Source organism: Cohnella xylanilytica, from assembly GCF_014212175.1.
Classification (GTDB): domain Bacteria; phylum Bacillota; class Bacilli; order Paenibacillales; family Paenibacillaceae; genus Cohnella; species Cohnella xylanilytica.
Genome location: NZ_JACJVR010000080.1, coordinates 1 through 41,983, shown reverse-complemented (window position 1 = coordinate 41,983; position 41,983 = coordinate 1). Strand labels below are relative to the sequence as shown.

Annotated in this window: 29 protein-coding genes; 10 read left to right on the top strand and 19 right to left on the bottom strand. The window is 61.3% G+C overall.

All coding sequences use genetic code 11. From position 1 onward, the window contains the following. Positions 1–74: 74 nt before the first annotated feature. Both H7B90_RS21135 and H7B90_RS21130 read left to right on the top strand, forming a co-directional pair. Positions 75–1,514 carry an aminotransferase-like domain-containing protein gene (locus H7B90_RS21135; RefSeq protein WP_185137892.1) on the top strand — a complete coding sequence of 480 codons (1,440 nt, stop codon included), beginning with the start codon at positions 75–77 and terminating at the stop codon, positions 1,512–1,514. 159 nt (positions 1,515–1,673) lie between these two features. Next, a complete protein-coding gene (locus H7B90_RS21130) occupies positions 1,674–1,820 on the top strand; it encodes a hypothetical protein (protein WP_185137889.1) in 147 nt (48 codons plus the stop codon). A 50-nt stretch (positions 1,821–1,870) separates the two neighbouring features. On the opposite strand, the gene H7B90_RS21125 is transcribed toward H7B90_RS21130, so the two are convergent. Beyond that, positions 1,871–3,826 (bottom strand): dihydroorotate dehydrogenase, encoded by a 1,956-nt coding sequence (locus tag H7B90_RS21125; protein ID WP_185137888.1) that lies wholly within the window; start codon positions 3,824–3,826, stop codon positions 1,871–1,873. Between the two features lie 369 nt (positions 3,827–4,195). Here H7B90_RS21125 and H7B90_RS21120 point away from each other — a divergent pair, with 369 nt between their 5' ends. The 3 genes from H7B90_RS21120 to H7B90_RS21110 all read left to right on the top strand — a co-directional run bounded on the left by H7B90_RS21120 (position 4,196) and on the right by H7B90_RS21110 (position 7,569). Then, complete coding sequence (locus H7B90_RS21120) at positions 4,196–5,032, top strand: glucosaminidase domain-containing protein (RefSeq protein WP_185137887.1); 837 nt, start codon at positions 4,196–4,198, stop codon at positions 5,030–5,032. Between the two features lie 222 nt (positions 5,033–5,254). Next, positions 5,255–6,136, top strand: a complete 882-nt coding sequence (locus tag H7B90_RS21115; protein WP_185137886.1) for an AraC family transcriptional regulator — start codon at positions 5,255–5,257, stop codon at positions 6,134–6,136. A 143-nt stretch (positions 6,137–6,279) separates the two neighbouring features. After that, on the top strand, positions 6,280–7,569 hold the full coding sequence (locus H7B90_RS21110) for a glycoside hydrolase family 27 protein (protein WP_185137885.1): 1,290 nt from the start codon (positions 6,280–6,282) through the stop codon (positions 7,567–7,569). Between the two features lie 272 nt (positions 7,570–7,841). Here the strand turns inward: H7B90_RS21110 and H7B90_RS21105 are convergent, their stop codons facing one another. From H7B90_RS21105 to rnhA, 4 genes are all read right to left on the bottom strand, one after another. Continuing rightward, entirely contained in the window at positions 7,842–9,548 is a 1,707-nt protein-coding gene (locus H7B90_RS21105) for a response regulator transcription factor (RefSeq protein ID WP_185137884.1), read from the bottom strand. An 87-nt stretch (positions 9,549–9,635) separates the two neighbouring features. Next, positions 9,636–11,378 carry a histidine kinase gene (locus H7B90_RS21100; protein WP_185137883.1) on the bottom strand — a complete coding sequence of 581 codons (1,743 nt, stop codon included), beginning with the start codon at positions 11,376–11,378 and terminating at the stop codon, positions 9,636–9,638. Then, positions 11,375–12,973 (bottom strand): ABC transporter substrate-binding protein, encoded by a 1,599-nt coding sequence (locus H7B90_RS21095; RefSeq protein ID WP_185137882.1) that lies wholly within the window; start codon positions 12,971–12,973, stop codon positions 11,375–11,377. The genes H7B90_RS21100 and H7B90_RS21095 overlap by 4 nt, the downstream gene beginning before the upstream one ends. 225 nt (positions 12,974–13,198) lie before the next feature. Further along, positions 13,199–13,861, bottom strand: coding sequence for a ribonuclease H (gene rnhA, locus H7B90_RS21090; RefSeq protein WP_185137881.1), 663 nt, complete (start codon positions 13,859–13,861; stop codon positions 13,199–13,201). Positions 13,862–14,126: 265 nt separating this feature from the next. Between rnhA and H7B90_RS21085 the strand changes: the two genes are divergently transcribed. Next, complete coding sequence (locus H7B90_RS21085) at positions 14,127–15,815, top strand: methyl-accepting chemotaxis protein (RefSeq protein WP_185137880.1); 1,689 nt, start codon at positions 14,127–14,129, stop codon at positions 15,813–15,815. A 185-nt stretch (positions 15,816–16,000) separates the two neighbouring features. Here the strand turns inward: H7B90_RS21085 and H7B90_RS21080 are convergent, their stop codons facing one another. From H7B90_RS21080 to H7B90_RS21030, 11 genes are all read right to left on the bottom strand, one after another. Next, the gene (locus tag H7B90_RS21080) at positions 16,001–22,462 is read right to left on the bottom strand and encodes an RICIN domain-containing protein (protein WP_185137879.1); all 6,462 of its coding nucleotides are present in this window, start codon (positions 22,460–22,462) and stop codon (positions 16,001–16,003) included. A gap of 180 nt (positions 22,463–22,642) precedes the next feature. After that, positions 22,643–25,015, bottom strand: a complete 2,373-nt coding sequence (locus tag H7B90_RS21075; protein WP_311772784.1) for a glycoside hydrolase family 31 protein — start codon at positions 25,013–25,015, stop codon at positions 22,643–22,645. Positions 25,016–25,062: 47 nt separating this feature from the next. Further along, positions 25,063–25,905 (bottom strand): sugar ABC transporter permease, encoded by an 843-nt coding sequence (locus tag H7B90_RS21070; protein WP_185137878.1) that lies wholly within the window; start codon positions 25,903–25,905, stop codon positions 25,063–25,065. Between the two features lies 1 nt (position 25,906). Next, positions 25,907–27,253 (bottom strand): sugar ABC transporter permease, encoded by a 1,347-nt coding sequence (locus H7B90_RS21065; protein WP_185137877.1) that lies wholly within the window; start codon positions 27,251–27,253, stop codon positions 25,907–25,909. Positions 27,254–27,366: 113 nt separating this feature from the next. Further along, the gene (locus H7B90_RS21060; protein ID WP_185137876.1) at positions 27,367–28,734 is read right to left on the bottom strand and encodes an extracellular solute-binding protein; all 1,368 of its coding nucleotides are present in this window, start codon (positions 28,732–28,734) and stop codon (positions 27,367–27,369) included. Positions 28,735–28,920: 186 nt separating this feature from the next. Continuing rightward, entirely contained in the window at positions 28,921–29,280 is a 360-nt protein-coding gene (locus H7B90_RS21055) for a hypothetical protein (RefSeq protein WP_185137875.1), read from the bottom strand. 428 nt (positions 29,281–29,708) lie between these two features. Continuing rightward, positions 29,709–30,104: a hypothetical protein gene (locus H7B90_RS21050; protein ID WP_185137874.1), complete on the bottom strand. Its 396-nt coding sequence runs from the start codon at positions 30,102–30,104 to the stop codon at positions 29,709–29,711. 404 nt (positions 30,105–30,508) lie between these two features. Beyond that, positions 30,509–31,534 (bottom strand): DUF4303 domain-containing protein, encoded by a 1,026-nt coding sequence (locus tag H7B90_RS21045; RefSeq protein WP_185137873.1) that lies wholly within the window; start codon positions 31,532–31,534, stop codon positions 30,509–30,511. Between the two features lie 60 nt (positions 31,535–31,594). Beyond that, positions 31,595–32,539, bottom strand: a complete 945-nt coding sequence (locus tag H7B90_RS21040; RefSeq protein ID WP_260411144.1) for an alpha/beta hydrolase — start codon at positions 32,537–32,539, stop codon at positions 31,595–31,597. A gap of 43 nt (positions 32,540–32,582) precedes the next feature. Beyond that, positions 32,583–33,227, bottom strand: coding sequence for a hypothetical protein (locus tag H7B90_RS21035; RefSeq protein WP_185137872.1), 645 nt, complete (start codon positions 33,225–33,227; stop codon positions 32,583–32,585). Between the two features lie 445 nt (positions 33,228–33,672). Continuing rightward, complete coding sequence (locus H7B90_RS21030) at positions 33,673–34,575, bottom strand: DMT family transporter (protein WP_185137871.1); 903 nt, start codon at positions 34,573–34,575, stop codon at positions 33,673–33,675. Positions 34,576–34,673: 98 nt separating this feature from the next. Between H7B90_RS21030 and H7B90_RS21025 the strand changes: the two genes are divergently transcribed. Continuing rightward, positions 34,674–35,576 (top strand): LysR family transcriptional regulator, encoded by a 903-nt coding sequence (locus H7B90_RS21025; protein ID WP_185137870.1) that lies wholly within the window; start codon positions 34,674–34,676, stop codon positions 35,574–35,576. A gap of 252 nt (positions 35,577–35,828) precedes the next feature. Here H7B90_RS21025 and H7B90_RS21020 read toward each other — a convergent pair whose 3' ends face one another. After that, the gene (locus H7B90_RS21020; protein ID WP_185137869.1) at positions 35,829–36,743 is read right to left on the bottom strand and encodes a LysR family transcriptional regulator; all 915 of its coding nucleotides are present in this window, start codon (positions 36,741–36,743) and stop codon (positions 35,829–35,831) included. Positions 36,744–36,855: 112 nt separating this feature from the next. Between H7B90_RS21020 and H7B90_RS21015 the strand changes: the two genes are divergently transcribed. Both H7B90_RS21015 and H7B90_RS21010 read left to right on the top strand, forming a co-directional pair. Further along, positions 36,856–37,227 carry a CidA/LrgA family protein gene (locus H7B90_RS21015; protein WP_311772783.1) on the top strand — a complete coding sequence of 124 codons (372 nt, stop codon included), beginning with the start codon at positions 36,856–36,858 and terminating at the stop codon, positions 37,225–37,227. Then, positions 37,224–37,904 (top strand): LrgB family protein, encoded by a 681-nt coding sequence (locus H7B90_RS21010; protein WP_221482117.1) that lies wholly within the window; start codon positions 37,224–37,226, stop codon positions 37,902–37,904. Before H7B90_RS21015 ends, H7B90_RS21010 begins: the two co-directional genes overlap by 4 nt. Positions 37,905–37,910: 6 nt before the next feature. Here H7B90_RS21010 and H7B90_RS21005 read toward each other — a convergent pair whose 3' ends face one another. After that, positions 37,911–38,567 (bottom strand): pentapeptide repeat-containing protein, encoded by a 657-nt coding sequence (locus H7B90_RS21005; RefSeq protein ID WP_185137867.1) that lies wholly within the window; start codon positions 38,565–38,567, stop codon positions 37,911–37,913. Positions 38,568–38,595: 28 nt separating this feature from the next. After that, positions 38,596–39,381 (bottom strand): alpha/beta hydrolase, encoded by a 786-nt coding sequence (locus H7B90_RS21000; protein ID WP_185137866.1) that lies wholly within the window; start codon positions 39,379–39,381, stop codon positions 38,596–38,598. Positions 39,382–39,808: 427 nt separating this feature from the next. On the opposite strand from H7B90_RS21000, the gene H7B90_RS20995 reads away from it, so the two are divergent. Then, the gene (locus H7B90_RS20995; protein WP_246578847.1) at positions 39,809–41,803 is read left to right on the top strand and encodes a methyl-accepting chemotaxis protein; all 1,995 of its coding nucleotides are present in this window, start codon (positions 39,809–39,811) and stop codon (positions 41,801–41,803) included. The last annotated feature ends 180 nt before the right edge of the window (positions 41,804–41,983 follow it).

The window sequence follows — 41,983 nt, the reverse complement described above, 5'->3', positions numbered from 1 at the left end:
TGCGCTTTCGAAATTCAGGTTGAATTGTCCGGCCGTTATCCGGGATAATGGAGCTTGAGAAAGCGGTGAACAAAATGTGGCAACCCGACAGACGAGCCGACATTCCGATCTATCGGCAGATCGCCTCCCATATGGAAGGAAGAATCCGGGGCGGCGAATTTCCGCAAGGCAGCCTGCTCCCGTCGGAGAGGAAGCTCGCGGACATGCTTCGGGTGAACCGGACGACCGTCGTTCAGGCGTACGAGGAGCTCCGCTCGATGGGGCTCGTGGAGCGCGCCGTCGGCAGCGGGACGAAGGTCGTTCCCGCGGGGTCCGGAGGGGCGATCAGTCCGAATTGGCGAAAATATCTCGAAGCCGGCACGTTCCTGCCGAACGTGCCCGCCATGCGCCGAATCCGCTCGGAGCTGCGGACGGAAGGGGCGGTCATCGACTTCGCGAGCGGCGAGCTTCATCCGGAGCTGTTCCCGAACGAGACGATTCGGACTCTTCTTAAGGAGAAGACGTTCGACGGCCACCTCGGCTACGAAGATCCCCAAGGATTCGCTCCCCTAAGGGATTCCCTGTCCCGCTTCCTGCGCCGGTACTTGAACATCGAGGCGTCCGAATCCTCCCTGCTTCTGACGTCGGGCTCGCAGCAGTCGCTGTTCCTGATCACGCAATGCCTGCTCAGCCCGGGAGACGCCGTCGCCGTCGAGGTTCCGTCCTACGGCCGGTCGCTGTCGCTCTTCGAATCGGCCGGGCTGAAGGTCATTCCGCTTAGGGCGGACGACCAGGAAGGCGTCGATCCGGACGACGTCGCCGAGCTGCACCGGCGGCATCGGCTGAAGATGATTTTCACCAATCCGAACTTCCAGAATCCGACCGGCACCGTATTATCGGCCGAGCGCAAGCAGCGGCTTCTGGACATAGCCGCCGAGCGGGGCATCCCGATCGTCGAGGACGACCCGTTCAGCTTGACCGCATTCGACGGAACCGTCCCGCCTCCGCTCCGTTCGATGGACGCCGGCGGCCAAGTGCTCTATGTCGGTTCGCTGTCCAAGATCGCGGCATCCGGGCTTCGGATCGGCTGGCTCGCCGCCCCCCATTCGATCGTCTCGAAGCTGGCCGACGCCCGGCAGCAGATGGACTTCGGGCTGAGCGCCATTCCGCAGTGGGTGGCGGCGGAGCTGCTCGATTCCCCCGGCTTCGGGAGGCATCTGGCCGAGCTCCGGCGCAAGCTCGCGTTCAAGCTGGACAGCCTGAGAGCGGCGCTGGACTACCATCTGCCGGGCGAGGTCGGCTACCGCGTCCCCGAAGGCGGGCTGAATCTGTGGGCGAAGTGGAACGAGCGGCCGGCCAACGCCGATCGCTTGTTCGAGCAGGCGATCCGGGAGGGCGTCGTCTACGTGCCGGGAAGCGTCTACGGCTCCGGGCCGGACTTCTTCCGGCTCTGCTTCGCGAGGCCCGCGGACGATCGGATCGAGGAAGGCGTCGCCAAGCTGGCTGCCGCCTACCGGACAGCCTCGCGATTCTGACAATTCCGGAGGCGGCGAATATCCCGTCGTCCCGGCTGCAGCCGTTGACAGGCACCCGATGGCGACCTAGTATTAACAGATACCGAACGGTGTTCTAGGATTGGAGCATTGGAGAGGGCGGCATGGAGAACGAGCTTACCAAGGACATCTATTCTTGACGTGGCGGATCCGACGCGGCGCAGGGAGTCGCGCTATCGGCTGAACGCCGCTCCGCTCAAGGAGATCGAGGATGGGGCGTCGCATTACCGGAAGTACTGGACCGATCGATTCGCGCTGTTGAATCGGCTCGCAGAGGAAGAAATCTAACGATGAACCGAACGGAGGACGGCGAACGATCGCCGTCCTCTCGCGTTTTTTTATAGCGCCTGGCCGGCAGTCTCTCGGACGGCTGCCTCCCTGCCCATCAGATAGGGATATAGTAGGATAAGGCCGGCGACGTATAAGGCCAGAGCGAAATAAGCGGGCAGCAGATGCGCGAAGCTCGTATACCCGATCGCCCCGTGTACGCTGAGCGCGGCGACGAAGCCCGGCGTTCCCCCGAATAGGAACATCTTCCAGATCCAGCGTTCGCCCTCCCGGATTCCCCACAGCGAGGTCGCCAGCAGCGCGATGGCGTCGCAGAACAGGGCGCCGCCGAAGCCGGCCCGGTCGTGGGCGATGAGCGGGATAAGCCGCTCGTTGAAGCGTTCGATGGCTTCCGGGGCGATCCCCAGATAGCGAAGGTCTTCCTTCACGAACACGTCCGTCACCCCGACGAGCGAGATGACGGCCCCGCCGACGGCGAAGGCGGAGCCGAGCGCGACGAACATCAGCTGCCCCCATTGGGCGCGCTGCCAGACCCGGCCGTTCCGGAGATTGGGCGGGCGGATCAGCGCGCGGTGCCCCCTCCCTCGCATCGCGAGCACGAACATCGGCAACAGAATCGCCGCGGCCGCCCCATGCAGCGGATCGAAATACCCGTACCCTAAATAGAAGAAGAAGCTGGCGAAGCCGAAGAGACCGGACGTCAGAAGCGCGGTCTTCGCCCAATGCAGCTCGTGCCGAAGCCCGTGCTTGGCGAGCATAAAGTACAGAATGCCGATCGAGATCATCGTCCCCGCGAGCGTAATGCGGTCGTGGGACATGAAGTGCAGCAGATGCGGATGGAAGGCCGCGATGGCCTCCCGCTTAAGGCCGAGGAACTGTTCGTCGTACGGCAGCAGCACGGACGAGACGGCGATCAGCCACGCGATCAGTCCGCCGGCGATCATGCCGGCGCCGAGGCCGCACATCCAGCCCCACGAGCTCCAGAACGACGGAGCGGGCTCCGGCGGGAGCTCCTTCATTCTCTCGTAGAGAACCGCTTCGTTGATCCGCTTCGGGAGCCCGGGCCCCGAATAGACGAGGCCGGCGTGAAGCATGACGAGATCGGCCCCTTCCCGCATGACGTCCAAGGCGTCTTGAGGCTCGTGAATGCCGCCCTTGACGACGATCGTCCGCCTCTCCCCGATCTCGGCCGAACGAATCAGCCGAACCTTCTCCAGCGAAGCCTCTTTGTCCTCCGGCCCGAAGAGGAGCCCGCCGCCCTTCCGCCTTCCTTCTCCGACGACGACGCCCTCCCATCCGTCCAGCCCTCCCGCCTCGAGCAGAGCTTCGAGCTTCCCGGCCGGATAGTCGAGCGGAACATGGAGCAGAATCGGAAGCTTCTCCATCTCGCGGCGGAGGGCTACGATGGCTAAGCTTAGCCGTTCCGCGGCTTCCTCGGCCGTTCGGTCCGCGTCCAGCAGATCGACGGACAAGGCCGCCGCGAACCCGCCCAGCTTCGAGGCCATCGCGGCCACTTCCGCGGCCGCCTCTTCGCCGGACAAGCCGTCCCCCGCTCGCAGCCGGACCAGATAGGGAACGTTCTCGGCCAGCTTCCCGGACTTGAACCGGCCGGCGACGCCTTCGACGCCCTCGTTCGCCCAAGGATCCGGGCAGAAGAGGCTCTCCTCCCCTTCGATTCGTTCCGCGGGCCGCGGCGGCCCGGTTCCTTCCCTCGTCACCGGACCGACCTCGACGAACCCGAAGCCGATCTGCGCGAGCGCCCGATGCGCGCCGCCGCGCGGGTCCAGCTCGCCGGACAAGCCGACGGGCAGCTCGACCCGCGTGTCCCCGATCCGGCTCTCCAGCAGGGGCGACAGCTCCATATGACCGAACGTTCGGATGACGAAGGAGCCGAGCGGCAGGCGGCCCAGTCCTCCGAAGACGCCTAGCGTCAAGCTCCGGGCCCGCTCGGCGGGCATGCGGAACAACAGAGGACGGAATAGCGTGCGATAGGACCAATCCGGCATCGGGTTCTCCTCCCCGTTCCTTAACGCGTATTGATGCTCTATCGTACCCAATTCGACGCGTTCCCCCGTTTTCCTCCGTTCCATTCTTTCCCTTTTTGAATCATTCTCTGGTAAAAACGAACATCCGCCCCGACCTGTCCCATCCGGGGTCATAGAAGGGCCCGATTCGATCCGAATCGGTATCCGTTGGCCGAATCATTAGAATTTTCTTATTCGCCATCCCCCATCCCTCGACCGGAACGACGGTGGTTCCTTCGAATTGCGACAAATAAACTTCGGATACGCTCAGAGCCTTTGACATGCTTCTCGGCCGCTTCACCGTACAATCAGGGTAACCTGTCTCCACCATCACGCAAGAGGAGTGGTCAGATGCTAAGCAATCGTGTCCGCGCAGTCTTGTCTATGTGCTTCGGGTTCGCCCTCGTTATCGCGCTTGGCCTGTTCCTTGGAACGTCGAACGCCGACGCGGCCGCAGCCTCGTCCGGCTCGCAAGAGAAGGAGCTCGCCCCCGCCAAATACGAGACGACCGCCTATTATCTGAACGTCCGGGCGGACGCTTCCGCCAAATCCAAAATATTGAAGGTCGTCAAGAGAGGAACCATCCTGTCGGTCGTCGAGAAGCTCGAGAACGGTTGGTTGAAGCTGGAAGGCAAAGGGTACGTGCACGGAGGCTACGCCGAGCCGGTCGGCGAGCCCGCGGCGGCGAAGAAGACGGCCGCGGTCCGAACGGTCGCCGCGACGTCGATGACCGCGAAGTCCGAGCCGCATAAGCCGTTCGACAAGGTGCAATCGCCGTCCGGGCTGACGGCGGAGGCCATCGAAGCTCTGTTCAAAGGCACGGGGCTGGCGAACCAAGGGCTCGAGAAGGCCATCATGGAATTGGAAGACCAATACGGGATCAACGCGTATTTTACGATAGCGGTCATGAAGCTGGAGAGCGGCAACGGCACGAGCAAAGTCGCCAAAACCCGGAACAATCTGTTCGGCCTCAATTCCAACAACGGCACCGGTTACCTCCGCTTCAAGACGAAGGTGGACAGCGTCAAGAGGTTCGGGCAGCTAATCTCCAAAAATTACATAGGCAAGGGCTATACGACAATCGAGAAAATCGGCCGCAAATACTGCCCCGCCAACTCCAAATGGCCGGGTCTGGTCAAAAACGTTATCAACCGCGACTATAAACGGGTTCTCTCTTCACGGGAGTGATCGCTTCCCGATGGCCCCCCGTTAGGCGTTCGACGGTTTATTCGGCATCCCCCGCGAGCTCTTCGGACGGCCTCCCGGCCGTCTCTGCGGGGTCTCGCCCCGGGCATCCGGTCCCCGGCAACGGCCCCGCCCCATGACAACGAACCGATTCTTCCCTTACTATGGAGTTATGCCGCGGCCGCAACCGCCGCGGACATTCCATCGGCGAGGGAGGATTTCGTTATGTCTATCGGCCGAGACACGGGCACGTACGGCTTCCGGTTCGCGGAGCCCGCCGGGCTTCCCTTGTGCGGCTTGTTCGCCGTCGGCCGCGGGAGGGAGACGAGCGAAGCCTATCGCTGGGACGGGACGACCCGCGACGACGGTCCCCTGCTTCTGTTCCAATATACGCTGGAGGGAGAAGGCGTCGTCGAGATCGAAGACCGCGTCGTCGCGGTCGGTCCGGGGCGGGCGTTCCTCGTGGAGATTCCCGGGCGCCATCGCTATTACCTTCCTCCGGACAAGCCTCCCTGGGAGTTTTATTTCGTTCTGTTCCGGCCGAGCCTGTTGCTTCCCGCCTGGCGGCAGATCAAGGAGGCCGTCGGCGACGTCCCCTCCTTGCCAGCGGCGAGCGCCCCGATCCGCGCGCTGAAGAACCTGTTCGAGGAGGCTCGCGCGGGGAAGATCGCCGACCCGTTCGCCGCCTCCTCCCACGTCTATCGGTTCGTCATGGAGCTGTGCCGGTTCGCCGCTTCGCGGGGCCGGGAGCAGGACGATTGGCCGGAAGCGGTGCGGAGAGCCGTCGCATGGATCGACGCGCACTACGCGGACATGGTCGGCCAGGAGGAGCTCGCTCGGATGTCCGGGCTGTCCAAATACCATTTTCTAAGGACGTTCTCCCGCTTCGTCGGCATGACGCCGAACGATTACTGGAACCGGGTGAGGATCGAACGCGCCATCGAGCTGCTCGGACGCACGGATTGGAGCGTCGACCGGATCGCCGCCGAAGTGGGCTATTCGAGCGGGAGCTACTTCATCAAGGTGTTCCGGAAGCTGACGGGACAGACGCCGGGGAGCTTCCGCTCCGGACGCGAGCTGCCGTACAGCCGGCTGTTCTTCGATTAACCAACTGGAGTGGGTGTGGGCAGAAAGATAGAGCAGCAATTTTGTGCGATTTGTCGGAGGAAATTACGGTGGATATCGTCAGATCGTTCGCTTTATGATGGGGACATCGCCGCAATTCACTACGATACGAAGGAGTTGTCCTCATGAACCACCACGCCTACGCGCCCACGCCTCCGATGGGCTGGAACAGCTGGGATTGCTACGGGGCGGCCGTCACGGAGAAGGAAGTCCGGGCGAACGCCGAATACATGGCGAAGCATCTGAAGGATTACGGCTGGGAGTACGTCGTCGTCGACATTCAATGGTACGAGCCCGGAGCCGTATCCTCGCAGTACCGGCCGTTCGTCCCGCTGGAGATGGACGAGTTCTCGAGGCTGGATCCCGCCGCGAACCGCTTCCCCTCCGCCGCCGGCGGCCGGGGCTTCCGCCCGCTCGCCGATTACGTGCACGGCCTCGGGCTGAAGTTCGGCATCCATATCATGCGCGGCATTCCGCGCCAAGCGGCCCATGCGGCGACTCCGATCAAGGGCAGCTCCGCGACCGCGCGCGACATCGCCCACCCGAATTCGATCTGCCCGTGGAACACGGACATGTACGGCGTCGACGCCTCCAAGGAGGGAGCGCAGGCGTACTACGACTCGCTGTTCGAGCTGTACGCCGAGTGGGGCGTCGACTTCGTGAAGGTCGACGACATCGCCGCTTCCCGGCTGTACGACGCGCACCTGCCCGAGATCGAGCTGATCCGCAAGGCGATCGACCGCTGCGGCCGGCCGATGGCGTTAAGCTTGTCGCCGGGACCGGCTCCGGTGCCCTACGCGGACTTCCTCGAAGCCCATGCCAACATGTGGCGGATGACGGACGATTTCTGGGACAAGTGGGACCTCCTGCTGGACATGTTCGACCGGTGCGAGAAGTGGCAGGGGCGCTCCGGACCCGGCCATTGGCCCGACTGCGACATGCTTCCGCTCGGGCACATCGGAATCCGCTCCGTCGACGGGGGAGGCGCGGACCGCTGGACGCGGTTCACGAAGGACGAGCAGGTCACGCTGATGACGCTGTGGACGATCTTCCGGTCGCCGCTGTTCTTCGGCGGGGAGCTGAACGACAACGACGAATGGACGCTGTCGCTGCTGACGAACCGGGACGTGCTCGAGATGCACCGCCACGGCTCGGACGCGAGGCAGGCGTACCGCGAAGGCGACCGCGTCGTCTGGACGTCGCGCGGCCGCGGCGGCGAGATCTACGTCGCGCTGTTCAACACCGGCGAGACGGCGCTCGAGGTCGGCGTCGCGCTGGCGGACATCGGCTATGCCGGAAGCAGCGCCCGCGTCGTCGACCTCTGGTCGGGCGAAGCGCTGGCCGCCGCCGGCGACCGGCTCGCGGCGACCGTCGCTCCTCACGGCGCAAGGCTGCTGCGGCTTGCAGCGAATTAGTGATTTGAAGAGAGCGCGCAGGGCCCGCGCATGAAACGAGGGTTACGATGCAACTGCGAATTTGGCGGTTGAGGCGGCCGTTTGGCTCGGGGGACCGTCTGTAACCTCCATTTTGGACGTTACAGCAGCCAGTTGGCTCGAGGTGCAAGCTGTAACCTCCATTTTGGCGGTTACAGCGACCATTTGGCTCGAAGGGCCAGCTGTAACATCCATTTTGGCGGTTGCAGCGGCCAATTGGCCTGGAGAGCCTTCTGTAACCTCCATTTTGGACGTTACAGAGCCCCCTCTCTCCCATTCGTTCGGCGGAGCGACTTCCGGTAATCGTGCGGAGTCGCTCCGTACACTTTGCGGAACAGGCGCGCGAAGTACGAGAAGTTGCCGTAGCCGAGGCTGTCGGCGATCTCGCTGATGCTGCGGTCGGTTCCGGCCAGCAGGTCGGACGCTTTTCTCATTTTCTCCTGGAGGATGTAGTCGGTCAGCACCATGCCCGTCTCCTTGCGGAACAAGCGCGACAGGTAGGCGGGATTGAGGTAGACGGCGGCGGCCAGCTCCTCCCGCGTCAGCTCCTCGCCCAATCGCTCCGCGACGATCGCCTTCACCTTCTGCACGACCGGGCTGGCGGATCGGTGCGCGCGCAATAATGCATCGGCCGCGTCGATCGCTTGGCTCGCCCACTGGCGATAGCGGACGACCGACTTGGCGACCGTCCGGGCGTCCGGCCAATCCCGGCCTTCGTAGAGCCTCGCGGCCGGGAACCCTTTGCGGTGCAGCACGTAATAGATCGCCTGCAGCAGCCCGTGGTAGTAGCCGGTCAGCGTCTCGACCGACAACTCCGCGGCATCTCGCCCGGCCAGCCGCTCCTCGACCAAGGCAACCGCTCCGTCCTTGTCCCCGCTCTCGATCAGATCCGCCAGCTCCAGCATCGAATCGGACGCTGCCGGGGCAGGGGAGCCGGATGACGAATCCCCCGCAAACGCAAACGCCGCATCCATCCCGATGACCTCGTTCGTCCGGCCGACGTTCCGATACTCCAGGTTTAGCAAGCTCAAGTAGGAAGCCGCCGCGCCTTCGATCGGAACGGCGTCGCCGACGTAGCAGCTCAGCTTGCAATAAAAATACCGGTTGCACGCTTCTATATAGCGAGCGCATGCTTGCCGGATCTCTACTTCCTCCTCTTCCTTGGCCGCTCCCTCCCCCGTCGGATCGCCTACCTCCCCGTTCGCTCCATCCGCCTCGCCCCGGCCGCCGCCCAGCTCCAGAATAACCACCGTGTTGCCCCGCCGATCGCGGACGACCGTACCCGGTCGGGACTCGAGAAGAAGCTCTTCCGCCGCCTTGCGCAGCGCGAACTCCATCAGCTCCTCGTCCCTCTCGCTCAGCGGCTTCTCCCACTGCTCCAGGCTAACGAGCACGAGCCGGACCCGCTCCAGCCCGTGCGCCTGCAGCTCGCTGGCGGAGATCGCGGCGGAGATGGCGTCGCGGTTCGGCGCGATCTTCCGCTCCAGCACGTCTTCCCAGAACCGCTCGACGAGGAGCGGCTTCCGGCTGCGCCACAGCTCGGCGTATTTGCGGTACAGCTCCCCTTCCTCGGACAGCCTGCGCTTCTCCTCCACCTTGCGGATCGTCTTCCGCAGCACGTCCTCCAGATCGGAGTAGACGACCGGCTTAAGCAGATAGTCGCAGCCGCCGAGCTGAAGCGCCTTCTGCGCGTACTGGAACTCCGAATGGCAGGTGAGCACGACCGTCTCGATCGGAAGCCCCCTCTCGGCCACCCATTCCATCAGCTCGAGGCCGCTCGCCTCCGGCATCTCGATATCGCAGATCAGAATGTCGACCGGCTCGCGCGACAGAACGTCCTGCGCCATCGCCGCATGGTACGCCTCGAACACGGCGTCCACCCCGACCGCTTCCCAGCGAACGCCGGAGAGCAACCCTTTGACCGCATAGATCTCGTCATCCACGATCAGCACCCGTATCATCGATGTCCCCGCCTTTTGTCCTTTATCCTGTCGATTCGCTGTCGATTCGCCTCTAGCGGTTCCGCCTCGTCCTCAGCTCCCTAACGGTCACGACTTGCGAGGCAGATACAGCGTCACCTTCGCCCCCGCGGGCTCCGACGCCCCGAAGCTCATCTTGACGTTCTCCTTGTAATAAAGCCGGCACCGCCGAACGACGTTCCACAGCCCGACGTGCCCGTCGTCCGGCTCCGCCGCGTGCACCCTCTCGCGCAGCGCGTCGATCCGATCTTCCGCGAATCCCTTGCCGTTGTCCGCCACCTCGATGCAGACCGGAGCCCCCGCCTCCTCCGACTCCGAAAACACGCGAATGGCGATCCGGAATGCGGAATCGCCGCGATACGTGAACCCGTGCACCATCGCGTTCTCGACGAGCGGCTGCACCGTCAGCGGCGGCAGCTCGAACCCCTCGAGCGCCGGATCGACCTCGATGGCGAATTCCATCGCCTCGGGGAAGCGGTATTTCTGGATGGACAGGTAGTCGCGAATATGGTCCATCTCTTCCTTCATCGTCAGCGAGCCGACCTGCGTCCGGGTCGCATACCGGAAGTAGCGGACGAGATGAAGCGCGAGGCTCTGGATGATGTCGTAGCTGCGAATCTGCGCCAGATGGTAGACGATGTTGAGCGAATTCATGAAGAAGTGCGGATGAATCTGCGCCTGCAGATGCTTCAGCTCCGCCTTCTGCGTGCGGATCTGCTCCTCGTAAATATCGATTTTCAAATGTTCGATCTGGGTCGCCATGCCGTTAAACGTCTCGCTGATCGTGACGAATTCGACGAGCTTGCCGTCTTCGAGCCGCGCGCTCAGGTCGCCGGACCGAACCCTCCTCATCCCCCGGATGAGCCGATGAATGGGACGGACGATCGAACGCTGCAGGAAAATCAAATAAACGATCAGCAGAACGGCCGCCGCGCCGGGAACCCAGTAGGTGAGAATCCGGAAGTACGGCAGGCGCTCGAGCAGGCTCGACTCCGGCAGCAGGAGCAGCAGGCTCATGTCCGCCGCGCCGGATTGCCGGCCGACGAGCAAGTATCTCTGACCCAGCTTCACGATATTATAGGCGGCCGCGCCGGGGTCGTCCCGTTCCGCCTTCGGTTCCAGCTTCGCGAGCTTCTCCTTCAAGTCCCCGTCCGCGCCGGAGATCGGCCTCCCCTCCTTGTCCAGCAGCACCGCTTCTCCCTTCCCGTCCCGGGTGAGCAGATGAAGCGGCTGCATCAGCCGGTTCAGGTCGACCCACGCGCCGACCCTCGACCGATAGTTCGTGTCGACGACGCGGAGAAGGCCGTATTGACCGTCCAGCTCGACGACGTTCCACCGCGCGTAAAAAGGGCTCCCTTCCGGCTCCCCGCGAAAAAGCCCGGCGAGCTTGTCCTCGATGGCATGCTTGCGTTCGTAGGAGACGGACTGCTGCGGGGCGACGAACAGATCCCCGTAGGGCGCGCTGTAGGCGAACAGGACGTCCGCGGCCTCGTAATAGTTCGTGTTGAGGAACAGCCCGTTCACCGTCTGCGTCTTCGCCAGGTAATACTCCCAGCTGTCGCGCGGATACTGGCCGAGCGAGAGGACGGCCTGGTCTTGCTCGGCGGTTTTGTACAGGTAATTCTCGGTCTCCTTCAGCGCCTTGTCCATATCGTTCACGTACATCGTGAGCAGGTTCTGGTTCGATTGGGCGACCTGCGAATGGACGACCTTCGTGGCGTACAGGTTGTTCCACAGCACGAGGACGACGAGCGGAACGGTGACGAGGCAGAAGCCGAGAACGAGCCTGGAGCGGAGCGTCGCCTGCTTCATCGGCCGCCTCCCCGGGCCAGCCATTCATCGAGCTGGCGCTGCTTCTCTCGGATGATTTTGTCCGCTCCCGCGGCCTTCAGCTTCTCGACGTACTTCGGGATGATGAGCTCCGGGTCCATCGCCCCGGTGTTGATCGCCGGCGCGAACTCCTTCTCGACCAGGTTGCACGCCGCGATCTCGTTCTTCACCTTCGCCGGGTTGAACACGAAGCCGAGCGCCTTCGACTTGTCCGCCTTCTCGTTGAAGCTCCGATACTCCACCCACAGGTTCGGATCCTCGTTCGCCCACAGATAGGAGTTGAACTGGTTGCCGAACATCCACGGCTCGTTCAGGTTGTAGCCGACCGTGCGGGCGTCGACGCCGTCGGGGTAGGCGATCAGGTTGTCGGCCGTCTTCACGTAATGGATTCCTTCGATGCCCCAATCGAGGAGGTTGAGCAGATACGGGTCGGTATAGAGCAGGTCGAGCAGCCGCATCGCCTTCTCCGGATGCTTGGCGTTCTTCGTGATGCCGAACATCGCGCTCGTCGTATCCGCCGTCGTCGTGTACGGCCGGGTCAGCTCCACCATCGCCATCGGCATGCCGGTGTCCCGGGACGCCTGAATGTCGAAGCCGGGCTTGAGGGATTCGGCGTAGGAGAACGCTTGGCCCGCCTTGACCGCCTCGTACTCGCTGTCCTGCGTCGTCGTCGCGTCGGCGTTGAAGAAGCCCAGCCGGTTCCATTCGTACATCAGCTTCGCGTACTCCATGTAGACGGAGGTCTCCGCCATGTTGACGACCTTCGTGGAGTCGCCGGCCCTCTCCAGCACGCCCGGACCTTCCCCGAGCATGTCGAAGGAGCCGTTCTGCGTCATGAAAATAAACGGGCTGCGATCCGACTTCGCCTGCAGAGGCGCGATGCCGGGCTCGTTCCGCTTGATCGTGCGGTACGCTTCCGTCATGTCCGACAGCTTCTTGATTTTCGACAGGTCGATGCCGTATTTCTCCACGAGATCCTTGCGCATAACGAGCCCCTTGCTGGACGCGAACTCCTTGTTGGCGACGATCCCGTAGATGTGGTCGTTGATCTTGCCCGCTTCGACGATCGACGGGTTCAGCATGGAGCGGATGCCCGCGCCGTAACGTTCGAGCAGGTCGTCGAGCGGAATGAAGCGGCCCTTCGCCACCTCGTCTCCGTAGCGCATCCAGCCCGCCGTGAACATCAGGTCGATCTGTTCGTTCGAAGCGAACATGAGCCCCGTCTTGTCCCACCAGCCCCCGAGATCGATCGGCCTCAAGTCGACGACGGCGCCGATCTTCTTCTTCAGGTACTTGTTCATCACGTCTTCGACGAGCGGAAGATCCTTCGGCACGCTGCCCGCCGGGAAAACCATGACGATCCGGTCCAAGCCCGCGTCCTTCTCCGACTGGATCGAGGCTTCGCGGTTGTGTGGCTTGTCGACTGCGGATCGGTCCGCTGCTCCGAGCGCCCATCCGAGGCCCGCGACGATCAAGGCGCCCGCGACCGACGCCGTCCATGCAATCGCTTTCTTCTTGGTCCGTCCCATGCTGCCGCCGCTCCCCTTCTCCGTCAGGAAGTTCCGATTCTTCATCATAACCCGATCTCCGTCCGCCGGACTACCACTATCGTGACCTGGAAGGCAAATATCGTGACCTCGTTCTCGCAAAAGGATAGAAGAAAGGACGATCCTGCCGCGCTCTCGCGGTTCGGGATCGTCCTTATCGGGGCGGCGTTCGGCGGCGTTGCCGCTCGGTTCATTTCGGGAGTGCTTCGACTGTATATGGCCGAGAATGGTCGGAGCGCACGGAGGTCGAGGCCGCTACTTGCGGCCGTAGTCCGCCTTGATCTCGCCCCATTCCTCCGTCTCCCACTTCAGCACCTTGTTCGGATACGTGTTCGTCTTCAGCCAGTTCACGGCGCGGTCCACGAGGGCCCAGATCTCCTTCGTCTTCTCGCTTCGCTCGAGCGTGGTCGCGACCGTCTTCGTCTTCACCCACTTGAGCGCGGTCCGGGAATCGCTGTACACCGTCTTCGCGCTGCCCTTCTGCTTCAAGTAGGCGAGCGCGTGCACGATGGCCAGGAACTCGCCGAGGTTGTTCGTTCCGTTCGGGATCGGCCCCCGCTCGAAAAGCACCTCGCCTGTCCGGGTATCGACGCCCTTGTACTCGACCGGGCCCGGGTTGCCTCTCGTTCCGACGTCGACGGAGATGCTGTCGTAGTCGATCTCCTGCTTGGAGGCCGCGGACGAAGCCGTCTTCGCCGAAGCGGCCTTGAAGCCGGCCGAAGCGCCGGCGGCCGGCTTCTTGCCTTGGCCCCAGTGCTTTTTCCAGCCTTCCTTGTAGGCCTTCTCCGCTTCCTCGCGCGTCGGGAACGACTTGTACTTGGCGTCGACGATGCCGTTCACCTGCGCCTGACAGGCCGGCCAGCTGGCGTACACGCCGGGAGTCGCCCCGACCCAGACTACGTAATATTTGCTTGCCATCGTATCGGCGTTCTCCTTTTTGCTGCGTCTCTTTTATCTTTTTCCTATTTTAGCATAGCCGGCGGCCGAGCGCTTTCCCCTTCTCATTGCGGCATGTTATATGACATATAATTCGATTTTTATGCCTAAAAACTTATATTTGGAACGAAATCTCATTGAAATGTTCGCCTCCAATCCCTATAATGGTCCTAATTCCCAACGTTATGTTAGATATATTTACCTATTTCAAGTTTCTAAACAGAGATGATCACGGGGGAGAAAAACGATGAAGTGGAAGCTGTCGGGTAAAATGATCGGTTCGTTTTTGACGGTGTCGCTGCTCATGCTCGCTCTGGGGACTTATGCCGTCGTCTCCTTGAAGACCATGAACGATCATGTGAACTCCGTTATCGGCGAAGGGCTGAAGCCTACCGCGCAATTGGGGAAGATCGGTTCCTTGGCGGAGAACACCCGCGTGAACATGCTTACCGCGGTCAAAAACAAAGACCCGAAATTCGTCGACGCCGCGGAACGCAATCTGTCCGATATTCGGAAGATGATGGACGAATACGCGGCCATGAAGCCGGGGTCCGACGAGCGGCAGCTGTTCGAGAGCTTCCGTAAGAATTGGACCGACTTTACCGCCATCGTGAAGCGGAATATTCAGCTCGTCCGAAGCGGCCTCTACGATGAGGCAAGCGAGGGGCTCAACAAAGGCGGCGTTCCGTTCGGGAAGGCCTCGGAGAACATTCGCCAGCTTCTGGCCGCCAATGAGGAGAATATCAGCGTCATCGACGAGGACAGCGAGCGGCTGTATAGCCGTTCCCGATGGATTCTTATCGGCGTCGCCGCTCTCTTTACGCTGTTGGCGGCAAGCGTCGGATGGTTGTTGGGAAGATCCGTTGCGGCGCCGATTCGGAAGATCTCCGGCCAAGTGGGTCGAGTAGCCGCCGGAGACTTGACCGCCGAGCCTCTCCTCCTTCGAAGGCGGGACGAGCTCGGGGAGCTGGGAGCCGGAATCGATCGAATGAAGATCAGCTTGTCGACGCTCATCCGAAGCGTAGCGGAAGCTTCGACGACCGTCGCGGCCGCTTCGCAGCAGCTGTCCGCAAGCGCCGAGCAGAGCGGATCGGCGACCGACCAGATAGCCGCGGCGTCGCAGCAGCTCGCGGCCGGGGCCGAACGGCAAACCGTGCGGGTCAGCGCCGGCTCGGGCGCGATCCGAGAACTGGCGGACGACATACGGCGGATCGCTTCCCGGGCGGAACTCGTTTCGGCTACGGCCGCTTCCGCTTCGGATCGGGCCGAACAGGGGAACCGGACGATCCGCCTGGCGGCGAACCAAATGCAGGAGATTCATTCGTTCATGGAGCGGTTGACGCAGGCGATTCGAGGATTGAATGCGAGGTCGGACGAAGTGAATCGAATCTCGGACATCATCGCGGGCATCGCTTCCCAGACGAATCTGCTGGCGCTCAACGCCTCGATCGAAGCCGCGAGAGCCGGCGAACAAGGGGCGGGATTCGCCGTCGTCGCCGCCGAAGTGAGGAAGCTGGCGGAGCAGTCGGAGAGCTCGGCCAAGGACATCTCGCATGTGATCCGGTCCATTCAGGAGGAGACGGTTCATGCGGTGCGGACGATGGACGTCGCTTCCCGGGAGGTCGCCCAGGGGATCGAGATCGTGACGGAGGCGGGACGAACGTTTGCGGACATCCGGAGCATCGTCGTGGAGGCGTCTTCCCAGATCCGGGACGTGTCGGAGGAGGCCGGATACTTGGCGGAAGGAACCGGGCAGGCGGTCGATTCTATCGAGGAGATAGCCGCGATCGCCGAGTCGGCGGCCCAAGGCGTTCAATCGATGGCTTCCGCCACGGAAGAGCAGCTGGCTTCCATAGAGGAGATCGCCGCGTCCGCCGCCCATCTGTCCAAGATGGCCGAAGAGCTTCAGACGCTGATCGAGCGGTTCAAGGTTTAGGGTGAAAAAGAGAAGGGCCTAACGCTTATTTCATCTAAGATGGTTAAGAGTTTGCCTCTCTCTTATATGGTGGATGTGGGCACCCTCGTTCCTCTCTTTCGGCCGGCCCCCTTGGAATTTTTCGAAGGCGGCCATTGCAAAAAGAGAGAACCGTCCCATCCGGGGGTCGGTTCTCTCTTTGTTTGCTATTTATTCAGCAGCTCCATCGCCTGCAAAGTCCGTGCGATCAGCACGACCGCTTCGGCGCGGGTGGCGAAGCCTTGAGGCGCGAGCGAGCCGGACGAGCGTCCGGTAAGGACGCCGGAGGCGAGCAGCGTCTCCACCGCGTCGCGGGCCCAAGGCGCGACGCGGTCGGCATCCGCGAAGCCGGACAGCGGCCGGCTGGCGGACAAGGGGGTGGCGCCCGCGCCGGGAGCGCGCTCCGGCGCCAGCCGCAGGCTTCTCGCGAGCAGGACCGCCATCTGCTCGCGGGTGATGTCCGCGGACGGGCGGAAGCTGCCGTCCGCGTCGCCTTGGACGAGGCCGTGCCCGGCGGCCGCGTAGACGTCGGACGCGTACCAAGCCGCGTCCGGAACGTCGCCGAAGCGGGCGGGCGCGGCGCCGCCGCCGGCGAGGCCGAGCGCTCTCGCGAGCAGAGCCGCGAATTCGGCGCGGGTGACAAGGCTGTCCGGCGCGAAGCGGTCCGCCGTCAAGCCGTTCGCGATGCGCTTCGACGCGAGCAGCTCGATGTCCCGCCGAGCCCAATGGCCGGCGACGTCGGCAAAGGTCTTCGGCTCGGCATGCGCGAGCAGGAACGTTCCGGTCGTCAAGCTGCGGATCGCGACGACCGACCGGCCATCTCTCGGATCGATCAGAGCGGGCACGGGGCGGAAGACGCTTGTCGCTTCCTCGTACGCAAGAGCGACCGTCTCCCGCTCCTCCAACTCTCCATTTAGCGCCAACGTCAAGGATGGTTGGAAGCTCTCGAAATGGCTAATCTCTGTTGCCTTATCCCCATCGCTCAGAACGGCGCGAATTCGATAGACCGAACCTTCTGCTCCTTTCGCACCTTTCGAGCCTTTCGAGCCTTTCGAGTCTTCCGAGCTTACCAGACTTAAGCCTTCTCCAAGCCTTGAGGCTAACGGTTGCAGCTTGGCCCCCTCGACCGGCGAAATGGACAATCGCAGAACCGCGTTGGAGCCGGCTTCGCCCGCTCCCGTCAGCTTGAACATGTCCGCCGCCGCCGCCTTTAGCGGAAGCTCGAACGAAGCGTTCCGATATTCAACCGCGAGCATCGCTGTCGGCAGAGCCCGGGCGGCTTCCCGCAGCGCGCCAGCGGTGAAGGACGCGACGCCTTCGCCCGCATCTTCGTCCGCCTTGACGACGATGCGTTCGGCGCTTGCCGCGACGGCGTCCGCCAGAGCCTTATCGTTCTCCGCCACGAGATCGGTTGGCTTCTCCGCGGAACCCGAACCCGAGCCCGAATCCGGATTCGACCCAGAACCCGTTCCCGGACCCGATCCAGAGCCCGTTCCCGGACCCGGTCCTTGGCCGGGCTCTTCCCCTCCGCCGCCGCAATCTTGACAGCCCTCCACGACGTTAAACTTGAACGAGTCGCCCATCGTGCTGAACGACCGCCCGACCTTCGTATTCCGCACGAGCGCGTTGACCAGCTCGACCGAGCCGGCGACACCGTTCGCGACGTTGAGCCCCCAAGTGCCCGTTCCGTCGATCACGAGGTTGCGGATCGTCACCTTATGCTCGCCCGAAGCGTTGATCGGGTTCGGTCCGCTCACGTACAGCCCTTGGAACGTGCTGTCCAGCGCCTCGTTGTCGGCGATGACGATGTCCGCGTCGATCGGCTTGTCGCCCGTGAACAGCCAGATCGCGCCGAAGTCCTGGTTCCAGTTCGCCTCGCGTCCGCCCGTCCGAAGCAGCGTATTGCGCTCGACGCGGGTCGTGCCGGAGAACGGAACCGGGTTGAACCGGGTCGATACGGCGATGCCCGCCCCGAAGCCCATCGTGTCGGCCAGCACGTTGTCCGTCACCCGGTTGTCCTTCCCTCCGAAAACGGCGACGTTATCGGCCAGCCAAGGAAGCTGCACCGTATTGAAGCGGATCGCGTTGTTCTCCGTCCGCGCTTGCTCCGGAGTCGTCCCTTCCCGCGGATCCGACCACAGAGCGATCGAGTCGTCGCCCGAATTGCGGATCGTCGACTGCTCGACAAGCGAATTGCGCGTTCCCGTCGAGAGATGGATGCCGTCCGTATTCACGGCCAAGTCGCCGCTGAGCGTCGTCCAGATGCCCGCTTTGGCATGCTCGATCCAGACGTTCTGAATAGCGGAACCGGTCCCGAACGCCCCGTCAAAAGCGGATTCCGCCCGCTCGTCGTGCCGCCCCGTCGCGCCGATGTCGATCGCGAGGTCGTACGCGCGAACGCCGGAGCCGACACCCATGAAGCCTTCGCCGCGCAGCTTCGTGTACCACATGCCGGCCCCGCGTAGCGTCACTCCCCGAACTTCCAGCGGTCCGCCGCTCAGCTCGAACTCCCCTTCGGGAATCCACAGTCCGAAGCCTTCTGTCTCAGCAGCCGTGATGGCGGCGCGAAAAGCAGCCGAGTCGTCCTTGCCGTCATCCGGCGCGGCTCCGAATTCCACGACCGACTTGTAGCCGGCCGGCTTCGCGAACGCGCTCGGCGCCCGCTCGAGCTCGACGAGATCGAGCACGTAGTAGTCCGCCGCATCCCCCTCGTCCTTCTGCAGCCGCACCGTCGCTCCCGCCGGAATATCGCCGACGAACCGGTGCGCTTCGTCATAGAACCGACGGGCGTCTCCGTCCGCCGGGTTATTCGAGAACGGATATTTGCCGTACACCCAGCTGTGCTTGGAGCTGAGAACGAGGTCTCCCCGGTCCTCTCCGTTCAAGTAGACGCTGAGCGTCGCCTCCTGCCCCGTTCCGTCCTGACTGTCGGGGATGATGTACCGCAGATTGAGAAAATTAGCCGCTTCCGCCGCCCGAAACTCGACGTACTGACCCTTCTCGCCGAGCCAGACAGCCTCCCGGCCGGACGATTCGGCCGAGAACGTGCCGTACGCGCGGTCTTCGCCGATCCGGGTTCCGTTCGTCGCCGCGTGCTCCGCCTCGTACGTAACGTACGGGACGGTCGCTCCCCTCGCGTTCCCCCTGACCGAATCGGCCACGGTCAGCGCGCCGAGCTCGATGCCGCCGCTGTCGCCCTCATCGAAGCGAAGCGCCACCGTGTTCATTCCCGCGCGCAGAGCCAGATCCGTCCGAACGACGGAACCGGACGAACCCGCCGCCGCCGGGAACGACACGGTCCCCGTCTTCAGCCCGTTCACGTACAGGCTGAGCGTTTTCGCGCTCCCGCTCGCGTTGCGGTAAGCGATGGAGCCCTTCGCCGTCCGCTCCGTCGCAGCGTAGACGGACCATTGCAGCTGCGCCCCTTCGGCCGCGAATCCGGCCGCGCGAGCTCCCGCTCCCGCCGGCAGCGAGACGCCCCCGGTCGCGAACGCTTCCTCCGCGCCGTACCGGGCGTCGCCGGCGACCGGCGCGAACGTCCAGTGCGCCGCGGCGTCCTTGATCGTCGCGGCGGCCGACAGCTTCGGCGCCGTGCCGCCGGCCGTCTGGACGACGAGTCCGCCGGAAGCCGCGGCGTTCGCGAGCGTCTTGTAGCCCAACACGTCGTCCACCCTCCACTGCGCCGCCAGCTCCTTGCCCGAGGCGACCGCGACCAGCGAGTCGCCGCTTGCCGCGGCCGATACATAATGGCCCGTCGAGCGGTTTTTCAACCTTTTGCGACCGTTGTACGTCTCGACCCTCCATTGGGCCGCCCGATCGTTGGAACCCGCCTGTACGAAGGCGATGGCTCCATTCCGTTCCGCGAGCAGCTGTCCGGTCTTCGCGCTGACGATCCGCACGAAGTTCGGGTCGGCCAACGCCGGCGTCTCGCCGTTCAAGTCCCTGTCGTCCGCGGGAGGAACGACCGCCTCGTCCGGAGCCGCCTCCAGCTTCCACTGCGCGGCGCCGCTCTCGACCGAGCGCAAGCCGTATTGCGCGTAGCCGAGCCCGTCCGCGGCATGGACGTACTCGTCCTCATGCCCGTCGGCTGCGCTGCGGATCAGGATGTAGCCGGAGGCCGGCGCGCTCTCGACCGTCCATTCCGCCGCGCCGCCGCCCGCCTCCGCGGTCGCCGCCGACGTCTCGAGGTAGCTGCGCCCGTGCTCGATCGACAGGACGTTCCCGGTCGCCCGATTCGCGATATGCAGCTTGCCGTCCTCGGCTTCGGCGAAGCTCCAGTGCGAAGTCGCGTCCTTCGCGTCCGGCGTGCCGTACAGGACGACGTTCCGGCTATTTTCGTAAAGATACTGTCCGTTCTCCCGATTCTGAATCCGCACGAAGCCGTCAGGCAGCTCGGCCGGAAGCTTCGGCGCCGCTTCGAGCTCCCACTGCGCGCTGCCCCAGTCCGCCGGGATGCCGCTCGCTTGGGCGAAGCCCTTGTTGTCCTCGTCGTGAATGATAACGTCCGGCTTCCAGACGCTGCGGAACACCTTCTTCGGCGTTCCTTCGACGGACTCGACCGTCCATTGGACGCTTCCCCACGTCGGGTCGATCTCGAGGCTCTGGAGCGGATCCTCGTGCGAAGCGACGTGCTCGTTCGTGACGAGATGCCCGGTCGCCCGGTTCACGATGAGCGTTCCCTGCCCGCCCGGCTTCAGCAGCCAATGGGAAGCGGGATCGGCCGCGTCCGGCGCGCCGTCCTTCACGATGCCGTCCTGCTCGTACAGATACGTCCCTCGGTAGCCGTTTTTCAGTCGGACGTAGGAAGCCTCCTTCTCGTCCACTCGGATAAATTCCCACTTCGGGCTGCCCCAATCGCGGGGCACGACGCCGTATTGCAGCACCTTCAGCTTGTTCTCGACGTTCAGGTACGACGGGCCGGTCGGGTTCTCGCCCGCGTCTCCCGCCAGCCGAATGAGCTTGAAGCCCTGGTAGTCTTCGATGACCCAGTCGCCTCGGGTCGATCCTTCCGGCAGCTCCGTCGCTCGAACCGCGTCGCGAGAGCCGCTAACGCCTTCGAGGTTGAGGAAGTGGCCGGTCGCCCGGTTCTGGATGCGCTTGCCTCCTTCCGCATCGACGACGAGCCATTGCGAGCTCGCGTCTCCCGGTGCGGCGTTGCCGTATTTGACGATTCCGTCTTCCTCGTACAGATACAGCTGCAGCCAGTCGTTGCGGATTCGGATGTACGGGGACTGGGGTTCCTCGGGCCCTCCCGTCTCCGACGGATTCTCCAGCTTCCATTGAGCGCTGCCCCACGCCGGCTGCGCCCAATCGTTCGCGTGGGCGTTGCCGTCCTGCGCCTGCACGTTAAGCAGAGCGGAAGAATCGCCCCCCATCGCAAAAGTGTAATACCCGTCGACGGAGCCGCCGTTGCCGTCCTTGGCCGGGACTTGCGCCCAGATGGCTCCCGCCTCGCCGGGGGAATCGACCGTGGCGACCGGATCGGAGCCGCCCGCCGCGTAGCGGCCGGTGTCGACGTTGCGCAGCGTTACCCCGGCGCCGCGGTTCTCCACGAGCCACCAGGAGCTCTTGTCCGCGTTCGCCGGTTCGCCGTACTGCACGATCCCATCCTTCTCAAACAAATACTTGCCCTTCCATTGATCCTTCAGACGAACCGGAATCGCGTCGGATGCCGTCTCCAGCTTCCAGAGCGCGCTGCCCCAGCCGGGCTGCGCCCAGTTATTCGCGTGCGCGTAGCCGTCCTGCGACTGGACGTTGAGCAGCCGCGTCGGATCGTCTGCTCCCGCAATGCCGAAATAGCCGGGATGCTCGGCGGATTCGGACAGCACCCACTGCGCCGGAAGCAGGTCCTCCGCCGCTTCCGTGCTCTCCAGCGGATCGGTTACGCGATCGGAAGCGATTACATTTTGCGCGTTGAGGAAGTGACCGGTGGCCCGATTCTGCAAGCGAACGTGCCCGTTCGGCAGCTCTTGAACGTACCATTGCGAAGAGGCGTCGTTCATCGCCGGCTGGCCGTACTTCACTTTGCCGCCGTCCTCGTACAGGTAGTTGCCCTTCCACTGGTCGACGAGCCGCACGGGCGCGAGGTCGCTGGCCGGCTCAAGCTGCCAGAGCGCGCTGCCCCAGGAAGGCTGCGCCCAGTCGTTCGCGTGCGCGAAGCCGTCTTGGGTCTGCACGTTGAGCAGCCGAGTCGCGAACTCGGAGCTGACGACGTTCACGCAGCCGGGCTGACCCGCCGCCTCCCTCACTCGCCACAGCGCGCTTACGACGTCATTCGTCGCGGCCGTCGTCTCGAGCGGCGCGGTGATTTTGTCGGGCGGGATGACGCTCGCCATGTCGAGCGAACGGCCGGTCGCTCGGTTCTCGATGCGGGCGAGGCCGTCTCCCGCGTCGACGAGAAGCCATTGCGACGCCGGGTCGTTCGGCGCGGTGAAGCCGTAGCGGGCTTGCCCGTCCGCCTCGTACAGGTACGTTCCTTTCCATTGGTTTTTGATCCTCACGTAGGACGCGTCATCGGATGCAGCCGATCCGACGCTTCCCCCGTCCGCCTCTGCCGCGTAGACGCTTAGCGGAGTCAGCAGAAGACTAATGGTCAGGCAAACGACCAGAAGCTTTCTTATAGGACTCATGTGTATCCTCCTCATATTAATGAAGTGAAAGTCCGCCTATCAAACGAATCATTCTTCCGATCGCCATTGCCCCCAGGTTCCTTGGAACGATAACCCCATAATAGGTAGGAACCCGGGGACAAAAAGCGACCACTCCGTTTCTCCAGAATGATTTCGTTTCTTTGCTCTCTTTCACAAATACTAGAGTCGATAAGTCGCCGTTCCGCCCGTCCTGCTCTCTAACGTTAGCTCGGAGCCGTTCAGGAAGACTTGCAGGCCGGCCGGGGCGCGGTGGATGACAAGGGTGCGGCGCTGCCAGCCGGGAACGTAGCCGTCCCGGACGACGCGGATGTCGACATCGAGACGGTTCGGGGACGACGGAGTCGCGCGGATCCGCTCCTCGTAGACGCCGCCTTCGGCATAGGAGAAGGTCCGGCCGTCGTCCTCGTACAGCGCGTACTCGGACGGGAGGCCTGCGGTCGACGGGTACAGATGGAGCGCGAGCTCCTCAGCTTCCGTCTCCGTCGACATCCGCTCGGAGGCGAGCGGCACGATCGCGCCTTCGCGGACGAAGAGCGGCAGCTTGTCGAGCGGCGCATCGACGATGACGTGGCGGCCGCCTTCCAGCCGCTCGTCCGTCCAGTAATCGACCCAGGCGCCCGCGGGCAGGTAAACCATCCGCTTCGTCTGGCCCGGCCGGACGACCGGGGCGACGAGCACGTCCGTTCCAAGCAGGAACTGGTCGTTCACGGCGAGCGCATGATGGTCATCCGGGTACTCGAGCAGCAGAGGACGCATAATCGGCAGTCCCGTTCGGCTCGCTTCCTCGAACAGGCCGTACAGGTACGGCAGCCAGCGGTAGCGCAGCTTCACGTACCGGCGGACGATCTCCTCCGTCCCCGCGCCGAACGACCACGGCTCCTGCCGGATCGACTTCAGCTCGCTATGGTTGCGGAAGTACGGCATCAAAGCGCCGAGCTGCGTCCAGCGGGCGAGAAGCTCGCCGTTCGAATCGTGGGCGAAGCCGCCCACGTCCGCTCCGCACAGCGGCACGCCCGACAGCCCGAGGTTCAGGCACATCGGCACGCACAGCTCGAGATGCTCCCAGAAGCTGCGGTTGTCGCCCGTCCAGACGGCTGCGTGCCGCTGAATGCCGGCGTAGGCCGAACGCGTCAGCACGAACGGCCTCTTGCCGCCGAGCAGGCGCTTCAGCCCTTCGTAGGTGGCGCCGGACATAAGCGATCCGTACACGTTGTGCAGCTCCCGGTGAGTGGCCGGACGGCCGTCGTTTTGGTGCACGACGTCCAGATCCATCGTTTTCGACTCGTTGAAGACCGACGGTTCGTTCATATCGTTCCAGACGCCTTCGATGCCGAGCTCCGTGTAGAACGAATGCAGGTCGCCCCACCACTCCCGCACGGAAGCGTCCGTGAAGTCGGGGAACGCGCTCCGCTCGGGCCACACCTGCCCGTAGAAAAGCTGCCCGTCCAAATACCGGCAGAACCTCCCGTGGCGCACGCCTTCGCTGAACACCCGGTAGGCCGGATCGGCCTTGACGCCGGGATCGACGATCGGGACGACGCGGATGCCCTCCGCCCGAAGGTCCTCGATCAGCTTGCGCGGGTTCGGGAATCGGCCCTTGTCGAACGTGAACACGCGATAGCCGTCCATGTAATGAATGTCGAGGTAGACGACGTCGAGCGGAATGCCCTTCTCCTTGAACGTCGCGACGAGCTCCCGGACCTCCGCTTCCGTCTCGTAGCTGTACCGGGATTGGTGGTAGCCGAGCGCCCATCTCGGCGGCAGCGGCGCGCGCCCGGTGAGCGACGAATACTGGGCAATGACGTCCTTCGGCGTCGGACCGGCGAAGACGAAGTAATCGAGCTGTCCGCCTTCCGCCAGGAACGAATGCTCCGTCCCCCCGCGCAGGTCGAACGTCGTCCGGAACGTGTTGAAGAAGAAGAGGCCGGAAGCGCGGCCGTCGTCCCGGACCGTCAGGTAGAACGGAATCGACACGTAGAGCGGGTCGGTCTCCGGGTTGTGCGGCGCGTAGACGTCGGTGTTCCACATCGTCAGCTTCTCGCCGCGCTTGTTCAGGAAGCCCGCCTTTTCCCCGAAGCCGTAGAACCGGTCGGAGTCTCCCGTTCTTCTGATACAGGCGACTTCGCCTCTCGGTCCGCTCCCCATCCCCCGTTCGCCATCCGCGGCGAACTCTCGCCCCTCCGCGTCGTAGAACGAGATTCGGAGCGGCGACTTGCGAATCCGAACCGTCAGCCCGCCCGTCGCCAATTCGATCTCGTGCTCGCTCTCGGCGGCCTTGATCTGCACGTCTTCGGGCTCTAGCACGAGAACGTGCGGGTTCCACCCGAGCTCCGGCTCGCCCGCGGGGTTCATGACGACTCTCGCTATTTTCTCCGTATAGAACCGGATCGCGACCTCTCCGCCTGCGCAGCTCAGCCGGATAATCCGCCCCTCCCGGCGGTACGTCCGCACCTCCCCGATGTCCGTCCAATGTCCCCCCGTTCCGCCGCTTCCGGCGTATTGGTCAGGGTGAATCGCCAAGCTGTTGTCCACTTGCTCCTACTCCTTCCGGATGTCTCCCTGTCTATTGGTCTCTCTTCTTAGCCCTTCGTGCCGCCTTCCGCGAGGCCCGTGATGAGGTACCTCTGCAGGAACAGGAACACGATGGCGATCGGCAGCGCGATCAGAATCGTGCCCGCCGCGAAAATCGTGAAGTTATTGCCGAACTTGTCGTTGATGAAGCTGAACAGGCCGAGCGCGACCGTGAACTTCTCCGGCGACCGGAGGATGATGCGCGGCGTCAGGAAGTCCATAAACGGCGCCATGAATGTGAACAGGGCGACGACGGCGAGAATGGGACGGATGAGCGGGAACAGGATTTTCGTCAGAATCCTCAGGTGTCCCGCCCCGTCCATCTTCGCGGATTCGTCCAGGTCGCGCGGAATCGTGTCCATATAGCCCTTCACGAGGAAAACGTTCATCGGCAAGCCGCCCACGGCGTAGAAGATGATCAGCCCCGCGAACGTATCCAGCAGCCCGACCAGGTTGAGCAGCAGGTAGATGGCGACCATCCCCATGAGCACGGGAAAAATCTGCATCAGCATGACGGCATACAGCGACTTGTTGCGGCCGGCGAACTTATAGCGCGAGAAGGCGAACGCCGTCAGGCCGACGAGAAAAACGGAAGCCAGCGCGTTGAAAACGGCGACGATCAGCGTGTTTTTGTACCAAAGCACGTAATCGCTTCTCGGGTCGTTGAACAGCCACTTGTAGTGCTCCAGCGACCAATTGTCCGGAATGAGCTTGGCGCTGAACATGCTCGTGCCCGGGTTGAGCGAGATGCTGATCGCCCACAGCAGCGGGTACAGGATGACGCAGAACATGATCAATACGACGAGATAGATGCCCGACACCTCGAGCTTCGACTTGAGAGAACGCCGCATTCTAGTACATCTCCTCCTCTCGGAAAGAGCGCGTCCGCCGGAATTGATAGAAGGCGAAAAACGCGACGACGAGTCCCATGATGATCGAGATCGCCGCGGCCATCTTGTAGTTGTTCTGCTCGAACGTCAGGTTGTACACCCAAGAGATGAGGATGTCGGTCGTGCCCGAGCTCTGCCCCGGAACCGGCGGGCCGCCTTTGTTGAACAAATAAATGATGTTGAAGTTGTTGAAATTGTACGCATACTGCATGATAAGCAGCGGAGCCGTGGCGTAGAGCACGTGCGGCAGCGTGATGTAGCGGAATTTGCTCAGGCGCGTCCCTCCGTCGACGTCCGCCGCTTCGTACCAGTCCTTGGAGATGCTCTGCAGGACGCCGGTCACAAGGGTGAACACGTACGGGAAGCCGAGCCACACCTGGACGAAGATAATGGCGACGCGCGCCCAGAACGGGTCGGTCAGCCACGGGATCGAAGTGCCGAAGTGGGAGAAAATGTCGCGGTTAAACGCGCCGAACGTGTCGTTGAACATCGCCGCGAACACGAGCACGGTCATGAAGGACGGCACTGCCCACGGGAGGATGAAGATCGTCCGGATGAACCGCTTGAACTTAACCCGCGAATCGTTGACGATCATCGCGAGGAAGAAGGCCAGCGCGATCTGAAGCGAGGTGGCGAGCAGCGTCCAGACGACCGTCCACGCCATGACGGCGAGCAGGCTGCGCGTCCATACTTCCTCCGTGAACAGCGAGACGAAGTTGTCGAGGCCGACCCAGTCGAGCAGGTGGGCAGGCGGCGAGTTGTACAGGTTGTAGTTCGTGAACGCCAGGCACACCATGAAAAGCAGCGGGAACAGCACGATCATCGTCAGCAGAAGGAACGTCGGGACGACGATGAAGTACGGGAAGCCGTGCTCCCAGCTGTCGTGGAACGCCTTGCGGACCGAAGGGATCGCGAAGCCCTCCCGGCGTTTGGCGGCGTCGCGGCGGGCGTCCAGGATGTTCAGCACGTACGCGGCGGCGAGAAGGATCGTGACAATGGCGGACAGGATGCCCTGCACGAGCAGCGTGCGCGAGTCGTCCTGTTCGGGATTGTCCCCGAGCGTGACGAGGCCGTGGAGGCCGTTCGCGAGGGGAGCCGTCAGGGCGATGGCGAAGACGATCGCCAGCGCGAGGAAGATACTCCCTTTGATCCATCTGCGGTTGTATAACTGGCCGAGCCCCGGGATGACGGACAGCCAGGCGGCCGTGCTTGGCTGCGGGGTCGGGAGGGCGGCGGAGTTGGGGGCTGCCGGCGTCGGTGTTGGTGTCGGTGTCTGTGTCGGTGTCGATGTAGGATCGATGCGTTGCATGTCGGTCGGTTCACCTTCCTTGGAACGAGGAGAAGGGACTGCGAAGAGCCCCTTCCTCCCTGCGATTCGGTATTGGCTGTTAATTCGGATTCTTTAGCTGGTGACGGCTATCTTTATTTGGCGCCCGCCATCTTCATCTTGTCCTGGACTTGCTTCACGGCGTCGTCCAGGGAGGCTTGAACGTCGTTGCCTCCGGCGATGAACTTGAGCGCGTTCGCCATCGGATCCCATACGTGGTCGAGCTCCGGCACCGTCGGGAACGGGATACCGTATTGAATCTGCTGTGAGAAGCCGGACACGAGCGGGTCGTTCGTCAGCTCCGTGTTGTTCAGGACGCTCTTGACCGGCGGAACTTCCCCGGTTTGCTTGAAGTAGTCGAGCGCGCTCTCCTCGTTCGTCAGGAACGCCGCGAAGTCGGACGCCCATTCCGGGTTCTTCGAGAACTTCGAGAGCATCCAGCCCTTCACGCCGATGAACGACGTCGGATGGTTGCCGTTGTCGAGCGTCGGCAGGGGGGCGACCGCGACGTCCTCGCCGAGCTGCTTCTTGTAGTCCTGGATCGCCCACGGACCGTTGATGACCGCGCCGACTTGGCCCTGCGTGAACAAGCCGCCGACGATGTCGCCGTTGACGTCCTTCGGAATGTAGCCCTTCTGGATCCAGCTCTGGATCAGCTTGCCGCCGGTCACGGCGCCTTCCTTGTTCAGGCCGATGTCTTTCACGTCGAACTTGCCGTCGTCGGACGGCTTGAAGATGTAGCCGCCGTTGCCGCCCATAAGCGACCAGGCGTAGTAGAAGTTCGTCGCTTCGAACAGGAACCCGTACTTCTGTTTTTTGGCGTCGGTCTGCTCCTGCATGATCTTCTCGAGGTCGGCCATCGTGGCGGGAGCTTGGGGAACGAGCTTCTTATTGTAGAAAAGCGCGTACGTCTCCGTAACGAGAGGCAGGCCGTACAGCGTGCCGTCTTGGCTCAGCGCGTTCAGCGACTCGGGCGTGAACGTCTGGAGCACGTCTTCGTTCGTCTTGAGCGGCTGAACGAGTCCCTTCACCACCAGAGCGCCGATGCCCGGCTGGTAGAACAGGTCCGGGCCTTTGCCCGCCGGGCCGTCCAGCGACAGCACGTCCGGCTGGTCGTTCATGGCGACCGGCTTGATGTTGATCTTGATGCCGGTCTTGGCGGTGTACTTCTCGGCGATGCCCTTGATGACGTCGAGCTTGTCGGCGTTGTCGTCCGGCCAGATCGTCAGCTCGGCCGGCTTCTCCGGCATGCCGGACTCGGCGGACGGGCTGGCGCTTGCGCTCGAGCTCGCACTAGGGCTTGGGCTTGCAGTTGCGGATGCGCTGGGGGATTCGGATTGGGCGGACGGGGATGCCCCGCCGTTTTTCTCGTTGTCGCCTCCTCCTCCGCATGCGGTGAGCGCCAGCGAACCGGCCAGCACGACTCCGAGCGGAATGGCGACTTTCTTCATCGGGTTGGACATGGTAGAACTCCCTTCTCTTTGTGAACGATGAGATGCGTTTTTTGCTTGATCCCATCATAAGAAAAGCGAAGGGCCCGCCACTACCAATCTGGTGACCAGTAAGGCAAGGATTGTGACATTGGGGGAAGCTTGCGAGGGAAAAAGAAAACCACATGGAGTTTTTAGGCTCGCATGTGGCATTTGAAATTATAAACCATCAAATTGTTTTTGTTCCTCGTTATTAAAGAAACTCTTTTTAGAATTTTGTTTGACTTCATGTGTTTTAATATCCACGATCGTATATCCACTATCTCCTAGCAAATAAAGCTTCCCATTTTCCTCTTTGAATTTCGTTACATTTTTTTCAATAGATTTATCAACTTTGAGATCATATAACTCAATAAGTGTCTGTTTGACCCCATTTTTTATTAGAACATAATTTTCAAGTTGAAGTGAACCATCTCCAAATGATTTAACTGTATCTTTCCCCGAGCTATATTTGTCGCAACCTCCACCTATCAATATTATTACAATCGTTAAGAGGCCTAGAAGCTTTTTCCCTTCCACGCTTTCACTCCTTTTTTATGAATTCAAATGGCATATTAATATAAAACATGTACGGATTCTGAGCCTAATCCCTTAACTCACTCAGGATTGCTATCCAAATCGTAATCATCATTTTCAACGATTGCAATCTGCAATTCTCTTTGATTTATTGGTTCTAGCTTTCCAATGTATTTTTGTTATCATGTTCCCCAGTAAGAAAAGTGTTACTGCTAGGGCATTACTTGTTTTAATCAAACAACACACTTCTCATTGATAGAGCCGAGACAGCGTTGCTGCCTCGGCCCTTATACTCGTCTCACTCTCTTTCAAAAAATTAGACCTCTGAAAGGTTCAAATAATTAGTGCTCCACCCGAACGGTCACCGTAACGGTTGTCCGATTGCCGGCATGATCTGCCGCCTCGTACGTAATCGTATAGATTCGGCCATCTCATTGGCCGGATCTCTCGGCACGGAGTTGGAATTCGAAATCGGCCGTGCCGTATTCTGCTTCTTGAATGTCGCCTATCGTATTTCCGTCTCCGATTCCGTCGTCCGGCTCGCTGCTTACGATGGACACCAACTGAATCGATGCGACGCCGGTTCCTTCATCGGTTGCGTGAGGGGTGACCCGGATCGTCTCCATTCGGTGTCCGACCGGCTTGAGAATCGGCTTATCCACTTCAAGCCGCAAAGTCGGAGGCGTGTTGTCAGCCGCGTAGAATTCAACCGAATAGCTCCGAACACCGCCGTCTGTCGCCGTTACGCTTACCAAGGCTTTTCCGGGAATCGCGGTTGCCTGCTCGACTGACACCTGGGACGCGTCGGACAGAAGCTCTGCCGACACGACGGGGATCGATCTTGGATCCTGGACCTCGGCCTATATTCCGTCGTCGCCGGATCGAAATCCGGCAGCGGCGCGCCGTCTACGGCAATCGACGCGGGCTCGCGGTTACCGTCCGCAATCGGAACGGCGGCTGCCGGATTCCAGCCGTCGCTGCCGCCAAGCATCGCCTCCGGCGTAAGCAGCGCAGCTTCATCCGTCGTCAACTGCTTCGACCAGCCGTACCTCGCTTGCGGATTAGCCCCAGGTCCGTAGCTGGCGAATTGGCGGGGTTCCCCCAGTTATTCCAACCCGCCCCTTGAATGTGGTCCCCCAAATAGCTGTTCACGTAATTCGCGTCGATGCCGGAAGCGACAGTCGCATATGGGCCTTCCGGACTGGCGCTCTCGATTAGCCTGCGTTATGTATTACTTGTACTCTTCTATGTTCAGAAGATGAAGCCTCCCCTCATCGGTCGCCTCTTCCGGGAATCGGTTCGGATCTAACGCATGCAAAGTGCGGGCCGTATTAATCGCGCCTTGATGCCCCTCTTCGTACTGCCGGCTAAGGATTGCTCGCAGTCTCTTTATCTCATCCTCGTTTGCCTGCGCAATATCGATAAGGATGCTCTGGCACGTCCACACGTCCAACTTCCTTGTAACGCCGTCATAGAAGGGGCGATATCCGCAGAACATTTCAAGCATGGTCATGATGCTGCCCACAGCATGGCTGCCTAGCGCCGTTATTTGCTCGATGACATCGAATTCATTGCGATGCATGCTCTTCAGCTCAAGCACTTCTTTGCTGTCGTTATTCAACTTGAAATCAACCAGCGCTCGGCTCCAAAAGCCAACTTGTTCGGCAATCGGCAGACTGCGGATTCGTTGGATGAATTCTTCATACTGCTGGATATCGGGGAATGCTTTATAGAATTGCGTATCCGGAATCGTCCTTTTCATAAAAGCCATGTCGTCTTCATCGTGATCCGTCACATAAGCGATGAAGTCGTCCGTTCGATGCAGCTTCTCAAATTCGGGGGCCAACTCCTGAATCGCTTCAACAAGCATATCGATAAAAAAGGAACGATATCGCTCCCCTTCTTCATCGTCGGAGTCCCACATCTCATCCAACTCTTCTGCGAATTGATTGGAGAAACTCCACAATTCATCGTTATTATCATCTTCAAAATGGTAATCGCCGACGCTATACTTCAGACCATTGTAAGCATATATTCGATCGTGCGGATAATTCTGATAGCTCTTATGCGTTAAAGTCTGGGCGAGCCCCTCCAACGTATTCCATCGAATACCTATAGCGCCAATCGACGATTGAGCATCCAGAACAAAGGCATATACATCCCGGTTGTCGGGAGTTCTCGAGAAAGTCTCGATCGTATTCCGGCAATGCTGCAGCAATGTGCTTTTGAATGATGGAAAGTCTACTGTGAAACTCATTCGTCCCGCCTCCCCTTTATCTTCCAATGTATCATCCTCCGCTCATAAAATTCAAAGGGTTTAATGAAAGGCAGCGATTATAAAATCAATGATCCGGGTTCTCAGCTTGTCGCCGTTCTCTCCTCTTTTATACATATCCGTTCCGTGAAAGCCGCTTTCGTCAATAATCAGCTCCTTCCGGTCCGCTCCGGATGCTTCGTACAATTGGCGAACCTGCTTTTCAACCGCTCCCAGCATATCACCCGGAGATACAACGAACAGGGAAGGCGCTTTTATCTCCTTTACGCTTGGAATAGCATCCAGCCTGGGGCCGCATTGTGCAGGCGAAGAGAGAATCAGCAGCCCTTGTATGGGCAACGGTTGGCCGACGCCCGAGATGATGGCGGTCGTCCCTCCGCAGGAAGCGCCGGCCAGAAACACGCGCTCTGCGCCCTGGCGCTCAAGCTCCTTGAGCGCAGCTTCGGCGTCAAGCTCAATGGATTCCGTATCCTCGGACTGCTGCGAGGCTCCATGAGCCCGATATTCGGGAAGCACGACCAAATACCCTTGTTCAGCCAACTCCTGGCCAATATCAAGGAAGGAGCATATGCTGTACCCTTGCTCATGAGCGAGCAATACGCCATCGGAGCCGCTCCCCAGCACAAGCGCGGTCAGATACTTCCCGTCGCTCGTCTTCAGCGTCGAAGCATGCGTGCGCAGCTCTTCGGGAACACAGCTGTTCACCGGGTATCCCTGATCGGAGATAACGGTCTGCTCCGGCCAGGCGGATTCATATTGAACCGGAGGAAACGCCGGGGCCTTGGCCCCTTTCGCAGGAGGCGTCTCTTCCGCAAGCGCATCCGTGGGCTGAGCGCTGGATAACGGGGCTGTGGGCATTCCTTGCTGTGCCTGTTCGCTTCCGGAGGGGCTCGCACACCCAATCACGGAAGCAAGCGCGGCCGCAAGAACGGCAATCGCCAAAGCGCGCAACCGCAGCCAACGGCTGAGCGCTCTTATTCTTTTCATGACAACGACTCCTTTCCAGCCTTTTTAGTCGGATGCTAGGCTCTTAAAAGCCGAGAAGCTTAGATTTCTCCTTCTGAACCTTATCCGTGAAGGTTTTGAGCAAGCCGCCCTGTACTTCCTTCAATTGTTCGGACAACTTGCTGATCTCCGAATTGTCCTTTTTAGCCGCTTCGATTTTTTTCACGGCTTGATCGTAAGTGTCATTGACCGGAAGAACGCCCGCCTCAAGCGCCTCTCCGACAGGCTGCACCAGATAAGCTTCCATTTCTTCGTCGGTTAAAATGGCTTTGTATTCCTTCATTAATTCGGCCGTGATTTCAAGCTGTCGGCTCCGGGCATCAATGATTTTCTTTTTCTCTTCAGCCGTAAAATCCGTTCTCCGATTTACAAAATCAGTAAATGTATCCAACGAATCATTCATGGTCATGTAGTCATCGATCGTTAATGCCTTCTGGGAGTCAGCTGCCTTACTTCCTACGTCCTGTTCCTTATGTACATCCGACTCCGCCGCTTCGTTTGAACTGCCGGATCCCTCGTTTTCCAGCGGCAAATCGGTTTGACCTTCCGTCTGTTGAACAGGCTCAAGAGATGCGTTGGATGGGGAAAGCGTTCGATTCGCAGAGCACCCTCCCAGTATCGCTGTTACGACAATTCCGAGAATAACCGTGGTCAAAAACCTTTTTGTCATTATGTTCTCCTCCACATACCTACCGATTGTCGCTCCCAAGTTCACATACGCCGCCCTTTCATCCATCGAGCCGGTATAGGATCCTTGTTATCGACCTCTTCAATATAAAGGAGAGATATCTCCAAAGTTTGACCAAGATGTAAACAAATTGTCTCCAACCTTTCTCTGGTAGAGCCGCACGGCGTCTCCAGCAGCCAACTAGGGTCAATCTCCGTTTAAAAAAGAAAAGCGAAGGCATTTTCCGTATCGGAAATGTCCTTCGCTCTCTATCGAATGCCCCCGCTTCCCGCCTCTTCCCCTCGTTCCTCCGAACAAGCGAGAGAGCGCGAGGAGCAGCGTGCCGATGCCGACAAGCTGCAAGATGACGACCGCGATACTGTCGCTACCCAAGAGCAATTCCCCCTTCCGCTAGGGATTGTCCGATTCCCCAGCTTATTCGGGTTCCTCACGGATTAGAACTCTCGCGAAGCCGCCGCGGCCTCGCGTTGACGAGGAGGATGCTGGCGACGATAAGCGCCATGCCGGCGAGCAGGTTCAGCGTCAGCCTCTCGTTAAGGAACAGCACGCTGCAGACGATCGAGACGACCGGGATAAGGAACGTGTACGATCCGACCTTCGTCGCCTCGCCCGAGCCGATCAGCTTGAAGTAGACGAGCCAGCCGAGCGCGATGACGAAGACGGAGATGAACAGCGTGTCGTAGATGAACGCCCCGGTCCACCGCACCTCCGACCAGCTCTCGACGGACGAGCCGTACGCGGTCATGAGCACGCCGCCGATCGTGATCTGCATGGCGGTCATCCACAGCGAGTCGACCTTGGCCGCCGACCGCTTGATATAGACGGTTCCGAGCGCCCAACTGAGCGCGGAAGCGAGAGCGAGCAGGATGCCGATGAAGGAGATGCCGCCCTCCAACCCGCCGATGCTCATCGCGGCCACTCCGGCGAAGCCGAGCAGCAGGCCGATCATTTTCCGCGCGTACATCCGCTCCCCGAGCCACATCCACGCGAACAGGCCGAGCAGCACCGGCTGCAGGAACACGATGGCCGAGAACAGGCCTGCGGGCATGTATTGTAGGCCGACGGTCTGGAAGCCGTAGTAGAAAACGATGCTCAGAACGGCCGACAGCAAATAGTACGGCCAAGTCTCTCGAAGCCGCAGCTTCCTCCAGCGCGGCAGCGCGACGGCGATGAGCAGGACGCCCCCGATCAATGTGCGAAGGCCGGCGAACAGAAGCGGCGGCGTGAATTCCAGCGCGTATTTGGACAGAGGCCAGTTAATGCCCCACATCAGGATCAGAAACGCTAGATAGAAGAGGGTCTGCTTGCGAGTTAGTGCGGATTCTGCCATAACCGGTCTCTCCTTGTGAAAAGGTCAACCCGAATGATACACTATTTCGTATCATAATGAAAATGAATGTTACTCATAGGAGGCATACCCTTCACGTTATGACAAATACGCAGATCCAGCTGTTCGTCCGAATTGCGGAGACCGGAAGCTTCACGAAGGCCGGCCTTATCCTGAACATGACCCAGCCCGCGGTCAGCCGCGCCATCTCTTCGCTGGAAGCGGAGCTCGACGTTCCGCTCCTTCTGCGCGACCGGCGCAGCGGCGTCCAATTGACGGAAGCCGGCAAGCGGATCCTCGTCCTGTTCCGGGAGATTCTCGGCACCTTCGCCAAGGTGGATCAGGTCGTCGCCGACGAGAAGGGGCTTCAGGTCGGCACGATCCGCGTCGGGGCGTTCCCCGTGGCCGCGGCGCACTTCCTTCCCCGGATCATCGGCGCCATCGCGGACAAGCATCCGGGCATCGAGTTCGAGCTGCACGAAGGGAACATCGAAGAGCTGAGGAATTGGCTGGAGACGAGAGTGATCGACGTCGCGCTCCTGATTCCGCCGGACGGAGATGGGGAGACGATCCCGCTCTACCGGGAGAAAATGTACGCCGTCCTCCGCGACGACCATCCGCTGAGCGATCAAGCCGTCATCCCAATCAAGCGCCTGCTACAGGAACCGTTCATTACGTGCAAAGCCGGGTACGAGCAGCCGATCGTCGACTTGTTCGAACGGGCAGGCGTCGACCTGCAGCCGAAGTATATCGTGCAGAGCGTCAACATGGCCCTCCGGATGGCGGAGGAAGGGCTCGGCTTCCCGATTCTGTCCGAGCTCGCCCTGAAGACGCTGCCGCCCCGGCTCGTCAAGCGCGAGCTGGAGCCCGAAGCGTATCGCGACATCCGGCTCGCGGTTCCTTCCCTTGGAGAAGCTTCCCACGCGGTCAAGCTGTTCATTCGGACGACGCTCGACTTGTTCCCGCCGGACGTGCCAGCGGATGGGAAGTCTTATTCCATCTAGCGCACCGCCGATGCCAAAAAGCCGCTTCGCCCGGGCGACAGGGCCCAAGCGGAGCGGCTTCGATCGTTCATTTGTTAAAGATGCGTAACGCAAAGCGTCAGCACCGAAAAGATCATCATGGCGAATCCGACGTATAGAACGGCTCTTCGAACGTCTACGCATTCCTTCATCCGATCGCTCCCCTTCCAGCTCAATTTAAAACAATATATCAACGTTTCATGAACGGAATATGAACGGAATTCCCTTAGACCGTTAAGTTGAAGAAGAGGCGGATGAAGAAAATGAAGAAGCGAAGACGTCCCTCGTAAACCGGATCCACTCCCTCGCCGCCAACGAAATGTAGCCGTCCCGCTTCCAAGCCAAGACGAGCTGCCACGGAATGATCGGGTTCACGAGCGGCACCGTCCGCGCCTTGGACGGCGGGATCGCGCGGCAGATCGTCTCCGGCAGCATCGCGACGCCGAGTCCGGCGGCCGCGAGCTCGCCGATGAAGTCCCACTGCGAGCTCTCGCACGCGATCCGGGGTTCGAAGCCGATCGCCCGGCATTCCCGCACGATGCGCTCGTGCAACGCGAAGTCGTTGTTGAACAGAATGAACGGCTCCCCTTCCAGCTCCGCGAGCTCGATCCGGCTTCTCTCCGCCAGCGGATGAGACGGATGAAGGATGACCTTCAGTCGGTCTTCCACGATCGGGAACGATTCGAACGCCGTCTCGTCGACCGGCAGCAGCACGACTCCCACATCCAGCGAGCCGTCCGCGATCCCTTCCTCGATCCGGCGCGCCCCATCCTCCACCATCCGGATCGAGATGCCGGGATAGCGTTCCTGGAAGCTCTTGATCACCGGGGGGAAGAAGCTCGAGCCCGCCATCGGAGGAAGCCCGATCCGGATGCTTCCCTTATTCAGATATGTCAAATCGTTGATCTCCGTGACCAGGTTGTCGAACGATTGAAGAATCGGGCCGGCGTGCCGCACGATCGCCTCGCCCGCGTCCGTCAGCTTGACGCGCTTGCCGTCCCGCGCGAAGATCTCGATGCGCAGCTCGTTCTCGAGGTTCTTGATCATCTTGCTGATGGTCGGCTGGGTGACGTGAAGAGCTTCCGCCGCCCGCGTGAAGCTGTTGTGCCGGACGATCTCGACGATGGCTTGGAGATGGCGCAGGTCCACGCGAATTCGCCCCCATCATTCACTAATGGAATGTAACACATTCAATATATTCATTTTACGCATGAAAAGCAACGTCGTATACTGTTTACATAACGAAAGGGGATTGCGGCACGTGACCAAACTTCTGAAGACGACCGCTCAGGTCGTATTTTTTATCGCGTTCTCGAAGCTCGCGGACATGCTTGTCGAATGGCTGCATCTGCCGATACCGGGAAGCATTCTGGGCATCCTATTGCTGTTCGCGCTGCTCAAGCTCGGGGTTATTCGGCTCGGCTGGATCGAGCTCGGCACGCGATGGCTGCTCGCGGAGATGCTCCTGTTCTTCATTCCCTCGGCCGTCGGGATCGTCGACTACGGAAGCCTCGTCGCCGACAGCGGCTTGCGGATCGCCGCCACGATCGTCGTCAGCACGGCGGCCGTCATGGCCTGCTCGGGCTGGATCGGCGGACGGATCGCGGCCTTCAAGGAGAAGAAGACGATATGATCAACGCTATGCTCTGGCTCGCTCTGACAGTTGCCGTGTACGTTCTGTCGAAGCGTATCTATAGAAGATATCCGAAAATCTATCTGACCCCGCTGCTCGTCACCCCGATCGTCCTGATCGCGGCGCTCGAGCTAAGCGGCGTCTCGTTCGCCGCTTACGATAAGGGCGCGGGACTGCTGAGCGATCTGGTCGAGCCCGCGACGATCGCCCTGGCGGTCACGCTGTATAAGCACGTCGACGTGCTGCGCAAGCACGCCGGGGCCATCGCCGCCGGAGCGGGCTGCGGGGCCGTCGCCGCCGTCGTCACGTCCGTCGGATTGGCCCGAATGCTCGGGCTGCAGACGAACGTGACGGACAGCTTGGCCCCCCGTTCGGCGACGACGCCGATCGCGTTGTCCGTCTCGCATATGATCGGCGGCGTCCCGACGCTCACCGCGGTCGCCACGCTGATCACCGGGCTGCTCGGTCTCCTGATCGGCCCGCTCGCCGTCAAGGCGCTGCGGGTGAACAGCCCCGTCGCCCGCGGCGTCCTGTTCGGAACGAGCGCCCATTCGGCCGGCATCTCCAAGGCGCTCGAGTACGACGCCGTCACCGGCTCCGTCGCGAGCATCTCGATGATGTTCACCGCGTTCGTCACGCTGTGCGTGACGCCTTGGATTCTCCCTTGGCTTACGTGATCCGCGCTATTCCTTGAGCACCAACCCGAACAGGTTGGCGAAGACGGACGCTTGGCCGCGGGAGATGATGCAGCCCCGCAGGTCTTCCGCTTCCACGGCCAGCGTGTTGAAGTCGCAGTCGCTGAGGTCGATGCCGTCGAGCTTCGTTCCGGCGAGCTGCGCTCCGTCCAGATCGACGCGACGGAGCAGCACGCTCTGCAGCTTCGCCGTATAGAAGTCCGCGCGACGCAGGAAGCAATCCTCGAAGAGAACCTGCTTCAGGTCGGCGAACCGCAGGTTGACGTATTCTCCCTGGCACTCCAGGAAGCGCACGTTGCGCAGCATCGCGTCGGACAGGTCGAGCCCCATCAGCTTGCAGCCGCGGAACTCCGCCCGGTGAATATTCGCCCCGCCGAAGCGGGCGTTGGACAAGTCGCAGCGGTCGAACACGACGTCCGTCAGCTCCAGCCGGGCCAGGTCGTTATCCCGGAAGGTCACGCCTTCGAACGAGACGCGCTCGAATGACACCCGGCTCGCCTCCTGGCCCTCGATCGCGACTCCGGCGATTCTCGCGTCGCGAACGGAGTCCTCGTCCCGGAGCCCGATCGGCCCCGGGAGCTCCGTCAGCCGGGCGGGCAGCTTCGGCGCTTCGACGGGCGGCTTGCTTTTCGACTCGGAACTCATCTCGCCCTCTCCTCCCCTCTGCCGGCCGTCATCCCTGCGGGAAAAACCGCGCAAGCACCTTCTGAATGTTCTCGTCCCAATACTCCCACGAATGGTCGCCCGGCCCCTCTTCGTATGCGTAATCCGGGTAACCCGACTCTTCGCACGCTTTCTTGAAGCTCAAATTGTCTTCGTACAGGAAGTCTTCCGTCCCGCACAGCTGATAGAGCGCCGGCTTCGGTCCTTCGACGCCGCGCGCGTCCTCCAGCAGCCGGAACAGATCGTTCTCGGTCCCCCGAACGTCCTTGTTCCCGAATATCAGGTCCGTCGCCCGGCCGATCCAGGTGCCCTTCTCCTTCTCGATCCGCGCCGCGATATCGAGCGCTCCGGACAGGCTGGCCGCCGCCGCGAACCGGTCCGGATGCCGCAGCGCCCACTTGAACGCCCCGTAGCCGCCCATCGAGAGCCCCGCGACGTAGTTATGCTCCCTCTCGTCGGACAAGGGGAAGAAGGAGCGGGCCACCGCCGGAAGCTCCTCCGACAGGAACGTCCAATAGGCGTCCCCATGCTCCATGTCCGTATAGAAGCTTTTATGTACGTTGGGCATGACGACCGCCAATCCGAGCGGGGCGACGTAGCGCTCGATCGACGTTCTCCTCGTCCAGATCGTATCGTCGTCCGACAAGCCGTGGAGCAGGTACAGGGTCGGGAACTTCCCGCTCCCCGAGCGGCCTGCCATTCCGATCTGGCTTGCCGTCTGCTGCGGCAGAATGACGGTCATCGAAGTGCTCATTCCGAGCGTCTCGGAGAAAAAACGACAAGTAATCAGAGCCATAGGTTCTCTTCATCCTCCCGGTAGTTCCGCTCGCCGCTGCCATTGGGCGATTCGGTTATTCCTTCTTAGTATGGAGGAACTCGTTCCGCAAATCAAAGGCTTGACGACTAGCCGACCTCCGGTTCATATTCGACAAAATGATACTTTTATTGACAGAAATCATTGTTTTTCATACAATTTTTTGGACGTTATTTCCGTAAACGTAAAGTTTTTAGTCGTTTAGGACGATTACTACTATGTGCGTTGCGATAGGTATTCGGTCCCCCCGGGTACTTCATCCGCGGCAGAAGGAGAGTGAAGCCCGATATCGCGGCCGGCCCCGGAAGCCGGGCAAATCAGCTTGGCAAGTTCACACAAATAGAGAGATGAAGGTGCGGTGGAGATCATGCGGTCAATACGTTTGCCCAATCCGGTAAAATCCGTCGGAATGAAGCTGTTTATCGTTTTCTTCGTCAGCATTCTGGTATTCGTCGTCGCCGTGGGAACGATCTCGTACAATTACTCCAAGGGAATCGTCAAGAACAAGGTGTCGGATGCCACTCTGCAGACGATGATCCAGGCCGGGGAGAAGATGGACTTCTATTACGGAACGTTCGAGAATTTGTCCTCCCAGATTATGTTCGACAAGGACATCATGGCCAATCTCCGGAAGATGGCCGCTCTCGCCCCGGATTCCTACGAGTACATGGAGCAATCCTGGAAGGTCCGCGACAAGTTCACTACATACACGTATTCCAACACCGACGTCAGCGCCCTCCATCTCTTCCGTACCAACGGAGAATACATCAATCTGAGTGCCTCCAGCGCCAAAACCGAGAAGTTCGGCGACCAGGAGTGGTTCAAGCGGGTATTGGCCGCCGGGAATAAGTCCACGTGGCTGCCCAGCCAGCCGAAGGGCTATTCCGGGAAGATGCTGTCTCCCGGCTTCGCCCTCGCCCGGCCTCTGACGGACGTGACTTCCAACAAGGTCGTCGCCATCCTGCTGATCGAGATCCCGATCGACGCCCTTAGCAAGCAGCTCGGCAAGATCGATATGGGCAGCGGCGGCTCGGTTCGGATTCTCAGCGGCTCGGGTCAAGTCGTCTATTCCGCCGACGCGGCGCAGATCGGCCAGCCTTCGGACGTTCAGCTCGGCGAAGGCGATACCGCGAAGGAGAGCGGCTCCGTGCAGCAGGGAGGCTATCAGCTCTCTTACTACAAGTCCCCGGTCACGGGCTGGGTCAACCTCGGCATCATGCCGGTAGCCGAGCTGGCCAAGGATTCGAAGGTCATCTTCCAGATCACGATCCTGATGTCGATTCTGGCGGCCGTTGCGGCTTCCTTGGTCGGGTACATGATCGTCCGGAACATCGCCCGTCCTCTCGTCAAGCTCCGCAACCTGATGCAGCAGGGAGCCCAAGGGGATCTCCGCGTCCGGTCGCGGCTCAAGTCCCGCGACGAGATCGGGCAGCTCGGGGAGAGCTTCGATACGATGATGCTGCAGATCACGGAGCTCGTTCAACAGACCCGCCAATCCGCGAACCAGGTGCTGGAGACGGCGTCCGAGCTGTCCCAGGCGTCGCGGACGACGGCCGTCTCCGCCAAGGAGATCGCCGTCGCGACGGAGGAGATCTCCCAAGGGGCGGGCGGACTCGCGAACGAAGCGGAACGCGGCAACGATCTGACCCTGACGAACGCGGACCGGCTGCGCAACGTCATCGAGGCGAACCGCGAGATGGGAGAAGTCGCCTCCGGCATCCGCGAATCCAGCGAGCACGGCACGGAATACATCTCCGAGCTGATCTCCAAGACGGGCGATACCGAGCGGATGATCCGCTCCATGGAAGAGAAGGTCGGCAAGCTGAAGGACAGCACCGACTCCATCCGCCGCATCGTCGACCTGCTCGGCAACGTGACGAAGCAGACGAACATTCTGTCGCTGAACGCCGCGATCGAAGCTGCCCGGTCCGGAGCGGCCGGCAAGGGCTTCATGGTCGTCGCGGACGAGATCCGCTCGCTCGCCGACCAATCGAAGGAGTCGATCGGCGTCGTCGGCGACATCACCGAAGGCATCCAGAAGGAGATCGACGAGACCGTCGGCGTTCTGTCGGCCGCTTATCCGATCTTCCAGCAGCAGATCGATTCGATGAAGGAAGCGGCCACCATCTTCCGGCAGGTACAGGGCCACGTGGGCGAATTCATCGAGAAGCTCGGCCGCGTCAGCGACTCGATGCGCGAGCTGGACGAGACGCAGGGCATTCTGTCCGACTCGATGAGCAACGTCAGCGCGGTGGCGCAGCAATCGCTGGCGACGTCGGAGCAGGTCGCGTCGCTGAGCCAGGAGCAGCTCAACATCAGCGAGCGGCTCGTCCAGCACGTCGAGAAGCTCGAACGGCTGTCCGATTCGCTGCAAGGGTCTCTGACCCGGTTCCAGATCGATTAGAGAGAACGCATTGTTACCGAGTGAGGACCGGCCTTCGATTCCGAAGGCCGGTTTTATTTCTGCGGATGACCCTTTCGCTAACGGAACTGTTCTATTCGATTTTGATTGGGACCCGTCTGCCTCGAGAAGGCGCATTGCTTGAAGGTGTACGAAAAAACATATAAACCTGAATTTCGAAAG

Coding starts and splice junctions, on each gene's coding strand:
- rnhA (WP_185137881.1), bottom strand. CDS start 13,861: ATGGCAAGCAAATATTACGTAGTCTGGGTCGGGGCGACTCCCGGCGTG.
- H7B90_RS20995 (WP_246578847.1), top strand. CDS start 39,809: ATGAAGCTGTTTATCGTTTTCTTCGTCAGCATTCTGGTATTCGTCGTC.
- H7B90_RS21030 (WP_185137871.1), bottom strand. CDS start 34,575: ATGGCAGAATCCGCACTAACTCGCAAGCAGACCCTCTTCTATCTAGCG.
- H7B90_RS21065 (WP_185137877.1), bottom strand. CDS start 27,253: ATGCAACGCATCGATCCTACATCGACACCGACACAGACACCGACACCA.
- H7B90_RS21060 (WP_185137876.1), bottom strand. CDS start 28,734: ATGTCCAACCCGATGAAGAAAGTCGCCATTCCGCTCGGAGTCGTGCTG.
- H7B90_RS21070 (WP_185137878.1), bottom strand. CDS start 25,905: ATGCGGCGTTCTCTCAAGTCGAAGCTCGAGGTGTCGGGCATCTATCTC.
- H7B90_RS21115 (WP_185137886.1), top strand. CDS start 5,255: ATGTCTATCGGCCGAGACACGGGCACGTACGGCTTCCGGTTCGCGGAG.
- H7B90_RS21085 (WP_185137880.1), top strand. CDS start 14,127: ATGAAGTGGAAGCTGTCGGGTAAAATGATCGGTTCGTTTTTGACGGTG.
- H7B90_RS21000 (WP_185137866.1), bottom strand. CDS start 39,381: ATGGCTCTGATTACTTGTCGTTTTTTCTCCGAGACGCTCGGAATGAGC.
- H7B90_RS21105 (WP_185137884.1), bottom strand. CDS start 9,548: ATGATACGGGTGCTGATCGTGGATGACGAGATCTATGCGGTCAAAGGG.
- H7B90_RS21005 (WP_185137867.1), bottom strand. CDS start 38,567: ATGAGTTCCGAGTCGAAAAGCAAGCCGCCCGTCGAAGCGCCGAAGCTG.
- H7B90_RS21045 (WP_185137873.1), bottom strand. CDS start 31,534: ATGAGTTTCACAGTAGACTTTCCATCATTCAAAAGCACATTGCTGCAG.
- H7B90_RS21120 (WP_185137887.1), top strand. CDS start 4,196: ATGCTAAGCAATCGTGTCCGCGCAGTCTTGTCTATGTGCTTCGGGTTC.
- H7B90_RS21040 (WP_260411144.1), bottom strand. CDS start 32,539: ATGAAAAGAATAAGAGCGCTCAGCCGTTGGCTGCGGTTGCGCGCTTTG.
- H7B90_RS21010 (WP_221482117.1), top strand. CDS start 37,224: ATGATCAACGCTATGCTCTGGCTCGCTCTGACAGTTGCCGTGTACGTT.
- H7B90_RS21080 (WP_185137879.1), bottom strand. CDS start 22,462: ATGAGTCCTATAAGAAAGCTTCTGGTCGTTTGCCTGACCATTAGTCTT.
- H7B90_RS21125 (WP_185137888.1), bottom strand. CDS start 3,826: ATGCCGGATTGGTCCTATCGCACGCTATTCCGTCCTCTGTTGTTCCGC.
- H7B90_RS21095 (WP_185137882.1), bottom strand. CDS start 12,973: ATGATGAAGAATCGGAACTTCCTGACGGAGAAGGGGAGCGGCGGCAGC.
- H7B90_RS21100 (WP_185137883.1), bottom strand. CDS start 11,378: ATGAAGCAGGCGACGCTCCGCTCCAGGCTCGTTCTCGGCTTCTGCCTC.
- H7B90_RS21110 (WP_185137885.1), top strand. CDS start 6,280: ATGAACCACCACGCCTACGCGCCCACGCCTCCGATGGGCTGGAACAGC.
- H7B90_RS21025 (WP_185137870.1), top strand. CDS start 34,674: ATGACAAATACGCAGATCCAGCTGTTCGTCCGAATTGCGGAGACCGGA.
- H7B90_RS21135 (WP_185137892.1), top strand. CDS start 75: ATGTGGCAACCCGACAGACGAGCCGACATTCCGATCTATCGGCAGATC.
- H7B90_RS21035 (WP_185137872.1), bottom strand. CDS start 33,227: ATGACAAAAAGGTTTTTGACCACGGTTATTCTCGGAATTGTCGTAACA.